Annotated in this window: 56 protein-coding genes and 1 tRNA gene (2 of these 57 only partly in view); 13 read left to right on the top strand and 44 right to left on the bottom strand. The window is 68.6% G+C overall.

Features of this window, described 5'->3' with window-relative positions; genetic code table 11:
- From ASC55_RS07230 to ASC55_RS07255, 6 genes are all read right to left on the bottom strand, one after another.
- Positions 1–125 carry the start of a multidrug effflux MFS transporter gene (locus ASC55_RS07230; RefSeq protein ID WP_371861282.1) on the bottom strand. The gene continues 1,306 nt to the left of window position 1, outside the view, so 125 of the gene's 1,431 nt are visible here — the first part of the coding sequence; the start codon lies at positions 123–125; its stop codon lies off the left edge, out of view.
- Positions 126–253: 128 nt separating this feature from the next.
- Positions 254–1,408: a cystathionine gamma-synthase gene (locus ASC55_RS07235; RefSeq protein WP_055874043.1), complete on the bottom strand. Its 1,155-nt coding sequence runs from the start codon at positions 1,406–1,408 to the stop codon at positions 254–256.
- Positions 1,409–1,475: 67 nt separating this feature from the next.
- Positions 1,476–2,852, bottom strand: coding sequence for a cystathionine beta-synthase (locus tag ASC55_RS07240; RefSeq protein ID WP_055865435.1), 1,377 nt, complete (start codon positions 2,850–2,852; stop codon positions 1,476–1,478).
- A 94-nt stretch (positions 2,853–2,946) separates the two neighbouring features.
- Positions 2,947–3,909: a carbohydrate ABC transporter permease gene (locus ASC55_RS07245; protein ID WP_055874046.1), complete on the bottom strand. Its 963-nt coding sequence runs from the start codon at positions 3,907–3,909 to the stop codon at positions 2,947–2,949.
- Positions 3,906–5,045 carry a carbohydrate ABC transporter permease gene (locus ASC55_RS07250; RefSeq protein ID WP_200935153.1) on the bottom strand — a complete coding sequence of 380 codons (1,140 nt, stop codon included), beginning with the start codon at positions 5,043–5,045 and terminating at the stop codon, positions 3,906–3,908. The genes ASC55_RS07245 and ASC55_RS07250 overlap by 4 nt, the downstream gene beginning before the upstream one ends.
- Before the next feature lie 102 nt (positions 5,046–5,147).
- Entirely contained in the window at positions 5,148–6,464 is a 1,317-nt protein-coding gene (locus ASC55_RS07255) for an ABC transporter substrate-binding protein (RefSeq protein WP_055865444.1), read from the bottom strand.
- A gap of 287 nt (positions 6,465–6,751) precedes the next feature.
- Between ASC55_RS07255 and ASC55_RS07260 the strand changes: the two genes are divergently transcribed.
- Entirely contained in the window at positions 6,752–7,756 is a 1,005-nt protein-coding gene (locus ASC55_RS07260; RefSeq protein WP_055874052.1) for a LacI family DNA-binding transcriptional regulator, read from the top strand.
- A 106-nt stretch (positions 7,757–7,862) separates the two neighbouring features.
- Here ASC55_RS07260 and rplL read toward each other — a convergent pair whose 3' ends face one another.
- From rplL to ASC55_RS07275, 3 genes are all read right to left on the bottom strand, one after another.
- Complete coding sequence (rplL, locus tag ASC55_RS07265; protein ID WP_017829128.1) at positions 7,863–8,246, bottom strand: 50S ribosomal protein L7/L12; 384 nt, start codon at positions 8,244–8,246, stop codon at positions 7,863–7,865.
- A 48-nt stretch (positions 8,247–8,294) separates the two neighbouring features.
- Positions 8,295–8,783 carry a 50S ribosomal protein L10 gene (gene rplJ, locus ASC55_RS07270; protein WP_017829129.1) on the bottom strand — a complete coding sequence of 163 codons (489 nt, stop codon included), beginning with the start codon at positions 8,781–8,783 and terminating at the stop codon, positions 8,295–8,297.
- A gap of 426 nt (positions 8,784–9,209) precedes the next feature.
- Positions 9,210–10,187 (bottom strand): type IV toxin-antitoxin system AbiEi family antitoxin domain-containing protein, encoded by a 978-nt coding sequence (locus ASC55_RS07275; RefSeq protein ID WP_157559419.1) that lies wholly within the window; start codon positions 10,185–10,187, stop codon positions 9,210–9,212.
- Positions 10,188–10,503: 316 nt separating this feature from the next.
- On the opposite strand from ASC55_RS07275, the gene ASC55_RS07280 reads away from it, so the two are divergent.
- On the top strand, positions 10,504–11,184 hold the full coding sequence (locus tag ASC55_RS07280) for a YqaJ viral recombinase family protein (RefSeq protein ID WP_017829132.1): 681 nt from the start codon (positions 10,504–10,506) through the stop codon (positions 11,182–11,184).
- A gap of 29 nt (positions 11,185–11,213) precedes the next feature.
- On the opposite strand, the gene ASC55_RS07285 is transcribed toward ASC55_RS07280, so the two are convergent.
- The 6 genes from ASC55_RS07285 to ASC55_RS07310 form a co-directional block, all read right to left on the bottom strand.
- Complete coding sequence (locus ASC55_RS07285; RefSeq protein WP_055874058.1) at positions 11,214–11,714, bottom strand: hypothetical protein; 501 nt, start codon at positions 11,712–11,714, stop codon at positions 11,214–11,216.
- The gene (locus tag ASC55_RS07290) at positions 11,711–12,349 is read right to left on the bottom strand and encodes a hypothetical protein (RefSeq protein ID WP_055874061.1); all 639 of its coding nucleotides are present in this window, start codon (positions 12,347–12,349) and stop codon (positions 11,711–11,713) included. The genes ASC55_RS07285 and ASC55_RS07290 overlap by 4 nt, the downstream gene beginning before the upstream one ends.
- A complete protein-coding gene (locus ASC55_RS07295; RefSeq protein ID WP_055874064.1) occupies positions 12,346–12,963 on the bottom strand; it encodes a signal peptidase I in 618 nt (205 codons plus the stop codon). Before ASC55_RS07295 ends, ASC55_RS07290 begins: the two co-directional genes overlap by 4 nt.
- A gap of 42 nt (positions 12,964–13,005) precedes the next feature.
- Positions 13,006–13,623, bottom strand: a complete 618-nt coding sequence (locus ASC55_RS07300; RefSeq protein WP_055874067.1) for a SipW-dependent-type signal peptide-containing protein — start codon at positions 13,621–13,623, stop codon at positions 13,006–13,008.
- A 7-nt stretch (positions 13,624–13,630) separates the two neighbouring features.
- Positions 13,631–14,251: a SipW-dependent-type signal peptide-containing protein gene (locus ASC55_RS07305; protein ID WP_055874070.1), complete on the bottom strand. Its 621-nt coding sequence runs from the start codon at positions 14,249–14,251 to the stop codon at positions 13,631–13,633.
- A 177-nt stretch (positions 14,252–14,428) separates the two neighbouring features.
- Positions 14,429–15,328: a LysR family transcriptional regulator ArgP gene (locus ASC55_RS07310; protein ID WP_055865468.1), complete on the bottom strand. Its 900-nt coding sequence runs from the start codon at positions 15,326–15,328 to the stop codon at positions 14,429–14,431.
- 70 nt (positions 15,329–15,398) lie between these two features.
- On the opposite strand from ASC55_RS07310, the gene lysE reads away from it, so the two are divergent.
- On the top strand, positions 15,399–16,061 hold the full coding sequence (gene lysE / locus ASC55_RS07315) for an L-lysine exporter (protein WP_055874072.1): 663 nt from the start codon (positions 15,399–15,401) through the stop codon (positions 16,059–16,061).
- A 6-nt stretch (positions 16,062–16,067) separates the two neighbouring features.
- Here lysE and ASC55_RS07320 read toward each other — a convergent pair whose 3' ends face one another.
- From ASC55_RS07320 to ASC55_RS07360, 9 genes are all read right to left on the bottom strand, one after another.
- Positions 16,068–16,424, bottom strand: coding sequence for an iron chaperone (locus ASC55_RS07320; RefSeq protein WP_055874074.1), 357 nt, complete (start codon positions 16,422–16,424; stop codon positions 16,068–16,070).
- 48 nt (positions 16,425–16,472) lie between these two features.
- Positions 16,473–17,276, bottom strand: coding sequence for an amino acid ABC transporter ATP-binding protein (locus tag ASC55_RS07325; RefSeq protein WP_055874076.1), 804 nt, complete (start codon positions 17,274–17,276; stop codon positions 16,473–16,475).
- Positions 17,263–17,928: an amino acid ABC transporter permease gene (locus ASC55_RS07330; protein WP_055865481.1), complete on the bottom strand. Its 666-nt coding sequence runs from the start codon at positions 17,926–17,928 to the stop codon at positions 17,263–17,265. Before ASC55_RS07330 ends, ASC55_RS07325 begins: the two co-directional genes overlap by 14 nt.
- 3 nt (positions 17,929–17,931) lie before the next feature.
- Positions 17,932–18,753, bottom strand: a complete 822-nt coding sequence (locus ASC55_RS07335) for an amino acid ABC transporter substrate-binding protein (protein ID WP_055874079.1) — start codon at positions 18,751–18,753, stop codon at positions 17,932–17,934.
- A gap of 173 nt (positions 18,754–18,926) precedes the next feature.
- Positions 18,927–19,616 carry a 50S ribosomal protein L1 gene (rplA, locus tag ASC55_RS07340; RefSeq protein WP_017829144.1) on the bottom strand — a complete coding sequence of 230 codons (690 nt, stop codon included), beginning with the start codon at positions 19,614–19,616 and terminating at the stop codon, positions 18,927–18,929.
- A gap of 11 nt (positions 19,617–19,627) precedes the next feature.
- Positions 19,628–20,059 (bottom strand): 50S ribosomal protein L11, encoded by a 432-nt coding sequence (gene rplK, locus ASC55_RS07345; RefSeq protein WP_017829145.1) that lies wholly within the window; start codon positions 20,057–20,059, stop codon positions 19,628–19,630.
- 228 nt (positions 20,060–20,287) lie between these two features.
- Positions 20,288–21,331: a transcription termination/antitermination protein NusG gene (gene nusG, locus ASC55_RS07350; RefSeq protein ID WP_055874082.1), complete on the bottom strand. Its 1,044-nt coding sequence runs from the start codon at positions 21,329–21,331 to the stop codon at positions 20,288–20,290.
- 42 nt (positions 21,332–21,373) lie between these two features.
- A complete protein-coding gene (gene secE / locus ASC55_RS07355; protein ID WP_017829147.1) occupies positions 21,374–21,646 on the bottom strand; it encodes a preprotein translocase subunit SecE in 273 nt (90 codons plus the stop codon).
- Positions 21,647–21,686: 40 nt separating this feature from the next.
- Positions 21,687–21,759: transfer RNA gene (locus ASC55_RS07360), tRNA-Trp, on the bottom strand.
- A gap of 195 nt (positions 21,760–21,954) precedes the next feature.
- On the opposite strand from ASC55_RS07360, the gene ASC55_RS07365 reads away from it, so the two are divergent.
- Positions 21,955–23,778, top strand: a complete 1,824-nt coding sequence (locus ASC55_RS07365) for an HSP90 family protein (protein ID WP_162243046.1) — start codon at positions 21,955–21,957, stop codon at positions 23,776–23,778.
- Between the two features lie 23 nt (positions 23,779–23,801).
- Positions 23,802–26,600: a hypothetical protein gene (locus ASC55_RS07370; RefSeq protein ID WP_055874088.1), complete on the top strand. Its 2,799-nt coding sequence runs from the start codon at positions 23,802–23,804 to the stop codon at positions 26,598–26,600.
- Positions 26,601–26,606: 6 nt separating this feature from the next.
- On the opposite strand, the gene poxB is transcribed toward ASC55_RS07370, so the two are convergent.
- The 8 genes from poxB to gabT form a co-directional block, all read right to left on the bottom strand.
- Positions 26,607–28,331 (bottom strand): ubiquinone-dependent pyruvate dehydrogenase, encoded by a 1,725-nt coding sequence (gene poxB / locus ASC55_RS07375; RefSeq protein WP_017829150.1) that lies wholly within the window; start codon positions 28,329–28,331, stop codon positions 26,607–26,609.
- Between the two features lie 62 nt (positions 28,332–28,393).
- Positions 28,394–28,831 carry a pyridoxamine 5'-phosphate oxidase family protein gene (locus tag ASC55_RS07380; protein ID WP_055866816.1) on the bottom strand — a complete coding sequence of 146 codons (438 nt, stop codon included), beginning with the start codon at positions 28,829–28,831 and terminating at the stop codon, positions 28,394–28,396.
- Positions 28,832–28,942: 111 nt separating this feature from the next.
- Positions 28,943–30,307, bottom strand: coding sequence for an NAD-dependent succinate-semialdehyde dehydrogenase (locus ASC55_RS07385; RefSeq protein ID WP_055874091.1), 1,365 nt, complete (start codon positions 30,305–30,307; stop codon positions 28,943–28,945).
- 56 nt (positions 30,308–30,363) lie between these two features.
- Entirely contained in the window at positions 30,364–31,830 is a 1,467-nt protein-coding gene (locus tag ASC55_RS07390) for an NAD-dependent succinate-semialdehyde dehydrogenase (RefSeq protein ID WP_017829153.1), read from the bottom strand.
- 22 nt (positions 31,831–31,852) lie between these two features.
- Entirely contained in the window at positions 31,853–33,400 is a 1,548-nt protein-coding gene (locus ASC55_RS07395; RefSeq protein ID WP_017829154.1) for an APC family permease, read from the bottom strand.
- Entirely contained in the window at positions 33,400–34,284 is an 885-nt protein-coding gene (locus ASC55_RS07400) for a universal stress protein (RefSeq protein WP_017829155.1), read from the bottom strand. Before ASC55_RS07400 ends, ASC55_RS07395 begins: the two co-directional genes overlap by 1 nt.
- A complete protein-coding gene (locus ASC55_RS07405) occupies positions 34,284–35,666 on the bottom strand; it encodes a flavin monoamine oxidase family protein (protein WP_017829156.1) in 1,383 nt (460 codons plus the stop codon). The genes ASC55_RS07400 and ASC55_RS07405 overlap by 1 nt, the downstream gene beginning before the upstream one ends.
- Before the next feature lie 107 nt (positions 35,667–35,773).
- Positions 35,774–37,138 (bottom strand): 4-aminobutyrate--2-oxoglutarate transaminase, encoded by a 1,365-nt coding sequence (gene gabT / locus ASC55_RS07410; RefSeq protein WP_055865498.1) that lies wholly within the window; start codon positions 37,136–37,138, stop codon positions 35,774–35,776.
- Between the two features lie 97 nt (positions 37,139–37,235).
- Between gabT and ASC55_RS07415 the strand changes: the two genes are divergently transcribed.
- Entirely contained in the window at positions 37,236–38,744 is a 1,509-nt protein-coding gene (locus ASC55_RS07415) for a PucR family transcriptional regulator (protein WP_055874094.1), read from the top strand.
- Positions 38,745–38,802: 58 nt separating this feature from the next.
- Here ASC55_RS07415 and ASC55_RS07420 read toward each other — a convergent pair whose 3' ends face one another.
- Positions 38,803–39,207 (bottom strand): riboflavin kinase, encoded by a 405-nt coding sequence (locus ASC55_RS07420; protein ID WP_055874096.1) that lies wholly within the window; start codon positions 39,205–39,207, stop codon positions 38,803–38,805.
- Positions 39,204–39,713 carry a flavin reductase family protein gene (locus ASC55_RS07425; protein WP_055874099.1) on the bottom strand — a complete coding sequence of 170 codons (510 nt, stop codon included), beginning with the start codon at positions 39,711–39,713 and terminating at the stop codon, positions 39,204–39,206. The genes ASC55_RS07420 and ASC55_RS07425 overlap by 4 nt, the downstream gene beginning before the upstream one ends.
- Positions 39,714–39,816: 103 nt before the next feature.
- On the opposite strand from ASC55_RS07425, the gene ASC55_RS07430 reads away from it, so the two are divergent.
- Positions 39,817–40,422, top strand: coding sequence for a PadR family transcriptional regulator (locus tag ASC55_RS07430; protein WP_055865521.1), 606 nt, complete (start codon positions 39,817–39,819; stop codon positions 40,420–40,422).
- 2 nt (positions 40,423–40,424) lie between these two features.
- Here ASC55_RS07430 and ASC55_RS07435 read toward each other — a convergent pair whose 3' ends face one another.
- The 6 genes from ASC55_RS07435 to ASC55_RS07460 form a co-directional block, all read right to left on the bottom strand.
- A complete protein-coding gene (locus ASC55_RS07435; protein WP_055874102.1) occupies positions 40,425–41,309 on the bottom strand; it encodes a ribokinase in 885 nt (294 codons plus the stop codon).
- Positions 41,302–42,681: an NtaA/DmoA family FMN-dependent monooxygenase gene (locus tag ASC55_RS07440; protein ID WP_055874105.1), complete on the bottom strand. Its 1,380-nt coding sequence runs from the start codon at positions 42,679–42,681 to the stop codon at positions 41,302–41,304. Before ASC55_RS07440 ends, ASC55_RS07435 begins: the two co-directional genes overlap by 8 nt.
- Before the next feature lie 110 nt (positions 42,682–42,791).
- Positions 42,792–43,640, bottom strand: coding sequence for an ABC transporter permease (locus tag ASC55_RS07445; protein WP_055865526.1), 849 nt, complete (start codon positions 43,638–43,640; stop codon positions 42,792–42,794).
- The gene (locus tag ASC55_RS07450; RefSeq protein ID WP_235562451.1) at positions 43,633–44,445 is read right to left on the bottom strand and encodes an ABC transporter ATP-binding protein; all 813 of its coding nucleotides are present in this window, start codon (positions 44,443–44,445) and stop codon (positions 43,633–43,635) included. The genes ASC55_RS07445 and ASC55_RS07450 overlap by 8 nt, the downstream gene beginning before the upstream one ends.
- Positions 44,430–45,533, bottom strand: a complete 1,104-nt coding sequence (locus ASC55_RS07455; protein ID WP_235562452.1) for an ABC transporter substrate-binding protein — start codon at positions 45,531–45,533, stop codon at positions 44,430–44,432. Before ASC55_RS07455 ends, ASC55_RS07450 begins: the two co-directional genes overlap by 16 nt.
- A gap of 113 nt (positions 45,534–45,646) precedes the next feature.
- The gene (locus tag ASC55_RS07460; RefSeq protein ID WP_055874108.1) at positions 45,647–47,098 is read right to left on the bottom strand and encodes a helix-turn-helix domain-containing protein; all 1,452 of its coding nucleotides are present in this window, start codon (positions 47,096–47,098) and stop codon (positions 45,647–45,649) included.
- A gap of 133 nt (positions 47,099–47,231) precedes the next feature.
- On the opposite strand from ASC55_RS07460, the gene aceA reads away from it, so the two are divergent.
- From aceA to ASC55_RS07475, 3 genes are all read left to right on the top strand, one after another.
- A complete protein-coding gene (gene aceA, locus ASC55_RS07465; RefSeq protein ID WP_017829168.1) occupies positions 47,232–48,557 on the top strand; it encodes an isocitrate lyase in 1,326 nt (441 codons plus the stop codon).
- A gap of 144 nt (positions 48,558–48,701) precedes the next feature.
- Positions 48,702–50,348, top strand: coding sequence for a malate synthase A (aceB, locus tag ASC55_RS07470; RefSeq protein ID WP_055874111.1), 1,647 nt, complete (start codon positions 48,702–48,704; stop codon positions 50,346–50,348).
- 95 nt (positions 50,349–50,443) lie between these two features.
- Positions 50,444–50,875 (top strand): hypothetical protein, encoded by a 432-nt coding sequence (locus tag ASC55_RS07475; protein ID WP_055874114.1) that lies wholly within the window; start codon positions 50,444–50,446, stop codon positions 50,873–50,875.
- A 19-nt stretch (positions 50,876–50,894) separates the two neighbouring features.
- Here ASC55_RS07475 and ASC55_RS07480 read toward each other — a convergent pair whose 3' ends face one another.
- On the bottom strand, positions 50,895–51,413 hold the full coding sequence (locus ASC55_RS07480; RefSeq protein ID WP_017829172.1) for an Lrp/AsnC family transcriptional regulator: 519 nt from the start codon (positions 51,411–51,413) through the stop codon (positions 50,895–50,897).
- Positions 51,414–51,516: 103 nt separating this feature from the next.
- Here ASC55_RS07480 and ald point away from each other — a divergent pair, with 103 nt between their 5' ends.
- The 3 genes from ald to ASC55_RS07495 all read left to right on the top strand — a co-directional run bounded on the left by ald (position 51,517) and on the right by ASC55_RS07495 (position 54,416).
- Positions 51,517–52,611, top strand: a complete 1,095-nt coding sequence (gene ald / locus ASC55_RS07485; RefSeq protein WP_017829173.1) for an alanine dehydrogenase — start codon at positions 51,517–51,519, stop codon at positions 52,609–52,611.
- 81 nt (positions 52,612–52,692) lie between these two features.
- Positions 52,693–53,892: a pyridoxal phosphate-dependent aminotransferase gene (locus ASC55_RS07490; protein ID WP_055874116.1), complete on the top strand. Its 1,200-nt coding sequence runs from the start codon at positions 52,693–52,695 to the stop codon at positions 53,890–53,892.
- 125 nt (positions 53,893–54,017) lie between these two features.
- Positions 54,018–54,416 (top strand): hypothetical protein, encoded by a 399-nt coding sequence (locus ASC55_RS07495; protein ID WP_055865542.1) that lies wholly within the window; start codon positions 54,018–54,020, stop codon positions 54,414–54,416.
- Here the strand turns inward: ASC55_RS07495 and ASC55_RS07500 are convergent.
- The 3 genes in view from ASC55_RS07500 to ASC55_RS07510 are tightly spaced (at most 46 nt apart) and all read right to left on the bottom strand, a layout consistent with a single transcriptional unit that may run on beyond the window.
- Positions 54,374–54,775 carry a VOC family protein gene (locus tag ASC55_RS07500; protein ID WP_055874122.1) on the bottom strand — a complete coding sequence of 134 codons (402 nt, stop codon included), beginning with the start codon at positions 54,773–54,775 and terminating at the stop codon, positions 54,374–54,376. The two genes, ASC55_RS07495 and ASC55_RS07500, sit on opposite strands and share 43 nt — an antisense overlap.
- 46 nt (positions 54,776–54,821) lie before the next feature.
- Positions 54,822–55,955, bottom strand: a complete 1,134-nt coding sequence (locus ASC55_RS07505; protein ID WP_055874125.1) for a UDP-N-acetylmuramate dehydrogenase — start codon at positions 55,953–55,955, stop codon at positions 54,822–54,824.
- A gap of 13 nt (positions 55,956–55,968) precedes the next feature.
- Positions 55,969–56,152: the 3' end of a MaoC/PaaZ C-terminal domain-containing protein gene (locus ASC55_RS07510; RefSeq protein WP_055874127.1), read on the bottom strand. It continues 215 nt past the right edge of the window; only the last 184 of its 399 coding nucleotides appear in the window; the start codon falls outside the window, past its right edge; it ends in the stop codon at positions 55,969–55,971.

Genomic DNA, 56,152 nt, shown 5'->3' on the forward strand with positions numbered 1-56,152 from the left:
GCGGTGCGCTCCGGCTGCGGGGCCTGTTGCGCGTCGGCAGCGGAATCGTCCGCCTTCACGACGGGGAGGGAATCAGTGCGGGGAGCGTCGGACACGACGTCCTTCCAGAGTTCGGGGGAATACATGGGTCGAATCGATTCGACCTGGGGAAGCCCCTATGTTACCGCCGCTCTGCCCTCCTCCGACCGCCACAGATCCGAGACGCACCCTGGCAGCTGCGCGGGATGCGTCTCGGATACCGCGTCTTGCGCGGTCAGCGGGAGACGCGGTCGAGCGCCTGCTCGAGGTCGGCGATCAGATCGCTCACGTCTTCGATGCCGACCGAGAGCCGCACGATGTTCTCCGGGACCGCGAGCTCGGTGCCGCGCACGGAGGCATGCGTCATGTCCGGCGGGTACCCGATGAGCGACTCGACGCCGCCCAGCGACTCGGCGAGCTGGAACAGCGAGGTGCTCTCGACGAATGCCCGTGCCGTGTCGGCTCCCGCGGCGAGCCCGAACGAGAGCATCCCGCCGAATCCGCTCATCTGCTTCGCGGCGATCTCATGGCCGGGGTGCGAGGGCAACCCGGGGAAGTACACCTGCGCGAACTCCGGACGCTCCTGCGCCCACTCGGCGATGGCCTGCGCGTTCTCGGAGTGCTGCCGCATCCGCAGCGCCAGGGTCTTGATGCCGCGAGTGGTCAGCCAGGCATCCAGCGGCGCGGAGACGGCACCGACCGCGAACTGCTGGAACTTGACCTGGTCGAAGAAGCGGTCGTCGGCGAACACGACCGTGCCGCCGAGCACATCCGAGTGCCCGCCCAGGTACTTGGTCGTGGAGTGCACGACCACATCGGCGCCGAGCGCGAGCGGCTGCTGCAGCGCCGGCGAGGCGAAGGTGTTGTCCACGACGACGATCAGACCGGCTGCGTGCGCGATCTCGGCGATCAGGGCGATGTCGACGATCTTCAGGAGCGGATTGCTCGGCGTCTCCAGCCACACGACCTTCGTCTCGGGACGGATCGCCGCACGGAGGGCATCGACGTCGGAGAGCTCGACCGTCGTGGTCTCGATGCCCCAGGGAGCCAGCACCCGCGTGAGCAGCCGATACGTGCCGCCGTACACGTCGTTGCCCAGGAGGATGTGGTCACCCGGCTTCAGGATCCCGCGCAGCAGTGCATCCTCCGCGGCGAGTCCGGATGCGAACGACAGCGCGCTCGCGCCCCCTTCCAGGGCCGCGAGCTGCGTCTCGAGCGAGGAACGCGTCGGGTTGCCCGCCCGGTTGTACTCGTACCCGCCACGCAGACCGCCGACGCTGTCCTGCACGTGCGTCGAGGACTGATAGATCGGCGGGATGATCGCGCCCGTGACGGGGTCTGGCGCTTGTCCTGCGTGGATGGCTCGGGTGGCGAAGGCGTGATCGGACATGCCCCTCAGCCTACGTCCGCCCTCGCGGGGACGGCCTCCCGGTTACGCCCCGGGTCGGGGCATCGGCTCAGCGCGACAGATACGCCAGCAGGTCCTGACGCGTCAGGACCGTGTGAGGCTTGCCGTCCTCGGTCACCAGCAGCGCGTCGGCGTCGGCGAGCGCGGCCTTGGCCTGCGCGACCGAGGTGTGGATGCCGACGAGCGGAAGCCGCTCCCCCACGTGCGCGCCGACGGCATCGGCCGCATTCGCCTCGCCACGGAACAGCAGATCGAGCAGCCCTTTCTCGTCGACCGTGCCGACCACCTCACCCATCATGACCGGCGGTTCGGCGCTGAGCACGACCAGCTGCGAGACGTCGTACTCGGTCATGATGCCGATCGCCTCGAGCACCGTGTCGGTCGGGTGGGCGTGCACGAGGTCGGGGATTGCGGTGCCCTGCCGGGTCGGACGAGCTGCGAGCACGTCGGCGACGGTCTCCCCGTCCTCCACCTCGCTGAAGCCGTAGGAGCGCATCCATCCGTCGTTGAAGATCTTCCCCAGGTAGCCGCGCCCTCCGTCGGGAAGCAGCACCACCATCACAGCGTCCGCCGGCAGCTCCCGCGCCACGCGCAGCGCACCAACGACGGCCATGCCGCTCGACCCGCCGACGAGGATTCCCTCCTCGCGCGCGAGGCGCCGCGTCATCGCGAAGGACTCGGCATCGTCGACCGCGACGATCTCATGCGGCACCGTCGGATCATACGCGCCGGGCCAGATGTCCTCGCCCACGCCCTCCACGAGGTACGGCCTCCCGGTGCCGCCGCTGTAGACGCTGCCTTCCGGGTCGACGCCGACGATCCGCACCCGTCCTTCCGAGATCTCACGCAGGTACCGGCCCGTCCCTGTGATCGTGCCGCCCGTGCCGACGCCCGCCACGAAGTGCGTGACCTCGCCGTCGGTGTCGCGCCAGATCTCCGGTCCCGTGGTCTCGTAGTGGCTGCGCGGACCGTTCGGGTTCTCGTACTGGTTCGGCTTGAACGCCCCGGGGATCTCCCTGGCCAGTCGATCGCTCACGCTGTAGTACGACTCCGGACTGTCGGGAGAGACCGACGTCGGAGTGACCACGACGTCCGCGCCGTAGGCCCGCAGCACGTCGATCTTGTCCTCACCGACCTTGTCCGGCAGCACGAACACGCACTTGTAGCCACGCTGCTGCGCGACCAGCGCCAGGCCCACGCCGGTGTTGCCGCTGGTGGGTTCGACGATCGTGCCCCCGGGCTTCAGATCGCCCGATGCCTCGGCGGCGTCGATGATGCGCGCGGCGATGCGGTCTTTCGAAGAGCCGCCGGGGTTCATGTACTCGAGCTTGACGAGCACCGTGCACGCGACGCCCTCGGTGACGTGCTGGAGCTTCACGAGGGGCGTGTCGCCGACGAGGTCCACGATGGAGTCTGCGTACTTCATGACTTCAGGGTAGACGCGCGGATGCCGCGGCCGGGGATGTGTTGCACCCGACCGCGGCATCCGTCCTCGAAAGGCCCCCGTCGTCTCTCGAAGATCAGCCCTTCGTCGATCCGGCCAGCAGGCCCCGGACGAAGTAGCGCTGCAGGGCGAAGAACACGATCAGCGGCACGATGATCGAGACGAAGGCGCCCGCCGTGAGCAGGTACCAGTCGTTTCCTCTCGTGCCCGTGATCTCGGCGAGCAGCTTCGTGATCGGCGCCGCGGCGCCGTCGGCGAACACCAGTCCGACGAGCAGGTCGTTCCACACCCACAGGAACTGGAAGATCGCGACGGACGCGATCGCCGGCATCGTCAGGGGCAGCACCACGCGGAAGAAGATCTGTCCGCGGGAGGCGCCGTCGACGCGTGCCGCCTCGATGATCTCCCCCGGGATCTCCGACATGAAGTTGTGCAGGAGGTAGATCGCCAGCGGCAGCGCGAACATGGTGTGCGCGATCCACACCTGCGCGTAGCCGGAGGACGCATCCAGCGGCGTCGTGACCTGCAGCCCGAAGAGGTTGATGCCTCGGGAGAACGAGCTCAGCAGTGGCACGAGCGCCATCTGGATCGGCACGATCTGCAGGGCGAACACGAAGATGAACAGCGCGTTGCGGCCCTTGAAGTCGATCCACGCGAAGGCGTACGCCGCCATCGACGCGATCATCAACGGCACCAGCGTCGCCGGGATGGTGATCGCGATGGAGTTGATGAACGATTCGAGGATGGTCAGCTGGGTCGTGCCGGACTGCAGCACGTCGACATAGTTCTCGAACGTCACCTGCGGGTCGGAGAAGAACGTCCACCATCCGGACGACTGGATCTGATCGCGAGGACGGAACGAGGAGATGAACAGCCCCAGCGTCGGAAGGGTCCATAGCACCGCGATCAGGATGGAGGCGACGGATGCCCAGGGACGCGACAGCTTCTTGCGCGTGCGCCCTGCAGCGCCGTCGAGGCCGCCTCCGGTCGTGATCGCTCGTGTGCTGACAGCGGTTTCGGACTTCACGGTGTCGGTCATCGGATCTCCCGCTGCTTCTTGATCTGGCGTGCGTTGTAGATGACGATCGGCAGCACCAGGATGAACAGGATGACGGAGAGCGCGGCACTGCGGCCGGCCTCGAACTTCGAGAACTGCGTGTACATCTCGTTCGCGAGCACCGAGGTTCCGTAGTTGCCGGCGGTCATCGTCCGCACGATGTCGAACACCTTGAGAGAGGCGATGGAGATCGTGGTCAGCACCACGATGAGAGCCGGCCGGATGGACGGGATGGTCACCGAGACGAACCGCTCCCAGGCGTTCGCACCGTCGAGTTCCGCCGCCTCGAGAAGCTCCTGCGGCACACCCTTGATCGACGCCGACAGCAGCACCATCGCGAAACCGGTCTGCACCCAGATGAGCACGACGATGAGGAACAGGGTGTTCCACGGCTCGTTCAGCAGCCACTGCTGCGGCTCACCCCCGAACCAGACCATGATCTGGTTGAGGAGTCCGATCTGCTCGAACTCGGGCCCGCGGTACTCGTACATGAAGCGCCAGATGATGCCGGCGCCGACGAACGAGATGGCCATCGGCATGAAGACGAGGACCTTGTAGATCTTCTCGCCGCGGGTGCGATCGATGAACACCGCGTAGGCGAGACCGACGATCGTCGACACGGTCGGGACCACGAGCACCCAGATGATCGTGTTGACCACCGCGGTGATGCCGTCGGACTGCGTGAAGATCCACAGATAGTTGGCGAACCCGACGAAGTCCTTGCCCGACGAGCTCAGGAACGACGAGTACATCGTCTGGATCGACGGCAGGATCAGGCCGACCAGCAGCAGCAGGATCGCCGGTGCCATGAAGGCGACGAGCTGGATCAGGTATCCCGCGCCATCGCGTGATCGATAGTCCAGCCAGAAGAACAGCGCACCCACGGCGACGGCCACACCCATCGCCCAGTAATAGGAGTTGAAGAACCACATCACGGCGAGCGGGATGAGCAGGCACATCGCCAGCCGGATGCCGGTGTACAGCGCCCCCCTGCGTGGAGCGATGTCCACGAGGAGCAGGATGACCGCCACGACCACCGCGAATGCGATGACGACGGCGACCGCCTGCAGGATCGGCGGGAGCGAGCCGATCCACTGGAAGAAAATTGTCGCGTTCACGGATTCCCCTTCATCACGCGGAGCGGATCGACGACCGCACATCGACGTGCGGCGTCATGAGAGAAGAAGGGCCGCCCCCCAGAGGGCGGCCCTCCTCTTCTCTCAGCTGGCGGGCCAGCCCGTCTGGATCTGCGTGAGGACGTCGTCCGTGGGGGTGCCGTTGACCCACGCCACCATGCCCTTCCAGAACGTGCCGGCGCCGACAGCACCCGGCATCAGGTCGGACGCGTCGAAGCGGAACGTCGTGTTCGGGTCCTGGAGGATCTTGATGGTCTCCTGCAGGATCGGGTCCTTCGCGTTCGCGGGGTCGAGCCCGTTGTTCGCGGAGGTGACACCGCCCAGGCTGACGCGGCTGTTCGCCCACTCGGGGCTGGACAGGTACGCGAGCACCTTCTGGGTGGCCTCGGAGTCGCTGAACGCTCCGACGATCTCGCCGGCACCGGTGACGGCGGAGTCATCCGCAGACTCGCCCGGGAGCATGAACGCCCAGACGTCGCCGTCCTCGGCGACCTCCGTGCCGTCGGGGAAGAAGCCCGAGAGGAACGAGGCCTGGTGGGTCAGCGCGCACTCGCCGCCGGCGAGCTTCGGAGCGACATCACCGAACGCGGTGGAGTTGATCGAGCGCACGTCACCGAAGCCGGCGTTGACGTTGGCCGGGTTCAGCAGGACCTCGCCGACCGAGTCGAACGCCTGCTTGATCTGCGGGTCGGTGAACTTGACCTCGTTGGTGACCCACTGGTCGTAGACGTCCGGACCGGACTGACGCAGCACGTAGTCCTCGACCCAGTCCGTTCCCGGCCATCCGGTCGCGGTGCCCGACTCGAAGCCGGCACACCAGGCGGGAGTGCCGGTCGTCGCCTGGATCTTCTCGGTGAGGGCGCCCATCTCGTCGAGCGTCTTGGGAACCTCGACGCCCCATTCGGCGAACTTTGCCGGCGAGTACCAGATCCAGCCCTTGACGTTGGCCATCAGCGGCGCACCGTAGAACGTGCCGTCGACCGTGCCGTAGTTGACCCAGTCCTCGGTCCAGTACTCGTTGGCGTTCTTCTCGACCTCTTCCGGCGCGGGCTTCAGGTAGTCGCGGTTGGCGAAGTCGGCGAACAGACCCGGCTGCGGGAAGATCGCGATGTCCGGCGGGTTGCCGCCCTGCGCACGCGTACCGAGCTGGGTCTCGAAGTCCTGGCTGCCCTCGTACTTGATCGTGATGCCGTTCTCGTCGGCCCAGTCCTTCCAGGACTCCTGGAGGAGCTTCGCCTCATCATCGACGATCGTGCCGTAGATCGTGACGGTGGCGTCGCCCCCGTCACCCCCGTCGGTGCCGGGTGCCCCACCCGGAGCCCCACATCCGGCGAGCGCGATGCCCGCGACCCCCAGCAGGGCGAGCGGCGCGTAACGCCGGGAACGCTGTGACAGAGCCATGTGAATTCTCCTCTTCGAGTACAGGTTCCCGGCTGTGCGATGCCACCCCGGGGCATCGTTAGGGAACCGATTCCAGGCCAACCTACTGGCCATCCGCATCCCTGCACAACACGCTAGGGTCACAAGCTCGCAACCATTCGATGCACCGGCTCCCGACGATATGGGAGCGCTCCCTCGCCGTGCGCCTGGAACCGGTTCCCTTTTTCAGCGTCGACGACTACGCTGTGACGCGGCGCGCACCCCGCGTCGGGGCCACGCAGGCCGCGTGATCAGGTCGAGGAGGACCGATGAGCACGATCGCGGATGTCGCGTCACGTGCAGGCGTATCGAAGGCCACCGCCAGTCGTGCCCTGAGCGGCCGCGGATACGTGTCGGAGGCGACCCGGCAGCGCGTCGAGAGCGCAGCTCGCGATCTCTCCTATGTCGCGCACTCCTCGGCCACGAGCCTGGCGACAGGACGCACCCAGACCGTGGGCATCGTCATGCCACCCGTGGACCGGTGGTTCTTCGCCGAGCTGCTCGCCGGGGTGCAGGAGTCGCTGTTCGCCCTCGACTACGACCTTTCGCTGTACGGCGTTCCCGAGGGGTCGAAGACCAGGGAGCGGCTGTTCGAGAGCGTGCTACCCGGGAGGCGCTTCGACGGGATCATCGCCGTCGGCATCCAGCCGAGCGCTCACGAGCTCGAGCGGCTGCAGCGAACAGGACGACCGCTCGTCAGCGTCGGTCCGTACAGCGACGGCTCGAGCGCCGTGTCGATCGATGACACGGCGGCCGCGCGCATCGCCACCGAGCACCTCATCGAACTCGGACACACCGACATCGCCTTCGTCGGCGGCTCGACGGACACCGCGGAGCTGAGCTTCGGCGACGCCCAGCGTCTCGAGGGGTACCGCGGCGCACTGCAGGCCGCAGGACTCGCGGCGCATGCGCGCGTGGCCGGCGCCGCCCCGACCATGCCGGGCGGCTACACGGCCGCGGCGGGGCTGCTCGGCGACCGGCGACGGCGCCCGACGGCCATCGTCGGGGTGTGCGACGAAGCCGCGATCGGCGCGATCATCGCCGCCCGGCGACTGGGAATCGCCGTGCCGACCGAGCTGAGCGTCGTCGGCATCGACGACCACGAGCACGCGGACATGTTCGCCCTGACCACGATCGGGCAGTCGCCACGCGACCAGGGACACGAGGCGGTGCGCCTGCTGACGCGGCAAATGGAACACCCCGATGCTCCGCTCGAACTCGTCGACGCGGCCTCCGCCCTCGTGGTGCGCAGCTCCACGGCTCCCCCGCGCTGACCTCGCGGCACTCCGGCATGCGGGGCGGCCGCGAGACCGGCGGGAAACGCACGAAGGCCCCGGGGCGAACCCGGGGCCTTCGTTGAGAAACGCGTGAGCGTCGCGATTACTTGAGGGTAACCGTTGCGCCTGCCTCTTCGAGAGCAGCCTTGGCCTTCTCGGCGGTCTCCTTGTTGGCGCCCTCAAGGACAGCCTTCGGGGCACCGTCGACGACAGCCTTGGCCTCGCCGAGACCCAGCGAGGTGAGCTCGCGGACGGTCTTGATGACCTGGATCTTCTTGTCGCCAGCAGCCTCGAGGATGACGTCGAAGGAGTCCTTCTCTTCCTCAGCCTCAGCAGCGCCTGCGCCACCCGCAGCACCGGCGACGGCGACGGGAGCAGCAGCGGTGACCTCGAACTTCTCCTCGAACGCCTTCACGAACTCGTTGAGCTCGATGAGGGTCAGGCCGGCGAACTGCTCGAGCAGTTCCTCGGTGGAAAGCTTCGCCATGATGTATCTCCTAGATAGATGGGGTTTGTAGACGAGATCGCAGGTCGCTTACGCGGCCTCTGCGGTCTCCAGCTTTTCGCGAAGAGCATCGATGGTGGCGGCAGCCTTGCCCATCGTCGCCTTCATCATGCCCGCAGCCTTCGCCAGCAGAACCTCACGGCTCTCGAGCGCGGCGTACTTGTTGACCTCGTCCGCGGTGAGGGCGTTGCCCTCGAAGATGCCGGACTTGATCACGAGAAGCGGGTTGGCCTTGGCGAAGTCACGCAGAGCCTTGGCGGTGGCGACGAAGTCACCGTGCACGAACGCGACAGCCGACGGACCCTTGAGGTCGTCGTCCAGCGCGGAGATGCCAGCCTTGTTGGCGGCGATCTTGGTCAGCGTGTTCTTCACCACGGCGTACTCAGCGTCCTGACGGATGCTGTTGCGCAGCTCCTTGAGCTGGGCAACCGTCAGACCGCGGTACTCGGTCAGCAGAACGGCAGTCGAGTTCTCGAATGACTTCGTGAGCTCGGCGACCGATGCATCCTTCTGCGCCATGGTCACTCCTTGGTGTGTACGAGGCGCCGCACGGTGGTGAGGCGCCGACCTGGACCACCTGCAAAGAGAAAAGCTCCGGCGCAAGCGCACGGAGCTTTGGAAAGTTCGTGTCCTGCGCGGGCCCCTGCTGTGCAGAGCTTCGATCGCTGCGCGCTTTCGCACACGACGATGACCAGCGGTCTTCGGTTCGGGATAACTGTACCCCACCCGCACCTCTCCCCCCAAATCCACTCGCCCCCGTCCCTCTCCCTCTCCCCCCTCCCCTGACGAGACCCACGCGCCCTGATGAGACCCACGTTCCCCGCCGAGGCCCACACTTGGATACGCATCCGAGCGTGGGCCTCGGCGGCACACATGGGTCTCGGGGACGTGGCGCACAGGAGCGCGCGGCGCGGGCCAGCGCACGAGAGGTCTCGAAGCCCGGGATCAGGGGCGGATGCCGAACGCACCGAGCCGCGCGCCGAGAGCATCTGACGTGACGAGGTGCTCGGATCCCCAGCGGACGATCCGCCACCCGGTGACACCGCGAATCGCATCCTCCCGATGCTTCTCCGCGAGCACCACGGCCTCCGCCGACATCCCTGTACGCAACGTCGGATCGAGGTACTTTCCTCGCCCGTCGAACTCGCCGAACGTCTGCGCTCCCCGAAAGGCGAAGTCGAGCCGATAGTCCTCGCCATGCGGTCCGGTGACGCGCGACTGCAGATCGACCTCGGTGAACCCGAGTCGGTGAAGGTGCAGACGACTCACGCTCTCTCCAGGAAGCTGGGCGCGGCCATCCGAGAACGCGATCACCTCTCGGGCCTGACGGATGCCCCGGTTCGAGAGGGCTTGCGCCCGCCTCCCGAGTTCGTCCCTCCACTCTGCGGCGGCGATATGGTCCTGCTCGTGTCTGCGCACGGCGATGCGCCGCAGCGCCGCGTCGGCGACGGCGATCGCCGCTTCAGGCGTGAGCCGGGACGCCAGATCGAGCACGGTCCTCTCGAGCGAGGTGCATCTGATGCCCTCGACTTCCACGAGGTCGCTCTCACGAAGTGTGAGGTCGTGCCTCGCGACGCCCCACTTCACCCTGCTTCGACTCGTCGGGCCGAGAACCGCGTGAACGTACGTCGTCGAAGTCCGATAGAGCGGGAGTCCGTGGATCACGGCCGCCGAGGCGAAGCAGAATGCGGCACCACCGCCGGCGGATTCCCGATGCACGGCGAGCACCTTCATCAGATGGCGACCTTCGGTCCAGAGCTGCTCCCACTCCGCTGAATCCACATACCAGCCGCGACGCACTCGCACGATCGAGCCGTTGTCGACCATGGCACGGAGTTCGCGCTCAGATACCCCTAGAGCGAGCACATCGCTTCTGGCGAGAAGGAGCCGGCGCGCTTCTTCGATGGTGACGGACTTGCGCATGAACTCGATCCTCACTCGTCGCGCGCGCCACCCGCATCGCGAAGACTCGAACTTCCGAGAGGTGCGGACAAGTCGCTTCACATCGCCGCCGTGCAGAACGACAGGCAGAGGAGCTCCTGACCGCCTGGCGGCACCCGGACCCATGCTTATCGCCGAGACCCATGCCCCCACGCGACTGCGGGCGTGGGTTTCGGCGACCACCGTGGGTTTCGGCGACCACCTTGGGATGCGGGAGGTACGCGGATGCGGGAGGGGCGGACGCGTGAGGGCGGCGTGTACGGGAGGGAGGGTCGGCGGGCGGGGTTAGGGTCGAAGGGTGACACCGGAACTCTCTGCACGCATCGTCGCGGACTCCCGCGACCGCGTGGCGTGGCTGAGGGCGCGCTCGCGGGGCATCACCGCCACCGATGTGGCAGGACTGACCTCGGAGAAGTCGATCGCCAGGGCGGCCGACTCCAAACTGGGCGGAGGGCCCCGCTTCGGCGGCAACGCCTACACCGATCACGGTCGTCGGCGCGAGCCGGAGATCGCCGCATGGGTCGCGGCGACCCACGGCATCCTCCCCTCCTCGGCGCTGTTCCGCGCCGAGGTCGAGCACCGCCACCTCGCCACCCCCGATGGCATCGCGGTCGACGCCGACGGGCGTGTGAAGCTCGCCGAGATCAAGACCACGAACAAGGCTTTCCGCGGCATCCCCCGCACCTACCTGCGCCAGGTCTGGTGGCAGCAGCACGTGCTCGGCGCCGAACGGACCCTGTTCGTGTGGGAGGAGCACGTCGACTTCGCTCCGATCCACGATGAGCCGCGCTGCGTCTGGATCGACCGCGACGACCGCGAGATCGCGAAGCTCGTCGGCCTCGCCACCGACCTCATCGATGAGCTCTACCGACGCACCACCGGCCAGCAGGTACCGAGCCGGATGACGGATGCCGCCGCCAGCCGCCGCGAACAGCTCCGCGAACGCGATGCCTTCCGCGCGCTGGCACTCGCCGACTGACGAGGCATCCGACCGGAGCGACGCACCGCTCAGGTGCAGGTGTTGTTGTCGCCGAGCCCCAGGAGACCGCCGACCGAGAGCGAACGCGTCGCCGGAGCCGAGGCCCACGACGTTCCGGAGTAGGTCGCCTCGACCTTGACCGCATTGGTCGATCCGAGAAGACTCCCCAGCAGCGTGTTCAGCAGGCCCGAGCTGATCGTGGACGAGTACGTGTAGGGCCCTGATCCGGTTTGCGTGACGTTGGCGTTGTTATCCACGACGACGTTGTTGATGGAGAAGCGCTGCTGCACCTTCGGATAGGGCGACGTCCACGTGATCGTGAAGCCCGTGAAGGTGCCCAAGAAGTTCGTCACCGTGCACGAGGTCACCACGGGCTTCGCCAGCGTCGCGGCCGTGAACGACCCGGCGGCGTACTCGCTGTCCGTGAAGGCGGCGTCGGTCATCTGCACGGCGGGCGATGACCCGACCCCGACCAGCACGGCGAGCCCGACGACGCCGGCGAGGATGCGCGCACGCGCGTTGCGCCTCATGTCCTCCTCCCCTCCTCGGGCACCGCGCCTCTGCGACGGCGGACCGCGAGCACCGCACCCGACACCGCGAGCGCCGCTCCGACCACGACGGCACTCGCGGCTCCCGGTGGCAGTCCCGTCGTCGCGAGCCCGCCACCGGACCCCGCGACCACGGTCTCGCCTGCCCCCTGCGCGTGCACGCGGACATCGGTGCTGCCGGCACCCGAGCCCCCGGAGGGATCGAGGAGGATCGAGAGACGGAGGTGGGCCGTCTCGGTGTCCGCCATCTGCGTGAGCGGAACCTCGACCCCGTCGCGCGGGATGCTCCAGCCCACGCGCAGCGCGGTCGCACCACCAGGGCATCCTGTCTCGGTCCAGGCCTCGGGGCACGTCGAGACGTCGAGGAGCAGCTGCGCCTCACCTGTCGCGCTGACGGCGATCCGCACGACTCCCGGATCCGGGGCATCGGCGCTCACCGCGATGTCCCACTCCACCGGCTGCCCTGGCAGCAGCCTGCCGGCCGCCGCCCAGTCGGCGATCGAGACGAGACGGAGGATCGAGCCCTGGATGACCTGCGTCGTCGGCGCCGCCCATGCGGCGGTCGGCATCGCGAGCGCGAGGACCGCGAGCAACACGACAGCGACCGCGCGCCTCATGGTCCGCTCCCGTCAGGATCGTGAGCGGACCGACGCTGCCCACGCGGCCAGAACGCCCACACCACCAGGGAGGTCGCGGCGACCGTCAGCACTCCCAACACGATCGGGTCGCCCATCCCGGCGACGATCAGCGCGATCCCGGGAACGGAGAACAGCACCTTCCGCACCGACGACACCGTGTAGGGGAACGGATCATCTGCGGCATTCGCGTCGCCGCGCATCGTGATCACCCGCTCCTGCGCGCTCGGTCCCGGCGTGATCGTGGTGATGCGATGCGTCACCGGCAGCTCGCCAGGACGATCGACCGTCACCACGTCCCCGACCCCGATCTCGGCCGCGGGGATGCGCTGCACCACGGCTACGGATCCTGCCGGGATGGTCGGCGACATCGAACCGGTGCGGAACATGATGAGCGTGATCTGTGCGGTGAATGCGAGCACGACGAGCAGGATGCACACCGTACCGGCCACCGCGGCGATCCAGAGCAGCACGTCGCCGATCAGCCGCCCTGGGCGGAGCCGAGTGCGCACGTGTTCGGCGGTCGGGTGCGGATCCGCCGGGGCGGGGAACGGGGCCGCCTCCCGCAGGCTCCGCCGTGTCGTCGGGGTCGTCATCTCGTCCTCCTCTCCGTGCGTCTTCTCTCGCTGCTGCTGCGACTACGACGACGTCCCGAGGAACTGCCAGGTCTGCGTCATCGTCAGCCCCTGTGCCGCGTTCGGAGCGGCGAGCGGAAGCGTCACCGCGAAGCAGTAGTTGACCTGGGTGGCCCCGTTCGCGGTCACGGCCTGGGTCGTCGCGCCGCCCGCGGTGAGGGCTGAACCGTCCGCCACGACCGCCGTCCCGGCCGCATACGTGGTCGAGTTGCAGGTGGTTCCGGCGATCGCGCGCACGCCGTAGGTGAGATGCGCCGCGAGCCCGGTGCCTGTCGGTGTTCCCGCGATCAGTTGCACGGTTCCCGCCACCGACGGATTCGCAGTCTTCACACTGAACAGCGCATAGGTGGAGTTGCCCGGTGCCATCGCGGTCGGAACGAGCTGGAAGTTCAGCGTCGCGGCTGTGCCCGCGGTCGCGTGGTTCGAGAACGTGGCTCCGTCGACCGCACCCACGATGTCGAACTTCCCGGCCGTGAAGCTGGCGGATCCGTATTCGGAGTCGTTCCAGGCGGCAAGCGTGGCGGCGACGCCGATGCCGAGCACGACCCCTCCCGCGAGGACCGCTCGCAGTCGACGAGAGCGCAGCCGCCGCCTCTCCCGCACTTCTCTGCGGGTGATCATCACATGCTCAGTTCGTCGACGTGGCCGTGAACTTCCAGGTGGCGTTGGTCACCAGGCTCGGTTCGAGCGCGGCGTCCGCCGTCACTTTGAAGCACAGCTGCACGGCCGTCCCCGGATCCGTGGAGGTCGCCCCCGCGGTGAGCGGCACGGTGGTGACGCCGGTCTGGAGGTCGAGTGTCGTCCCGGTCGCCACCGGTGTTCCTGTCGCGGATGCCGCATCACAGGTCGCTCCCGGCGCCAACTGATAGATCGAGTACGACAGGTGGTCGGAGTTCGACGTGGCCGCGGCATCGGCCGTGGTGCCATCGGCGACGAGATCGGCGCCGCTGGTGGTGCCGGCTGCGAGACGCACCCAGAACCCGGCATAGACCGAGCTGTTCGGCGACATGTTGCCCACGAGTCCGGCCGGCAGGGTGAACGCGAGAGTAGCCGCGCTGCCGGCCGAGTCGTGATCGGCATACGCGGTGCCGTCGGTAGAGCCCTGCAGATTGAACGCGCCGGCGGTGAACGTGCCGTTCGCGAACTCGGAGTCGTTCCAGGCCGCGAGCGTCACGGCGGTGCCGACGCCGAGAACGAGCCCGCCCGCCAGTACCGCCAGCACCTTGCGCTGGGTTGCCTTGGTTGCCATGTCGCTTCCCCCTCAGGAATTCGTGAGTCACGCGAATGCCTGTGTTCCGGTCGCCCCTCAACGACCCCGCATCTGCGCGTTTGCGCCATCCTCTCGTTGCCTCATCCGCAGAACAAGGCGATTTCGCGCACGAGATTCGATCATCCCGCGCAGAATCGCCTCCCCGCCCGCCGTGCCCTATCGCGATCGACGGGCCGGGGCGCCGCCGAGAACCCGTCGCGCCTCGGCGGCGATCTCCGCGGCGATGGTGTCGAGCAGGTCCGAGCGCAGGTTCCACTGCTGCCAGAACAGTTGCACGCGAAGGGTCGGTCCGCCCAGAGGAACGAGCCCGCTCGATTCCTGGAGCACCGGGACCATCCCCCAGCCGAGGCCGAGCGTGACGGCGAGGGCATAGTCGTGGGATGCGGGGACGTAGTGCCGGGGCACTCCCTCCTGCGCCACCGACATCTCCCTGAGCCATTCGTGTTGCAGGGTGTCCCTGCGATCGAAGTCGACGAACGGCGCCGCAGACAGGGCGCTCTCGGTCGCTCCCTCCGGGAACCAGCGCGCGGCGAATGCCGGCTCGGCCATAGCCCGGTACTCGAGCACGCCGAGAGGCGACACCGAGCACCCGGAGACGGCGCTCTCCTCACTCGTGACAGCCGCCATCACGGTGCCCGATTCCAGCAGGCGGGCGGTGAAGTTCTGATCGTCGCGATGCAGGTCGAAGTCGATGTCGTGTCGGGCGGAGAGTCGTGCCAGCGGGGCGAGGAACCACGTGGCCATCGAGTCGGCGTTCACCGCGAGGGGTATCGTGATCCGCCGATTGCCCTCTGCTTCATCGATGCCGACACCGACGAGCGCGTCGTGCTCCAGGAGCGCGACCTGTCGGGCGAGACGCACGATGGCCTCCCCCGCCTCGGTGAGCCGTGCGGGCTTGGTGCGCACCACCAGGATGCGACCGAGCTGCTGCTCGAGAGTCTTCAACCGCTGACTCACTGCCGAAGGGGTGATCTGCAGCCGCTTCGACGCGGCATCCAGCGTCCCCTCGTCGACGATCGCGGCGAGGGTGGTCGCGAGTTCCGGATCGATGCGCACATTAGTGATGCTAATGGTGCGATAGGAATCTTCGCTTCACTTCATGTATCTCGATTCCTAGGCTGAACCCATGCTCACCGCTCTCGCCGGCCTCGGACTCGGCCTCTCCCTCATCGTCGCGATCGGCGCGCAGAACGTCTTCGTGCTTCGTCAGGGGATCCGGCGCGAGCATGTCCTCGCCGTGGTGATCATCTGCGCCCTCTCCGATGCGGCGCTCATCGCCGCGGGCGTCGCCGGACTCGGCTTCGTCCTCTCCGCCGCGCCCTGGCTGGTCGTGGTCGCGCGTTGGGCGGGGGCCCTGTTCCTGCTGACCTACGCAGCGCTGGCCGCCCGTCGCGCCTGGCGAGGGGGCGAGGAGCTCGAGGTAGACGCGACGGATGCCGCGTCCCCCAGTTCCCGCGCGACCGGTGGCGTGAGCGCGACTCTCACCCGCAGCCGGCTGGCCCCCGTGATCCTGACCACCCTCGCCCTCACCTGGCTCAACCCGCACGTGTACCTCGACACCGTGCTGATGCTCGGGTCCATCGCGGCCACGCACAGCGACGAGCGCTGGCTGTTCGCGGCCGGAGCGATGGCCGCCAGCCTCCTGTGGTTCACCGCGCTGGGGTTCGGGGCGCGCTACCTCGGACGCTGGCTGCGCACGCCGCGGTCGTGGCGCATCCTCGACGCCGTGATCGCGGTGGTCATGGTCACGATCGCGATCAGCCTCGTGCTGCCCGTCCTGGGGGGCTGATCGGCTTCATGCGCCGTCGATCTGGGCGAGCCGAGCACGGACGAGGCGTTCGAGGACCTCGCTCGGAATCGGGTGCTCGGGCTGGAACCGGATGGTCCCCTTATCCACGCTGACCCCGGGATACCCGTCGAGAACGTCTGCGACAGCGGCGACGGCATCCGGGCTGAACGGGTAGATCCCGATGTGCTTCTTGGCGCGCATCACCGAGAGCAACGGCTTGCCGCCGTGCACGAGCGCGGGCATGCCATACCCTTTGCCCTGCTCCGCATCCGGCGCCTCTCGGCGCGCGACGGCATAGACACGATCGATCGCGTCACGATCAGCGGCAGCGAGGTCTGCGAGGTAGTCGTCGATGGTTCCCACGAGGGCATCCTGTCACCGATCCGCGCACGGGGCGAGGGTCAGCGGGATTCAGGCGCCGTCGAGCGGACGCATGATGCGGGTGAGGAACCGCTTCGTGCGCTCGTGCTGCGGGGCGCTGAAGAGCGCGGCCGGCGGCCCCTGCTCGACCACCACGCCGCCGTCCATGAACAGCACATGATCCGCAGCTTCGCGCGCGAAGCTCAGCTCGTGGGTGACGACCGCCATGGTCCAGTTCTCGTCGGCGAGTTCTTTGATGACGAGCAGCACCTCCCCCACCAGCTCGGGATCGAGCGCACTGGTCGGCTCGTCGAACAGCAGCAGATCGGGCTTGAGAGCGAGCGCGCGCACGATGCCGACACGCTGCTGCTGCCCGCCCGAGAGCTGATGCGGACGCGCATCCGCCTTGTCGGCCAGACCTACGCGATCGAGCAGCGCGAGTGCCTCGGCCACGACCTCGGCCTTCGGTCGACCCTGAACCCGCCACGGCCCCTCGATGACGTTCTCGAGGACGGTGAGGTGCGGGAAGAGGTTGTGGTGCTGGAACACCATCGCCGAGCGGTCGCGCAGCGCGAGCCGCTTCTGCTTCTGCACGCGGGGCGAGGGCTTCGCCTCCGGGGCGAAGTCGATCTCGGGGCCGCCGTCGACGACGATGGTGCCGACATCCGGTGTCTCGAGGCCGTTGAGAGCACGCAGCACGGTGGTCTTTCCCGAACCGCTGGGCCCGATGAGCACGACGACCTCGCCGCGGTGCAGCGTCAGGTCGATGCCGCGGAGCACTTCGTTGTCGCCGAAGCTCTTGCGCAGGCCACGGGCGGTGAGTAGAGCCTCTGAAGTGTTGTCAGTGCGCGACACGGCTGTCGAGCCTCCTCTCGAGAGCGCTCTGGCCGAACGACAGCACCAGACAGAACACCCAGTAGACCAGCGCGGCGGCGAGGTAGAGCACCATGAACTCGTAGGTGGTCGAGGCGATCTGCTGCGCCACCTTGAACAGTTCGGTCACGAGGATCAGCGACGTGAGAGAGGTGTCCTTCACCAGCGAGATGAACGTGTTCGACAGCGGGGGAACCGACACGCGCGCCGCCTGCGGCAGGATGATGCGAGTGAGCGTGCGGGTGCGGTTCATGCCCACCGTGTACGCAGCCTCCCACTGCCCCTGCGGGACCGACAAGATGGCGGCGCGGACGACCTCGGCACCGTAACCGCCGACGTTGAGCGACAGCGCGATGATGGCACTCGGCCACGGGTCGATCGTGATCCCGATCGACGGCATGCCGTAGAAGATCACGAACAGCTGCACCAGCAGCGGCGTCCCGCGGATCACGGAGATGTAGAACCGAGCGACGCCCGAGAGGATCGGGTTCACCGAGATCCGCATCAGAGCGATGCCGACGGCGATGAGCAGCCCCAGGGCGAACGATGCCAGCGCGAGCGGCACCGTCGCCGTCAGACCCGCCCAGGCGATCGGCCCGAGCGCGTCCAGGAACAGCTGCCAGGGACTCTCCATCGGCTACTGGGAGACGTCTTCGCCGAAGTACTTCTTGCTGATCTCGGCCAGCGTGCCATCCGCGCGCAACTCGTCGAGCGCGGCGTCGACCGCCGTGACGAGGGCTTCCTTGTCCTTGGCGAAGGCGAACGCCTGCTCGCCCACCTCATCGGTCTCCGCCGCGATCTTCAGACCGGTCGGGCTGTTGGTCGTCTCGTAGTCGAGGAACGTGAGCTTGTCGTTGATGGTCGCATCGACCCGTCCCTGGCGCAGGAGCTCGACGGCCTGTGCCCAGCCCTCGACACCCTCGACCGTGGCGCCCGACTCGGCGGCGAGGTCGTTCCAGTTGCTCGTGAGCGACTGCGCGGTGGTCTTGCCGTCGAGGTCGGCGAACGACGAGATCGTGTCGTCGTCCTCGGCCACGACGATCACGCCGGGAGAGACGGTGTACGGCGTGCTGAAGAGGTACTTCGCCTCACGCTCGTCGTTGATCGTGACCTGGTTGGCGATCACGTCGAACCGACCGGCGTCGAGACCCGCGAAGATCGCGTCCCACTGGGTCTCTTCGAACTTCACCTCGAGGCCGAGCTTGTCGGCGACGGCTTCGATGATCTCCACGTCGTATCCGGTCAGCTCGCCGGCGCCGTTGTCGCCGTGGAAGCTGAAGGGACGGTAGGTGCCCTCGGTCCCGACCGTGAGCGTGCCGTCCTTCGCGAGCCCGAACTCCGAGCTCGCGGAGCTCTCGCCGCTGCCCGCAGTGCTCTCAGGTGTGCTCGACCCGCTGCAGGCGGTCAGAGCCGCGGCGGCGACGACGAGTGCGGTGACGGCGATGAGACGACGGGACATGAACCCTCCTGGGGTGTGAAGCGCGGTGCGAGTTTACGCGACCGTCGCGGGAACTCCCCCACAGTACGTGGCACGGGGCGGTTCGCCGCATCCGATGACGTTTCGTTTCGCAGGAGCTCGGAAGACGCAAAAACGCCCCCGGGAGAACCCGGGGGCGTTTGTGCGAGTCAGACTCAGATGGAGTTGACGTCCAGCGGGATGCCGGGGCCGAACGTGGTCGACACCGCACCCTTCTGGATGTAACGGCCCTTCGAGCTCGACGGCTTGAGGCGGACGATCTCCTCGAGCGCTGCGCCGATGTTCTCGTTCAGCTGCTCAGCGGTGAAGGAGGCCTTGCCGACGACGAAGTGCACGTTGGCGTGCTTGTCGACGCGGAACTCGATCTTTCCGCCCTTGATCTCCTCGACGGCCTTGGCCGGGTTCGGGGTCACGGTGCCGGTCTTCGGGTTCGGCATCAGACCACGCGGTCCGAGCACCTTTCCGAGACGACCAACCTGGCCCATGAGCTCCGGGGTGGAGACGGCGGCGTCGAAGTTGGTCCAGCCATCGGCGACCTTCTGGATGAGCTCGGCGCCGCCGACCTCATCTGCACCTGCGGCGATCGCTGCCTCGGCCGCGGGGCCGGTGGCGAAGACGATGACGCGGGCGGTCTTACCGGTGCCGTGGGGCAGGATGACGGTGCCGCGCACCATCTGGTCTGCCTTGCGGGGGTCGACGGCGAGCTTCAGCGCGACCTCGACGGTCGAGTCGAACTTCGACGATCCGGTCTCCTTCGCGAGCGCGACGGCCTCGGTCGGAGTGTAGAAACGGTCTGCCTCGATCTTCTCGGCGGCAGCCTTGTAAGCCTTGGACTTGGTAGCCATGATTATTCTCCTCAGCCCTCGACCGTGATGCCCATGGAACGGGCGGTGCCGGCGATGATCGAGATCGCGGCCTCGATGTCGTTGGCGTTCAGGTCAGCCTGCTTGGTCTCGGCGATCTGGCGGACCTGGTCCTTGGTGATCTTCGCGACCTTGACGGTGTGCGGGGTCGCGGAGCCCTTGGGGACGCCGGCGGCCTTCTTGATGAGCTCCGCGGCAGGCGGGGTCTTCAGGACGAACGTGAAGCTGCGGTCCTCGTAGACGGTGATCTCCACGGGGATGACGTTGCCGCGCTGCGACTCGGTCGCGGCGTTGTACGCCTTGCAGAACTCCATGATGTTGACGCCATGCTGACCGAGCGCGGGGCCGATCGGCGGCGCCGGGTTGGCTGCACCGGCGTTGATCTGAAGCTTGATCAGGCCGGTCACCTTCTTCTTCGGTGCCATTCTCTTTCCTTTCATCGAATCGGATGCCGGAGCACCCGCTTCTCCCACAGATCCGGCGTTTCCGGACCGTGGTCGTCTGCGCGCACGCCGAAGCGCCGCACAAACCACACAAGTCTACCCGATCGGGAGACCGTTCGCCGCCGAAGGCCACCGAGCGTGCGGGCGATGCCGGCGGTGACGCGAGAACGGCCGCCCCGAAAGGGACGGCCGTTCTCGTGAGGAGGGGTGTCAGATCATCTTGGTGACCTGGTCGAACGACAGCTCGACCGGGGTCTCGCGCTCGAAGAGGGAGACGAGCACCGTGAGCTTGCCGCTCTCGGGCTTGATCTCGCTGATCGAACCGGGAAGACCCGCGAACGAGCCCTCCTTGATCGTGATGGTCTCGCCGACCTCGAAGTCGACCTCGGCCGGGAGCGGACGAGCGACGGCGAGGCCGCCCTTCGACGCGATGTTCTTGGCGGTGGGGACGTCCTTGACCTCGACGAGCGACTTCAGCATGTTGAAGGCCTCTTCGAAGCGCAGCGGCGTCGGGTTGTGGGCGTTGCCCACGAAGCCGGTGACGCCCGGGGTGTGGCGGACGACCGACCAGGTGTCTTCCGTGAGCTCCATGCGCACCAGCACGTAGCCGGGGATGCGCACGCGGGTGACCATCTTGCGCTGGCCGTTCTTGATCTCGACCACGTCTTCCATCGGGACCTCGATCTGGTAGATCTCGTCCTCGACCTCGAGCGTCGACTTGCGCTGCTCGATGTTGGCCTTCACCTTGCGCTCGAAACCGGCGTAGGAGTGGATGACGTACCACTTGCCCGGGAGCATGCGGAGGTCCATGCGGAAGGCCTCGTAGGGGTCTTCTTCAGCATCCTCGTCGTCGTCGTCCGTCGAGGAGTCCTCGTCGCCCTGCACGTCATCGGCGCCGAGCTCGGGGCCGTCGTACGGGGTGACCTCTTCGGCCGCCGCAGCATCCAGCTCGGCGACTTCTTCGGCCACAGATTCGTTGAGGACCTCAGCGGCAGCCTCAGACTCAGCCGCTTCGTCCAGGTTGAGAGCGTCGTTCACGATCGCGTCCGCCTCCGGGTCGTCGATGTCGATGTCGGTGTCAACCGTGTCATCCTCTTCGCCGTCCTCGTCTTCGACGTGGACCGCGACGTGCTCAGCCGGGGTGACCGAGAGCTCTTCCTCAGCGAGCACGTTGCCCTCCTGGGCTTCGTCTTCCTCGCTGGACTGCTCTGCGGCGGTCGCCCAGTCGGCGTCGTCGGAATATCGTTCAGACACGTTGTTTCTTCTCCATAGCTGCGGTGTGAGCCGCGGGGGTCATCAGCCAGGGATTCCGAACACCCAGTGCGTCACGAACGCGAACAGCGTGTCCAAGCCGTAGACGATGCCCATGACGATCAGAACGAAGACGAGCACCACCCCGGTGAACTTGAACAGCTCCTTGCGAGTCGGGGTGACGACCTTGCGGAGCTCGGCGATGACCTGGCGGATGAACAGGGCGATGCTCCCGAAGAACCGGGAGAAGGGGTTGCCCGTCTTCTCGCGGGTGGCGCCGGCCGCGACGACCTCGCCGCGCGGTTCGTCCTGATCCATCCTGAATGTACCTTTCGTGTGTCAGCGTTGCGCTGACGCGCAGGGCGGACAGGAATCGAACCTGCAACCTGCGGTTTTGGAGACCGCTGCTCTGCCAATTGAGCTACCGCCCTAGAGACCGGGAGGTCTCGGGGTGTTCCCTCCACTCTGCCACCGTGACCGTGATCGGAAGACCCCAGGCATGGCGAAAGAATGCAGACAACAACTGCCCCTCAAGCATACGGCATCGATCCGGTAGTGCCGAACCGGGATCGCGTTGGCGTGTTCTTGTTAGGCTCAGCGAGCGTATGCAGGAGGAGGGAGCGCCGGTGAGCGCTGAAGTGCAGCAGTTCCAGGTGGATCTGCGCGGAGTCGTCGATCTGCTCAGCCGGCACATCTACTCCAGCCCTCGGGTGTACCTGCGGGAGCTGCTGCAGAACGCCCGCGATGCGATCACCGCCCGCCGCGAGGTCGACGGCGGCGGGGGACGCATCCGCATCACCCCATTGACCGCGGAGAGCGGCGAGTTCGTGCTGCGCGACGACGGTGTGGGGTTGACCCTCACGGAGGTCGCCGATCTGCTGGCGACCGTCGGCCGCAGCTCGAAGCGCGATATCTTCGACCTCCCGCGCAGCGACTACCTCGGCCAGTTCGGCATCGGCCTGCTGAGCTGCTTCATGGTCGCCGACACGATCGTCATCCGCTCCCGCAGCGCCCGCGGCGGCGCCTCGGTGGAATGGACGGGCAGCGCGGACGGCACGTTCCAGGTGGCCGAGATCGACGAGGAGCTGCCGATCGGCACCAGCGTGCACCTCGTCCCGCGTTTCGACGCCGACGAGCTGCTGCGCCCCGCGGCGGTGCACGAGCTGGCGACGACGTTCGGGGAGTTCCTCCCGGTGCGCGTGACGATCGACACCGCAGCCGGAGACATCGACATCACCAGGGATGCGCCCTTCCTCGACCCGGCAGAGGATCCCGAGGCGGCCGTGGGCTACGGGCGGGACCTCCTCGGTGCGAGTCCGCTCGACGTGATCGAGCTGAGCGAGCCCGCCACGGGCACCCGCGGCCTGGCGTACGTACTGCCCTTCGCTCCGCCTCCCGGCGCGCGCCAGGCCACGCGCATGTACCTGGGGCGGATGCTGCTCTCCGAGCGCGTGGACGATGTGCTCCCCGACTGGGCGTTCTTCGTGCGCGCCGTGATCGACTCCACCGGCCTCGCCCCGACCGCGAGCCGGGAATCGCTCGTCGAGGACGCGGCCCTCGAACGCGTGCGGGAGCAGCTGGGTGCCGGCATCCGCCGCTGGGTGCTCGAGCTGGGGCTGCGCGAACCGCACCGCCTCGCGCAGTTCGTCGCCGTGCACGAGGTGGGGCTCAAGTCGTTGGTGCGCCACGACGAGGAGCTCGCCCGCTTCATCTCCCGCTGGCTGACCGTCGAGACCACACACGGCACCCTGCGCATCGGCGACCTCGTCGAGCGGTACCCGCACATCCGATACGCGCAGACGGTGGACGAGTTCCGCCAGGTGGCCGGTATCTCCCCCTCCGACGAGGTGCTCGTCAACGGCGGGTACCTCTACGACGCCGACCTGATCCGGATGCTGCCCGACCTCTACCCGCAGGTCACGGTCGAGCAGGTCGACGTCACGGGAGAACTCGACCGGCTCGACCCGCCTCCCCTCGATGACCGCGACGCCGCCGTCGCCCTCGAGGCGCGCGCCGGCGCCGTGCTCGCCGCATCCGACTGCTCCGTCGTCGTGCGCTCCATCGACCGCCCCGACCTGGCCGGGCTCTACGTGGCCGACCCCGAGGTGCTGCGGGCGATCGATCGCGGGCGCACCAAGGGCATCACCGGCGCCCTGTGGGGCGGCGTGCTGGATCGCATCGACCAGACCCTGTCCTCCGCGCGCGAGGACGATCTGCGGGCTCGGCTGTGCCTGAACTGGTCGAACCGCGTCGTGCGCGCCCTGGTGCGCGTGCAGGACGACGCGGTGTTCGCCCGCACGGTGCAGCTGCTATACATCCAGGCGCTGCTCGCCGGACACCACCCGCTCGCCGATGCCGACAGGGCGCTGATGACCAGCGCCCTCGCCGACCTCGTCTCACTCTCGGCCGGTCTGGAGGGGGACACCATCCCCTTCGGCGACGCCCGCTGAATCCTCCCCGAAAGGTTCCGTCCATGGCACGTCCGAAGAAGCGCTTCCAGCAGCTGATCGAGGAGATCGATCGCACCCCCTGGGGGCCCGCTGAGCAGGCCCTGGTCGCCGAGGCCGTCGCCCTCGCCGTGGAGATCGGCGACGAGCGTCTCGAATACGAGGCACGGATGCGTCAGACGGCGTCGGCGAACATGAACGGCGCGACCGACGTCATGCTCAATTCGTTCGCATGGTGCCTCGCCCACCACGACGCCGACCCGCAGCGCTTCCCCGCCGACCTCGACAACGGCGGCGCCGACCTGATGTGGCAGTTCAAGTGGATGGCGTCGTCGCTGCGGTCCTCCCCCGCGTTCTCGCAGGAGCAGATCGCCGCCGTGCTCGACGACATGGAGTCCCACTACCGTGCGGCGGGCCTCGGCGTCAGCGGCGTGCTCACCGCCCGCTTCGAAGATGCCTGGGATGCGGGCCGCATGGATGAGGCCGAGGCACTGCGGGTGCAGCTGGAGGCCACGCCGCGCGACGAGCACAGCCACTGCGACGCGTGCGGGCGCAGCCAGATCGCCGGTTTCTTCGCCGACACCGATCGCGACGCGGAGGCGATCGTCCTCGTCGAGGAGATGATCGAGGGCGGCTTCTCCTGCGGCGAGGAGCCGGAGCACGCCCTCTCGCGCGTGCTGCTGCCCTACCTGCGCGCCGGACGCCTGGATGAGGCGAAGACCGCGCACCTGCGCAGCTACCGGCTGGCCAAGGACAACCCCGACAACCTGCGCATCGTCGCCAACAACATCGTGTTCGCGGCCGTCACCGGCAACGAGGCCCGCGCTCTGGCGCTGGTCGAGAAGCACATCGCGTGGCTCGCGCACGACGGGCTGAACGTCGACGCGCACTTCGCGGCCCTCGCCGCCCTCGCCGTGGCGCTCGACCGGGTCACCGCCGTCGGGCACGGCGACACCCCGGTGCGCGGTGCGGAGTCGGCAGCCCTCGTCCCCTTCTTCGGCGAACACGATGGCGCCTGGAGCGCCGCCGACCTCGCGGCCGCAGCGTGGGCCGCCGCCGAGCGGATCGGAGCGGGCTTCGACGGACGGGACGGGACGGACGGCCACGCGCGCAGCCTCGAGCGGATGCGCGCGCTCGCGGACGAGCAGTACGACGTGCCGATCCGTTCGGATGCCTTCGTGGCCCCCGCCCCCACCACCACTCCTGTGGACGCGGATGGCTGGTTCGAGCGGGCGATGCAGCTCGCGCAGTTCGGTGCGGAGCACGAGACCCTCGAGGCGCTGCCCCACGCCCTCGCGGTCGAAGACCCCGCCAAGCGCGCGCAGCTGCTCTCGATGCGCCTGGGGATCCTGATCGCACTCGATCGCGCAGAAGAGGCCCTGCAGCTGCTGCCGGAGCGTGTCGCCGCGCTGCGGGCGGCCGGCCGTGACGCGCAGGCCGATCTGGAGGAGCGCATCGGCCTTGCCACCTTCGGCCTGAACACCCCGGAGACGACCGCCGCGCTGGAGGAGGAGATCGGCGCATCGGACGACCTCCCCGCCTGGACACGCGGCGACCTCGCCATCAGCCGTGCCGCCCTGCACCTGCAGTCCGGCGAACCCGACGCCGCGCTGGATCACGCCGAGGTGGCCGCACGGTCCTTCGCCGAGGCCGAAGACACCCGGCTGACGAACACCACGACGCTGCTGGCGATCTCCGCCGTGCTGAGCAAGGGCGACCTCGAAGCGGGAAGCGCACTGCTCGACCGTCTCCTCGCGCAGGACGACCTCAGCACCGGCCACCGGGCGCAGGCGCTGCAGACCCGCGCACGTGTGCGCGGCGGCGGCAGCGCCTACGTCGAGGGCGCGGTCGACGCCGATGAGGCCTGTCGGCTGCTCGCCGAGCTGGGGGCGACCCGCGCTCTCGGCGACGCGCACCTGCTCGCCGGCGCCCTCTGGGAGGACGCGGACGAGCCGGAGAAGGCCGTCTCGCGCTACCGCCTCGCCGCCCGCCTCGGAGGCGAATCGGGAGGCGACACGACCGGCCTCGACTTCCGTCTGGCGCGCGCCATGCTGCGTGTCGGCGATGCCGAGGAGGCCGCTGAGCTCTTCGGCGACGTGCTGCAGCGCGAGGAAGAGGCAGAGGTGCCCGCCGGCTCCCGCGCCATGACCGCATCGATGCTCGCACGGGCTCTGAGCGCGGCCGGTGAATTCGGCCAGTCCGTCGGCGCGCACGGCTACGCCTCCGAGCTGTTCGGACAGGCCGAGGAGCACGCGGATCAGGCGATGTCGATGACGGAGCAGGCCAAGATCCTCGCGCGCTTCGACGAGCACGACGACGCGATCGCCCTGCTCGAGTCCGCGACCGAGATCGTGCGGCGCGCGCCCGATGCCGTCGGCGCCCTCACCGAGGTCCTGCACAGCCTCGGTCAGGCCTACGGCGGGCGCGGCGACGAGCGGGCGTTCGGCCTCTTCGACGAGGTCGCCGCTCTCGCACAGCAGCACGAGGCCGGGTGGCTGCTCGCCGATGTGACCGACTCGCGGGCGCGTGCCCTGGCCGAGCTCGGCCGTGTCGACGAGGCGGTCTCGGCCGCCCTCACCGCGGCCGACGGCTTCGCGGCACTCGGCGACGTCGGATCCGCCGGAGGGTCAGAGCTGTTCGCGGCTCGTGTACTCGTCGGCAACGACCGCGCAGCCGACGCCGTGCCGGTCTACCGCAGCGCCATCGAGCACGCGGGTGGCCACCCGCCGCTGATGCAGGTGGCTGCCCTCGAGCTCGGCAACGTGTTCGAGGCGCTCGGTCGGCACGGCGAGGCCGCCGAGATCCGCGCGCAGCTGGAGAGCTGAGCTGACTCAGAACAGCTGACGCCAGTTCGCCTTCGCGAGGTCGAGGAGCTCGTCGCCGCGCCCGGACATGACCGTGCGGATCGCGTAGAGCGCGAAGCCCTTGACCTGGGCGGCCTCGATCGCGGGCGGCATGGAGAGCTCCTGGCGCTCGGTCACCACATCCAGCAGCGCGGGGCCGTCGTGGGCAAGCACCTCGCGCACGGCGTCGGGGAGGTCCTCGCTGCGCTCCACGCGGCGCGCGAAGATCCCCATCGCCTCGGCGATCGCGGCGAAGCTGGGGTTCTCCAGCCCCGTCCCGTAGGTGACGAATCCGGCCGCCTTCATCTCGAGTTCGACGAAGTTCAGCGACGAGTTGTTGACCACGATCGTCTTCACGGGCAGTCGGTTCTGCGTCAGGGTGAGCAATTCACCGAGCATCATCGAGAGACCTCCGTCTCCGGCCAGTGCGACCACCTGACGGTCGGGATGCGCGGCCTGCGCCCCGATGCCGTGCATGAGCGCGTTGGCCATGGAGCCGTGGGTGAAGGAGCCGATCAGGCGACGGTTCTCGGTCATCGACAGGTAGCGGGCGGCCCACACGGTGGGCGAGCCCACGTCGGCGGTGAAGATCGCGTCATCGGCCGCGTGCTCGTCCAGCAGACGCGCGAGGTACTGCGGGTGGATGGGGCGATCGCCCTTGGTCGGCACCGCCAGCTCGTCGAGCTTCTTGCGGGTCTTGCGGTAGTGGGCCGTGGCGTCGTCGAGGTGCGTGCGGTCTTCCTTCCGCGCCACCCGCGGCAGCAGCGCCTCGGACGTGGCGCGCACGTCACCGACCAGCCCCAGATCGAGCGGATGCCGCTTGCCGAGCTGAGCGCCGCGGATGTCGACCTGGATGGTCGTGGCGTTGTCCGGGTAGAACTGCTCGTACGGGAAGTCGCTGCCCAGCACCAGGAGCGCATCGGCCGCCTCCATCGCTCGGAAGCCCGAGGCGAAACCGAGGAGCCCCGTCATCCCGACGTCGAAGGGGTTGTCGTACTCGATGAACTCCTTGCCGCGCAGCGCGTGCACGATCGGCGCGCCCAGCTTGTCGGCGAGCGCGATCACCTCGTCATGCGCGCCTTCGACGCCCGCTCCGGCGAGGATCGTGACGTTCTTCGCCGCGTTCAGCAGCGTCGCAGCCTTCTCCAGCTCGGGCGCGCTCGGCACGACCACCGGGCGAGCGCGCTCGATCACGACGGCCCGGTCGTCGGCGATGTCGGCCAGGGCGACATCGCCGGGGATCACCAGCACGGCGACGCCGCGCTCCTCGATCGCGGCGCGCATCGCGATCTCCATCAGTCGCGGCATCTGCTTCGGGTCGGCGACGTACTCGACGTAGACGCTGCACTCGCGGAAGAGCTCCTGCGGATGCGTCTCCTGGAAGTACCCGGTGCCGATCTCGGTGGTGGGGATGTGCGCGGCGATCGCGAGCACGGGAACGCGCGAGCGGTTGGCGTCGTACAGGCCGTTGATCAGGTGCAGGTTGCCGGGCCCGCAGGATCCGGCGACGACGGCGAGCTCCCCGGTCGTGGCGGCATCGGCTGCGGCGGCGAAGGCCGCGGACTCCTCATGCCGCACGTGCACCCATCGGATCGTGCCGTCCTTGCGCAGCGCGTCCGTGAAGCCGTTCAGCGAGTCTCCCGGGATGCCGTAGACCCGGTCGATCCCGTTGGCGTGCAGAGTCTTGACGATGTTCTCAGCGACGTTTGCCATGCTTCGACCCTACGCCCGGGTCCGGGGGGCGAGGCTCGTCCTGGCCCGCCGCGGAGGGTCGGTCAGTACTCCTGAGGACCGTCGAGCTCCGGCTCGGCACTGCGACGGAACGCCCGTCCCGAGACCGACGTGGGGGCGATGCGCACGTACACCCGCTTGACGGTGGGGATCCACGGACGAAGCCCCGCGGTCTCCGCCCGCTGCACGTCGGCATCCGACTCCAGCGCCGTGGCATACCCGCGGATGATCACGCTCCAGGCATCGGTGTCGGTGTGGTCGTCGACCTCGAACAGCACATCGGTGTTGACGGTCAGCTCGAACAGCTTGCTGCCGGGCGCTGTGCGGAACAGGATGCCTTCGCCGTCGACCACGTAGTTCACCGGGAAGATGTCGATCGTCTCGCCCACATGGGTGACGAGTCTTCCCAGTTCCTGCGTGCCGAGCAGCTCCCAGCTCCGGTCGGAGGTCAGCATCTCGATGGGGTCGGTGTGCGCGCTCATGTCGCCATTGTCTCCCACTCGGTGTCCTCACCGACAGGGCATCCGTCACGCGATACGAGGCGGGCACGCGAACGGCCCCTCGCGCTGTGCGAGGGGCCGTTCGTCGTACGCTCAGCCGATGCGGATGAGCTTCTTGTTCACGAACTCGTCGGCGGCCAGGTGACCCAGCTCACGGGCGGTTCCACTGCGCTTCACGCCACCGAACGGCAGCTCCGGGCTGTCGGCCAGCACGAGGTTGACGTAGACCATGCCCGCCTCGATCTTGTCGGCGACGCGCGCGGCCTGCTCGGCATCCTTGGTGAAGACGTAAGAGCCGAGACCGAAGGTGGTGTCGTTCGCGAGTTCGACCGCCGCATCCTCATCCGCCACGCGGTAGACGACAGCCGCGGGACCGAAGAGCTCCTCGCTGTACACGTTCATCTCGGGCGTCACATCGGCCAGCACGGTCGGAGCGAAGAACGCGCCGTCGCGGGTGCCACCGGTGAGCAGCGTGGCGCCCTGCTCGACAGCCTGATCGATCTGCTTCTGCAGGTTGACCGCGGCCGTCTCGGACGCGACCGGCCCGAGGACCGTGTCATCGAGCATGGGGTCGGTCGCCGTGACCGCCGCCATCGCGGCCGTGAACTTCTCGACGAAGGCGTCGTAGAGCTCGTCGACGACGATGAAGCGCTTGGCCCCGTTGCACGCCTGCCCGTTGTTGTCGAGACGGGCGTCGACGCCGGCCTGCACGGTCGCGTCGAGGTCGTCGGTGGAGAGCACGATGAACGGGTCGGAGCCTCCCAGCTCCAGCGCGACCTTCTTGAGGTTGCGGCCGGCGATCTCGGCGACCGCCGCGCCGGCGCGCTCCGAACCGGTCAGCGAGACGCCCTGCACGCGCGGGTCGGCGATCATCGTCGCGATCTGCTCGTTCGTGGCGAGCACGTTCTGGTACGCGCCCTTCGGGAAGCCGGCGTCCTGATAGATCTTCTCGATCGCGCTCGACGACTCCGGGCACTGCGGTGCGGGCTTGAGCAGGATCGTGTTGCCCACGATCAGGTTGGGAGCCGCGAAGCGCACGATCTGATACGCGGGGAAGTTCCAGGGCATGATGCCCACGAGCGGGCCGAGCGAGGAACGGCGGATGATGGCCGACCCCTCCCCCAGGATCGCGATCGGCTGGTCGGCCATGATCGACTCCGCCTGGTCGGCGTAGTACTCGGCGATGTCGGCCGCGAAGTCGACCTCGCCGAGGGCGGCCTCGCGGGGCTTGCCCATCTCGCGCACGAAGATGTCGGCGAGCTCTTCACGGCGCTCGCGGTGCAGCTCTGCGGCACGACGGACGAGAGCCGCGCGTTCGGCGACCGTCGACGAGCGCGACCACTCGCGGTGGGCCTCGTCGGCCGCGGCGAGCGCCTCGTCGATCTGGGCGTCCGTGAAGGTGTCGAAGGACGCCAGCGTCTCTCCGGTGGCGGGGTTGATGACGGCGTAGTCGGTCATGACTTGTCCTCTCTTTGGTGGTGCGGGGCCCGACGACGCGGGCCCCGCATCGGAATTCAGGAGACCGGGATCAGCGTGTACTTGGTGGACAGGTACTCGTGGATGCCCTCGAAGCCGCCCTCGCGTCCGACGCCGGACTGCTTGACGCCACCGAAGGGTGCGGCCGCATTGGAGACCACGCCCACGTTCAGACCCATCATGCCCGTCTCGAGCCCGTCGATCATCCGCTGACCGCGCTGCAGGTTCTCGGTGAAGACGTAGGACACCAGTCCGTACTCGGTGTCGTTCGCGAGACGCACGGCCTCTTCCTCGGTCTCGAAGGTCGCGATCGCGAGCACCGGTCCGAAGATCTCCTCGCGGAGGATCGCGCTTCCGGCGACGACGTCGGTGAGCACGGTGGGCTCGTAGAACGTGCCCGTGCCCTCGAGGGCCTTGCCACCGGCGAGCAGCGTCGCACCGCGACCGACCGCATCGTCGACCAGCTCGCCGGCCTTGGCGACGGCGTCCGCATCGATGAGCGGTCCGATCGCCACGCCGTCCTCGGTGCCACGGCCGATCTTCATGCCGTTGACGCGCTCGGTCACGCGCTTGGCGAACTCGCCCGCGACGTCCTTGTGCACGATGAAGCGGTTGGCCGCCGTGCAGGCCTGGCCGATGTTGCGGAACTTCGCGGCGAGCGCGCCCTCCACGGCCTTGTCGAGGTCGGCGTCGTCGAACACCACGAACGGCGCGTTGCCGCCGAGCTCCATCGACACGCGCAGCACGCCCTGCGCCGCCTGGGCGATGAGCTTGCGGCCGACCTCGGTCGAGCCCGTGAAGGAGAGCTTGCGCAGACGCGGGTCGGCGATGATCGGCGCCGACAGCGCGCTCGACTTCGAGGTCTGCACGACGTTGACGACGCCGGCGGGGAGGCCGGCCTCTTCGAGCAGCTTCGTGAAGTACATCGTGGTCAACGGCGTGAGTGCCGGGGGCTTGATCACGACGGTGCACCCGGCCGCGAGGGCGGGGGCGATCTTGCGCGTTGCCATCGCGAACGGGAAGTTCCACGGCGTCACGAAGAACGACGGTCCCACCGGGCGCTGCGAGACGACCATGTGGCCGGTGCCTTCCGGGTTGATCCCGTAGCGACCGCTGATGCGCACAGCCTCCTCGCTGAACCAGCGCAGGAACTCGCCGCCGTAGCCGACCTCGCCACGCGCCTCGGCGAGCGGCTTGCCCATCTCGAGCGTCATGAGCAGTGCCAGGTCTTCCTTGTGCTCCTGCACGAGGTCGAACGCACGACGGAGGATCTCGCTGCGCACGCGCGGAGCCGTGGCCGCCCAGCCGTCCTGAGCGGCGACCGCGGCGTCGAGGGCACGGATGCCGTCGGCGGGCGTCGCATCGGCGATGGTGCGGATGACGGCACCGGTCGCGGGATCCTGGACGTCGAAGGTGCCGCCGGTCTCGCCGTCGATCCACTGACCGCCGATGAAGAGGCCGGTGGGGATGCTGTCCAGGAGCGCCTGTTCGGTCTGAGTGCTCATGATTCTCTTTCTGTGGGGAGGGCTAGGAGCGCTTGCGTCGGCTGGGCGGTGCGTCGATGCCCAGTGTCTGTCCGCGGAAGAATGCGGGCCGTCGGACCGCGTTCCAGATCATGACGACGATGCCGACGACGATGATCAGCATGCCGAGGATGAAGACGATGCCGACCCCGCCGATCTGCGAGCCCGAGCCGTAGGCCGGGTCCATCGAGTCGATCAGCGTGGTGAAGAACAGCACCGCGAGGATCGAGCCGCCGATGAGCGGGAACAGGAACGTGAAGAAGACGTTCCGCGCCGAGTCGAACCACTGCTTGCGGAAGTACCAGACGCACGCGAAGGCGGTGATCCCGTAGTAGAAGCAGATCATCATGCCGAGCGTGAGGATGGTGTCCCACAGCGTGTCCTCGCTCACGATGCGCATCACGGCGTAGAACGCCGAGGCCACCACGGCCGAGACGATGGTCGCGTACCCCGGGGTGAAGAAGCGGGGGCTGACCTTCGCGAACGACTTGGGCAGTGCACCGTAGTGCCCCATCGCCAGCAGGGTGCGCGCCGGTCCCACGAAGGTGGACTGCAGCGACGATGCCGAGCTGGTGAGCACCGCGAGCGACACGAGGAACGCGAGCGGGCCGAGGATCGGGCCGGAGAGGTGGAAGAACACGTTCTCCTGGATGTCCTCGTTGCCGAGACCCAGCGCGCCGGTGCCGACACCGGCGAACATGATCATGGCGACGGCGAGCAGCAGGTAGAGCGAGACGATCATCAGCACCGTGACGGTGGCCGCGCGACCCGGGGTCTTCTCCGGATCCTTGGTCTCCTCGTTCATGGTGAGGGTGACGTCCCAGCCCCAGAAGATGAAGATCGACAGCGACAGTCCTGCAGCGACCGCGCTGAAGGACGAGATCGCGAACGGGTTGAACCAGTTCAGATCGAACGGCTGGTAGTCGAAGCCGTTACCGCTCACGGCCTGCACGATCGCCGCGCCTGCGAAGAAGAGCAGCACGAGGATCTGGAAGCTGACGAGCCAGTACTGCAGCTTCTGGGTCGTCTGCATGTCGCGATAGGAGATCCACGTCGCGCCGAGCATGAACAGCAGGCACACCCCGATGTTGATCCAGGTGACGCTCGCGAGGCCGGCGATGTCCGGGTTGCCGGTGATCTGGGAGATCAGCAGGAACAGGAAGTCGACCGCGATGCCGGCGAGGTTGGACAGGACCAGGATCGTTGCGACCACCAGGCCCCAGCCGGCCATCCAGCCGACCCACGGACCGAAGGCGCGTGCGGCCCAGGTGAACGAGGTGCCGGAGTCGGGCATCCGGTTGTTGAGCTCTCGGTACCCGAAGGCGACCAGGAGCATGGGGATGAAGCCCACCAGGATGATCGCGGGAATTTGCGACCCGACCGTGGAGGCCACAGGCCCCACAGCGGCGGTGAACGTGTAGGCGGGCGCGATGCACGAGATGCCGATCACGACCGCGCCGATGAGGCCGACCGTTCCGGCGCTCAGGCCCTTGGTGGAGATCCCGGTCGTGACACCGGATTCGGGCTCCGTCGCCCGGTTGGTGCTGCTCATCAGCGTTCTCCTGCTTCGTTGCGGGTGCGCGGGACGACGATCATGGGGACGGGCAGCTCGTGCAGCATCTTCGCCGCCGTGGAGCCCAGGAACAGACGACGAGGCTGTGCCAGCCGGCTGGAGCCGACCAGGACGACCTCACCGGGAAGCCACGAGAGGTTCGCGACCGCGTCTTCGACGCTGTCTCCCGGAGCCTTCTCGACGGCAGCGGTGCGTCCGTCCGGAAGCTTCTCGGTCGCCATCGCGAGGACTTCCTGCCCGTGGGTGTCACCGACCGTGCGGATCGCGCCGGTGTCGAGCCCGGGCGGCACATCGAACGGCACGAGCGAGACGAGTCGGAGATCGACTCCGCTGTCACCGGCGAGGGCGACCGCCTCGTCGAGCAGCGCGTCGGCTCCCGGCCGGGAGCCGACGGCGACCGTGACGCGCGGGAGGACGTGATCGTCCTGCAGGGCGGTGCCGGCGGGAGCCAGCGCCACCGGGATGGTGGACGAGTGCAGCAGCTCCGACGCGACGCTTCCGAGTCGGTGCCGACCGAAGATGCCGCCGCCCGCGGCGCCGATCACGATCACGCGGGCTCCGAACTCCTCACCGGCGGCGATGAGCCCCTCGGCGAACGATTCGGAGAAGCGGACGTGACCGCTGCGGGTCAGCTCCTGCGGCAGCCGGACGACGGCGTCGGCGAGCCACTTCTTCGCCTGCGACCTGATGTGCTCCTCGTAGGCACGCTCCGGCGGGACCGCGGCGTTGCGCGTGCCCTCGTTCGGCAGCACGATCACCAGGTGCACGGTGGCCCCGAGGCTTCGGGCGATACGCGCGCCCAGCGCTGCGGCATCCGCTCCCGCATCCGTCGCCGTGTAGCCCACGACGACCGAGCCGGTCATCAGCTGCCGCTCTCGACAGCGCCGGCGTCGCGACTGGCGTCGACGATGTTGGAGGCGACGAGGTGTCCCATGCGGATCGCGCCGTCGACGTGCTGGTATCCGGCACCGGCCATGTCGCTGCAGGCGAAGTGGATCGGACCGACGGCCGTGCGAAGGTCGGCGCCGTAGCGGTGCAGGCCGCCCATGTCGAAGCTGGCGGCGTAGGCGCCGCGCGTCCACTCCTCGCTGCCCCAGTCGCTCTCGTAGTAGACGACGGGGTTCTTGGCCTCGGGGCCGTAGTAGTGCGACAGCGACTCGAGGATCCGCTCCTTGCGCTCCTCGGCCGACAGCTCGAACACGCCGTCGGCGTTGGCGTCGGACACGAAGCCCACCAGGGTGCCGCGCTCGTCGCCGTGGTTGGTGTTGTCGTAGGCCTCGTGCGAGAGCTCGTAGGGGCTGAACGCGGTGCCGCTGAGGCCCTGCTCGCGCCAGAACGGACGGTCGTAGACGGCGTGCACCTTGATGACGAAGCCCATCGAGAGGTGCTGGTGCAGCTGATGCTGGCGACGCGGCAGCGGCGGGTCGAACGAGATACGGCTGTACAGCACGGGAGCGTGCGCGAGGATCGCGTGGCGAGCGCGCACGGTGAGCTCGTCGGTGGTGGCCACGACGCCGGCGTCCGACCACTCGAGGCTGCGCACCGGCTGGTTCAGCAGCACGTCCTGACCCAGGCGCTCGGCCAGGCGCAGCGGAACCTGCTGCAGACCCCCGACCACGCGCTTGTCGAGGATGAAGTCGGCGTCGACGAGGTTCGAGTAGGAACCGGCGGATGCGGCCATCAGCAGCGACTGCAGCAGCGAGAACGAGTGCGTGGGCTTGGTGAGCATCGCGGAGCCCGTGGCGAAGGCCAGGTTCCGCACGGCCTCGTCGTCGTCGGTCTGCGAGCGCAGCCAGGCGTCCCAGGTGATGGAGTCCCACTCCGCGGCGTTCGGGTGCTCCCACGGCCGGTCGGGGTCGATCTCGGCGACCAGCGCGTCGAGGATCCCGGTGATCCGTGCGATCACGGCCTCGGTCTCGGCGGAGACGGGGAACATCTCGCCGGTGAAGCGGTGCGTCTTCCCGTCGGGGCCGACGTAGACGCTGTCGCCCTCGCGGTAGCGGCTGTAGGTCTCGAGCCCGAGCTCTTCGATCGTCTCCTTGAGAGCATCCTGATCGGGCGAGACCCACTGGCCGCCGATCTCGAGCATGGCGCCGTCGATGACGTCGGTCCACAGGCGCCCGCCGACGCGGTCGCGGGCCTCCAGCACGGCGACCGACAGGCCGGCCTTGCGCAGGTCGTTCGCCGCCGTGAGCCCTGCGGCTCCGGCACCGATGATGAGTACGTCGCGGGTGATCTCAGACATCTGCAACTCCTTCGTTGGGTGAAGTAGTGCCGGTCGCGACCCGAAATCCCCCGATTGGGGTCGCGACCGGACAGGGGGTCAGGCCGCGCGGGAGCGCGGCCTGCATGCTATTCGGCGGCGGCCAGGGCGGCGGCCACGATGTCGAGTCCCTCGTTCAGCAGGTCGTCGCCGATCGAGAGCGGAGGAAGGAAGCGGATGACGTTGCCGTACGTTCCGCAGGTGAGGACGATGACGCCCTGTGCGATGCACGCCTTCGCGACGGCAGCGGTGAGAGCGGCATTCGGCGCCTTGGTCTCGGGGTCGACGAACTCGGCCGCGATCATCGCACCGTGCCCGCGGACATCCCCGACGCGGGGGTCGTTCTTCTGCATCGCGGTGAGACGGTCGGTGAGGATCGTACCGATCTCGCGTGCCCGCTCGATCACACCGTCGTTCTCGAACACGTCGATCGCGGCGAGAGCTGCCGCGCAGGCGATCGGGTTGCCGCCGTACGTGCCGCCGAGGCCGCCGGAGTGCGAGGCGTCCATGATCTCGGCGCGGCCGGTCACCGCGGCCAGCGGAAGACCGCCGGCGATGCCCTTGGCGGTGGTGATCAGGTCGGGCTCGATGCCGAAGATCTCGCTCGCGAACATGTGTCCGGTGCGGGCGAAGCCAGTCTGCACCTCGTCGGCGATGAAGACGACGCCGTTCGCGCGGCACCAGTCGACGATCGCGGGCAGGAAGCCGTCGGCCGGGACGATGAAGCCGCCCTCGCCCTGGATGGGCTCGATGATGACCGCGGCCAGGTTCTCGGCGCCGATCTGCTTCTCGAGCTGCAGGATGACACGGGCGGCTGCCTCGCGTCCGTCGAGGCCGTCGCGGAACGGGTACGACATCGGGGCGCGGTACACCTCGGGAGCGAAAGGACCGAAGCCGCTCTTGTAGGGCATCGACTTGGCGGTCAGCGCCATGGTCAGGTTCGTGCGGCCGTGGTAGCCGTGGTCGAAGGCGACGACCGCCTGGCGACCGGTGTGCTTGCGCGCGATCTTGATCGCGTTCTCGACCGCTTCGGCGCCCGAGTTGAACAGTGCGCTCTTCTTGGCGAAGTCACCGGGGGTGACCCGGTTGAGCGCCTCGGCCACCTCGATGTACGACTCGTACGGCGAGATCATGAAGCAGGTGTGCGTGAACTGCGCGGCCTGTGCGGCGACGGCGGCGGCGACCTTCGGGTGCGCGTTGCCCACCGTGGTCACGGCGATGCCCGATCCGAGGTCGATGAGCGAGTTCCCGTCCGCGTCGACGACGACTCCGCCACCGGCGGCGACGGTCGCGACGGGCACGGTGTGGCCGACACCGGCGGCGACGGCATCCGCCTTGCGTGCCAGGATCTCGGCCGAGCGGGGCCCGGGGAGTTCGGTGACCAGACGACGCTCCTGAGGGAGCTCGGGTCCGCCGAGGGGAACTGCAACAGCTGCGGTGTCGAGGAGTGCCATGCTCGCGAGCGTACGGCTGCGAGAGAGGCGGCTGCACTCACCGCTCTGTACAATCTGGAATAGGTATTCGCCGAGGTGTACAAGAGACGAGGGTGCCGTGCCCGTCATCGCCCAACCGACGCTGCGCGCGCTGCTGCAGCGCCGCGATCTCGGCCTCTCCCTGATCCCCCGTGAAGCCGACGTCCCCGAAGGCGCGCTCGACCGCCCCCTGCGCTGGGTGCACAGCTCGGACCTCGCCGATCCGACCCCGTTCCTCTCCGAGGATCTGGCGCTGCTGACCACCGGAACCCAGTTCGACGACGCCGTGAGCATCGACACCTATGTCGGACGGCTCGCCGACCGCGGGGTGATCGGCCTCGGATTCGGCACCGAGGTGCATCGCTCCGGCATCCCCGAAGAGCTGGTCGACGCGTGCGCCACCCACGGCATGCCGCTGTTCGCGGTCCCGTACCGCACGCCATTCATCGCCGTCGCCCGCGCGCACTCCGAAGCCATCGCGGCCCAGGCCTACGCCCGACGATCCTGGGCTCTGGACACCCAGCGCGCCCTCGCGCTCGCGGCCCTTCGTCCGCACGGCCTCGATGCGACCATCGCCGAGCTCGGACGCCGGCTGGGCGTGTGGGCCGGGATGTTCGACGCCGCAGGCGCCCCGACCTTCTCGCACCCACGCGAGGGCATCGATGCCGGCGTGCTCGACGAGGTCGGAGACCGCGTGGTGGAGATCCTGACCCGCGGACTCGAGGCGGGGCAGTCGCTCAGCATCGAGGAGCACTCGTTCATGCTGTTCACGGTCGGTCGCGGCGGGCACCTGCGCGGCGTGATCGCCCTGGCCACCGACAGCCTCGACTCCGAAGCACGGTCGGTCGTGACCTCGGTGATCGCCATGGCAGGGCTCGCGCTGGAGCAGAGCGAGCAGCTCGCCCGCAGCCGCCGACGCCTGCACGCCCAGCTGCTCGGATCGCTCCTCACCGACGATCCCGCCCTCGCCAGGAGGGTTCTGGGCAGTCTCCCTCCGGCTCCCGTGCTGGTGGCCGTCGCCGCCGACGCACCGGCGGGCCCGCTCGCGGACTGGTGGGAGCGCCACCGCGCCGAGCACGGCACCTCAATCTTCCTCGCCGAGTCCGAAGACGGCGTCACGATGTGCGTGTCGGCCGGCGATGAAGGCCTGCTCGACGAGGTCGCCGCACGCTTCGGCATCCGCATCGGCGTCTCTGATTCCGAGGCCTACGACTCCTTCGCCCGCGCCCACGCGCAGGCGCTCACGGCCCTTCGTCAGCAGGGCACGCACGGGGTCGCCCGCTACGCCGACACCGTGGGATCGAGCATCCTCACCGCACTCGCGACCGACGAGGCCCGGCTGGTCGCCGAGTCCCGCCTCGCTCCGGTGCGCGAGCACGATGCCCGCACGGGAGCCGATCTCGAGCGGTCATTGCGCACCTGGCTGGAGCACGATGCGAAGGCGGAGTCCGCCGCGGTCGCGCTCGGGGTGCACCGGCACACGCTGCGCTCGCGCATCGCCCACGCCGGCGCACTGCTCGACATCGACCTGTCGACCTTCCCCGCCCGCGCCGAGCTCTGGACGATCCTGCAGACGGCCCGCGACTGAGGCGGGTCAGTCGGTGGCGCCCGGATGAGCCGTTCCGGTCGTCGGAGGCGGCGCGAGGTCAGGGTGAGGCCGGCGAGAAGGCGAGGAAGGCGCGGCAACGGGCGACGTCGTCCGCGGTCTGCGCGATCAACGCATCGACGCCGTCGAACTGCAGCGTCGGGCGGAGTCGCGCGACGAGGGTCACGAACAGGCGGCGGCCGTACAGATCGAGATCGGCATCATGCAGGTGCACCTCGACCCGTCGCTCGCGGTCGCCGGCGAACGTCGGGTTCGTCCCGACGCTGACACTCGCCGCCCACGGCTGCGGATCATCGTCGATCCGCGTCCAGGCCGCGTAGATGCCGTCGCCGGGCGCCTCCGCGCCGTCGAGCGCCAGGTTCGCCGTGGGGAAACCGAGGCCTCGGCCGCGACCGTCGCCCGGGACGACCACTCCGGCGATCGTCCCGAGCGGCGCAGTGCTCACGCGCTCTCGGGGGCGGCGATGGCGCGATAGCGGCTCTGATGGAAGACCAGCGGCTCGACGTCGTCGAACAGGGTGATGTCGGCGATCTCGTACAGCGCGATCTCGTGATCGCCGCCGTCGAAGGTGCTGTGCAGGCGGCAGGTGAGCCAGAGTGCCGCGTCGGAGATCAGCACCGCACCACCGTCGGTGCGCTTCCACTCGTGACCACCGAAACGGTCGCCCTCTCGCGCTGAGAGCGAGCGGCTGAGCGGCTCATGGTGCGCGGCGAGCACGCTCATGCCGAGTTCCGGAACCGTGCGCAGTACAGGCCAGGTCTTCGACGTGCGCGCCGCGCTGATCGCGACGAGCGCGGGTTCGAGCGAGATCGAGGTGAAGGAGTTGACCGCCATCCCGACGGCGCGGTCATCGACGTGCGCGGCGAGAGCCACGACGCCGGTCGGGTACACCGAGAAGGCCCGGCGGAGGGCGAGGTCGCGCGGCAGGGCGTCGGTCACGGCAGTCGTCATTTCGGCTTCCTTTCGTTAGTCAACTTTGACTAGTTTTGATAATAGGCAATTTTGATCATGCAAACAACAGGAATCTGTGATGCCAGCCGTTAGCATGAGGGGCATGTCGACCACCCGCCTCGTCGTCCTCGGCGCCGTGAAGCAGTTCCAGCCCGTGCACGGGTACTTCCTCCGCCGAGAGCTCATGACCTGGCACGTCGACGAATGGGCGCACATCCAGCCCGGATCGATCTACAACGCGCTGCGCGCCCTCGAGGTCGACGGCTACATCGCCGAGAGCGGCACCGAGGCCGAGGGGAAGCGCCCCGCTCGCACGACCTACCGCATCACGCCAGCCGGCGAGGTGGAACTGCAGCGGATGCTGCGCGAGAACCTCTGGAACGTGGCGGCCTTCGACACCCAGGCCATCATGACCGTGGCCTCGTTCATGTTCGTCCTCAGCCGGCAGGAGGTGATCGCCGGCCTCGAGCATCGTCTCATCAAGAGCGACGCGATCATCACGCAGAACGGCTTCGACGTGCAGGACACCTTGCGCTCCGAGACGACGCCGAAGTACGTGCGGGAGATCTTCGACCTCTCCACAGCGCGCCTCACGGCAGAGAAGCAGTGGCTGCTCGATCTGCTGGAGCGCCTGCGCGGCGGTGAGTACACCTTCGCCGGTGAGACGGTCGAGGGCGCAGCGCCGGCCGACGCCGCACCCTCGAACTGACCTCAGCGCGACAGGACGAGCGCTGCGATCGACGCGGGCGAAAGCTCCGACGTGGTCGCTCCGCGATGCTGAGCAACCACGGCTCCGGCGGCGCAGGCTCGGACCAGCGCCTGCTCGATCCTCTCCTCCTGGGAGAGCGCTGCGGCCAGCGCACCGCAGAAGGCATCGCCGGCACCTGTCGTGTCCACCGGATCGATCCGGAACGCATCGATGTGCAAGGGCTGTTCGCCCGTGCGGTGCAGGGTCACTCCCCCGGCGCCCTGCGTGAGCACGATGATCCGCGCTCCGGCTGCATGCAACCGGTCGATGCCGCCGAGCTCGGCGCACTCCGTCTCGTTCACGACCAGCACGTCGACGTCGCCGAGCATCTCGATCGTCGCGACGTGTGCGGGAGCCGCGTTGAGGATCGTCAGCGCGCCCGCCGCTCGCCCCGCGCGCAGTGCGGCGGCCACGCTCGCGACGGGTACCTCCAGCTGAGCGAGCACGACCGCGGCTCCCTCGATGCCGGCGACGGCGTCGTCTGCGTCGAGCTCTGCGTTCGCGCCGGCCGCGACGATGATGCTGTTGTCGCCATCCTCGAACGCCAGCACGTGGGCGACGCCGGTCGGAGCGACGGCGCTGCGGCGCACGGCCGCCGCCACTCCGGCATCGACCAAGGTCTGCTGCAGCACATCGGCCGCCTCATCCGCTCCGACGACGGCGCAGAACCGGGTCGGTGCCCCACTGCGTGCGCAGGCGACGGCCTGATTGAGGCCCTTGCCTCCGGAGAAGCGACCACCGGCCCGGCCCAACAGGGTCTCGCCGACGAGCGGGGGGCGCGAGACCTCGACCACGAGATCGAGGTTCGCGCTCCCCACCACGGCGACACCGGTGAGGGTGTCAGACACGCGACATCGTCCGCCGGTACTGCGAGCCCGTGTGCGAGTCGGCGAGCGCCGGCGTCGGCGTGCCGATCAGGCGCTCGCGCAGCGACTGCGGCTCCGATGAGGGCTCCACGATCGCCCCGCGCTCCTTGAGGATCGGCAGCACGTGCTCGATGAAGTCGACGGTCGATGCCGGCGGGATGACGGGGGCGAACAGGAATCCGTCGAGGTCGGCGCCGTCGGCGAGCTCGATCATCCGGTCCGCCACCTGCTCCGGGGTCCCCACGATCGGGCGGGCGCCGACGCCGTGCGCATGCCAGTCGCCGAGCACGTCACCGACGGTCTTGTCGGCGAAGCGGGCGACCTGCGTCTGCGAGAGCTCGGTGCTGAGCTCCGACATCGGCGTGTGGGGCGCGTAGGCCGAGAGGTCCAGCCCGGTGAACCAGGCGTAGGAGGCCACCGTGACGTCGGGGTTCTGCGCGTCGGCCACCTCGGCGTACTTGCCTCGCGCCTCCTCCTCCGTGCTGCCGACGATCGCGGCGAAGGCCGACATGATCTTCACCTCGTCGGCCGCGCGGCCGTTCTTGACGGCCTCCTCGCGGATCGCGGAGGAGTGCGCGCGCAGCTGCTCGACCGAGCCGCTGCCGACGAAGATCGCCTCGCCGTGCTTGCCGCCGAACTCGCGGCCTGCGGGCGACGCGCCGGCCTGGAACAGCACCGGCGTGCCCTGCGGCGAGCGCGAGGTGTTCCCGTAGCCGTGCGAGCGGAAGTACGGGCCGTCGTGTGCGATGCGGTGCACCTTGGAGGGGTCGGCGAAGCGGCCGGACTTGTCCCGCTCCAGGGCGCCTTCCTCCCACGCCTGCTCCCAGAGCTTGTAGACGACCTGCATGAAGTCGTCGGCCATGAGGTAGCGCTCGTCGTGTCCGACCATGGGCACGCCGAAGCCCTGCACGGCGGTGTCGGCGGTTCCGGTGGTGACCACGTTCCAGCCGATGCGACCGCCGGAGAGGATGTCCAGCGTCGCCATCCGACGGGCGAAGGAGTAGGGCGGCTCGAGCAGCGTCGATCCGGTGGCGACGAGTCCCAGCCGCGTGGTCTCGGGGATGAGGGCTGCGAGGATGATCGCGGGGTCGAGCCGCGGCAGGTCGAGACCCTCGACCGAGCAGATGTCGGGGCGTTCGCCCGCGACGTCGGCCCAGCCCCAGGCATCCGCGAGGAAAAGGAAGTCGAACCCGGCGTCCTCGACCATGCGCGCGGTGTCGCGCCAGTACTCGAGCTTGTCGAACAGGTAGCGCCCGTTGTCGGGGTGCCGCCAGGTCGCGGTGCCGGAGTCGTTCGCCTGCGCGTTCTCGAAGAGGCCGAGACGCAGCGGCTTGACGGAGTTCTGATCGGTCATGTGCGGGTGCCTTCCTTGTGGGTGGTTCTGGGTGTTCTGGGGTGGTTCCGGGCACGCCGGAGGAACCCCGGGACGGGTGGGGGCGCCCGTCCCGGGATGAGGGTGCCGCGTCAGCCCTTGGCCGTGACCTCGCCGTCGCTCCACCAGAGCACGCGCTTGCGCACCAGGGCGAGGACGATGATCAGGAGCACGCCGAGCAGGCACAGCAGGGCGATGCTGGCCCAGGTGACGGCGAGGTTCGCCTGCGCCGCAGAGGTCGTGACGAGCGAGCCGAGACCGGCCTGCTGTCCCGCCGCGACGAACTCGGCGACCGCCGCGCCGACCACCGCGAGCGGCAGGGCGATGCGGAGCCCTGCGAACACGTAGGGCATGCTGCCGGGGAAGCGCAGCTCGCGGAAGATCTCCCACCGCGAGGCGTGCAGCGTCTTGAAGACGTCGAGCGCCTTCTGGTCGACATCGCGCAGACCCGCCAGCGAGTTCACGAGCATCGGGAAGAAGACCACGAGCCCGGTCACGATGAACTTCGGCACCATGCCGAAGCCGAAGGCGACCACCAGCGCCGGGGCGATCGCCACGATCGGGGTCACCATCACGATGATCACGAGCGGCATCACGGCCCGCTCGATGATCTGGAACTCGGCCATGATCACGGCCAGCAGGAAGCCGGCCAGGATGCCGGCGGAGGCGCCGACCACGACCTCGAGCAAGGTGACGAGGAAGTTCGACCAGTACATGCCGGCATCGTCGACGAGGCTCGTGCCGATCGCCTCCAGCGTCGGGAGCACGTACGGGTTGGTCCAGGCCACGACCTGCCACAGCAGCGCGGCGATCACGAAGGTGATGAGGGTGGGTCCCCAGGATCCCCAGCGCAGCCACGGCGGGATGCCACGGCGCGGCTGGGCCTTCAGGCGGGCGGTCGCGAGGGTCGCGGTGGTGTCTCTCATCGTCAGCTCAGACATGGGCCTTCTCCGTCTGCGCGCGCAGCGCATCGCGCACGACTGCTTCCATCTCGCGGAACTCCTCCGTGGCATACGACTGCTCGTCGCGCGGCCGCGGCAGGTTCACATCGATCACCTGAGCGATGCGCCCCGGGTGGGCTGCCATCACCACGATGCGGTCGGAGAGCATGATCGCCTCCGGCACCGAGTGCGTGACGAACATGACGGCCTTGCGGTTGGACTGCCAGAACTCCAGCAGGGCGATGCGCTGCAGGTCGCGGTTCATCTCGTCGAGGGCCGAGAACGGCTCGTCCATCAGCATGATGGCCGGGTCGAACACGAACGCCCTGGCGATCGCGGCACGCTGCTGCATGCCGCCGGAGAGCTGGCCGGGGTACTTCTTCATCGCCTGTCCGAGTCCGAAGGTCGCCAAGAGCTCGGCGGGATCGCGCAGTGCGCGTCCGGAGTTCGCCTTGGCGTTGATGCGCACCGGCAGCTCGACGTTCTCGCGCACGGTCTTCCACGGCAGCAGCGCGGGCGACTGCGGCACGAGGCCGATCTTCTTGTCGCGCGAGGCCGCGGTGACGCTCTCGCCGTCGATCGTGACGGTGCCGGAGTCGGCGTCGAGGAGACCGGCGACGACCTTGAGCAGCGTGGACTTGCCGCAGCCGCTGGGGCCGATCACCGACACGAACTCGCCCATGCCGATCGTGAGGCTCACATCGTCGAGCACCGTGACCTTGGCGCCGTCCGCCCCGAAGGACTTCGAGACGTTCCTGACCTCGACGCCTGCTCCCTGTGCGACCGACATCACTTCGCCGGCCATGTGAGGGTGTCACCGTCGTAGAGGTCGGCGACCAGGTCGGCGTCCATCATGTCGGCGATCGCCGGCAGGTTCTTGACGTCGCCGTACTTCTTCACGAGGGCGTACTCCGGCTCCCACATGGATTCGTTCTGCACGCCGGGGTTGCCGCCGGCGCTCTCACGCACCCACGCGGACTCGACCTCCCACGTGCGGGCCAGCTGGTCGCGCGGGAAAGCGGCGCCCTGGTTGTTGTCCTCGGCCAGCTTCGCGAGCTTGTCGATGCAGGCATCCGACTCGTCCAGGCAGTACTGCAGCGCCTTGAGGCTCGCGCGCATGAAGTCGGCGGCGACCTCACGGTGCTCGTCGAGGAACCGGGAGTTGACCTCCATCACGTTGTAGGTGCCCTCGACGCCGAGGTCGGAGGGGAGGAACTCGCTGAACGGCAGTCCCTGCGCCTTGAGCGACTGCGGCTGGTTGGAGGCGTAGCCGACGATCGCATCGACCTGCTCACGCACCACGACGGTCGGGTCGTAGTTGGTCATCTTGACCATCTCGACCTTCGAGACGTCGACACCGGCCTCATCGAGCATGGCCGAGGCGATCGGGGTCAGATTGATGAAGTAACCGAGCGATCCGCCCTCGAGGTCCTTGAGGCTCTCGAGCCTCTCGTTGCCGAAGATGGAGAACGGCGGGGTGGTGCCGTAGGTGGCGACCGCCGTGAGGTTCTTGCTGTTCGCCGCGGCCAGCATCACATCGGATGCGGAGCCGAGGGCGGTGAACTGCGCCTGACCGGAGGCGACGAGCTGCTGCCCGTTCGCCCCGGAGGCGTTGATCTCCACATCCAGGCAGAGATCGTCGAAGTAGCCCAGCTCCTCGGCGAGGAACACGTCGAGCTGACCGGCGCTGGCGGAGTAGCCGTAGCCGGAGATGTAGGTGATGGTGCCGGCATCCTGATTCCGCTTGCAGGCGTCGGTGTCGCTCGCACTCGTGGGGGCGGTATCGCCGCCTGGCGTCTGCGCGGAGCATGCTCCGAGCGTCAGCGTGGCGGCGAGAACGCACGTCAGGGTGGCAGTGATGCGGAATCGGGTTTCCGCAGAGGAAGTAGCCATGAGGGTCCCTTCTCGGCCGTTCGTCATTGATGGCTCGATGAAAGTAACATAGTCAAGATTGACTAAGCAAGATCAAACTAACTTTTGACGAACAGTAGAGCGGGGTTCCGCACTCAGCGAGGGGCGTGCGCCTCCAGGAACTCGTACACGTCTGTCGTGTCGACGCCGGGGAAGGCCCCGGTCGGCAGTGTCGCCAGCAGCGTGCGCGGAGTCTTCACGTTGGGCCAGGAGTTCTCGCGCCAGCGATCCTCCAGGTCGGCAGGTGCCCGCCGGCAGCACACCTCGACCGAGTGCTTCGAGACGCCGCGGTGCGAGGTGTCGCGCCCTACGAACCACTTCGTGTCGTCGAAGCGCACCCCGACGCTCACCGAGTGCAGCCCCTCGCTCGAGGACTCGACCCGCGCCGTGCACCAGTACGTGCCGTTGCCGGTGTCGGTGTACTGGTAGTACGGGTTGAAGCGGTCATCCTCATCGAACACCACGCGCGAGGTCCACCGGCGGCAGCACATCTGGCCTTCGATGGCCCCGAGGCGGTCGGTCGGGAAGTTCACGTCGTCGTTCTCGTACGCCTTGGTGATCGTGCCCGACTCGTGCACCTTGAGGAAGTGCACGGGGATGTCGAGGTGTCGTGTGGCGAGGTTCGTGAAGCGGTGCGCCGCCGTCTCGTACGACACCGAGTAGGCATCGCGCAGGTCCTCGATCGAGATCGCCTTGCGCTGCTTGGCGTCCATCAGGGCGGGGACGACATGCGCCTCCGGGATGAGGAGGGCACCGGTGAGGTAGTTGGTCTCCACGCGCTGCCGCAGGAACTCGGCATAGCTGCGCGGTTCGGAGTGTCCGAGGATGCGACTCGAGAGCGCCTGCAGCACCGCGGTGCGGGCATCGCCCTTCGCTGGCACGCTGCTCGACAGGTAGAGCCGGCCGTTCGCGAGGTCCGCGACACTGCGCGTGGTCTGCGGCAGGTCGGGGGCGTAGTGCAGGGTGAAGCCCAGATGCGCCGCGATCTCGGACGCCGTGCGCTGCGTCAGAGGACCGCCCGGATGGCCGACCGCGGCCAGGATCTCGGCGGCCTTCGCCTCGAGATCGGCGAAGTGGTTGTCCTGTCGCCGCATGAGGTGCCGCAGCTCGACGTTGGCCCGCCTCGCCTCCTCCGGCGTCGCGGCCCGCTCATCCTTGAGCCGATCGATCTCGCCGTGCAGGGCGAGCAGGGCCTTCAGAGCATCCGTCGGCAGGCTCTTCGCGATACGGAACGGCTCGATGCCCAGCGCCTGGAACGTCTGGCCCTTCATCGCCCGCTCGAGGGCGATCTCGACCGCGCTGCGCTCATCGAGCGGCTCACCTTCCAGCAGCGCATCGATCGTGACCCCGAGCACGCGGGCGATCGCCTGCAGCTGCGTGAGCTTGGGCTCGCGCTTGCCGGTCTCGATCATCGACATCTGACTGGGCGCCCGATCGACGGCGGAGGCCAGGTCGTCGAGGGTCATCCCCTTCGCCGTACGGAGCTGGCGGATGCGCCGGCCGATCGTGAGGGCGTCGGTCTCTTCTGCAGCGTCGATGGTGCTCATGCGGCCGATTCTGTCACAGAAACAGAATTTCGTCCGATCTTCTCTCCCAGATCGGTCGCTGGGGCTTCCGAACTTCACGCACAGTGGAACCACGCCACACCGGCACAGCCGCCGGATCCACCGAGGAGACACCATGACGAACACCGCCCACACCCCGACGCCCCGCCCCGCCGGTCTGCGAGCCGGCGACCAGGTTCAGACGGCCGCCGAGCTCCAGGAGATCTGGGACACCGACCCGCGCTGGGACGGCGTCGAGCGCACCTACTCGGCAGAAGACGTCATCCGCATCCGCGGCTCGGTCCGCGAAGAGGCCACGCTCGCCCACCGCGGCGCCGACAACCTCTGGAACCTCCTGCACACCGAGGACTACGTCCGGGCGCTCGGCGCGTACACCGGGGGCCAGGCCGTGCAGCAGGTGCGGGCGGGACTGAAGGCCATCTATCTCTCCGGATGGCAGGTCGCCGCCGACGGCAACCTCGCCGGTCAGACGTACCCTGACCAGTCGCTGTACCCCGCCAACTCCGTGCCGGCCGTCGTGCGTCGCATCAACAACGCCCTCATCCGCCAGGACCAGCTGGAGCACGCCGAAGGCGAGACCACACAGGACTGGCTCGCCCCGATCGTCGCCGACGCGGAGGCTGGTTTCGGCGGACCGCTGAACGCCTACGAGCTCGCGCAGTCGCTCATCCAGTCCGGTGCCGCGGGCATCCACTGGGAAGACCAGCTGGCCAGCGAGAAGAAGTGCGGCCACCTCGGCGGCAAAGTGCTCGTGCCCACGCAGCAGCACATCCGCACCCTGAACGCCGCTCGCCTCGCGGCCGACGTGGCGGGAGTGCCGACCGTCATCATCGCCCGCACGGATGCCCTCGCCGCCGACCTGCTCACCAGCGACGTCGACGAGCGGGACCAGCAGTTCACCACCGGCGAGCGCACCACGGAAGGGTTCTACCGGATCCGCCCGGGCATCGAGTCGGTCATCAGCCGCGGACTCGCCTTCGCCCCCTACGCGGACCTGCTGTGGGTCGAGACGGGAGAGCCGGACATCGAGCTCGCCCGCAACTTCGCCGCGGCGATCCACGCCGAGTTCCCCGGCAAGCTCCTGGCCTACAACTGCTCGCCGAGCTTCAACTGGAAGAAGCACCTGTCGGACGCCGAGATCGCGACGTTCCAGCAGGAGCTGGCCGACCTGGGCTACAAGTTCCAGTTCATCACCCTGGCCGGCTTCCACGCCCTGAACTACTCGATGTTCGACCTCGCCCGCGGCTACGCCGATCGCGCCATGAGCGCCTATGTCGAGCTGCAGGAAGCCGAGTTCGCCGCGGAAGCAGACGGGTACACCGCCACCAAACACCAGCGCGAGGCGGGCACCGGCTACTTCGACGTCATCTCCACCGCGCTCAACCCCGACAGCGCGACGCTCGCCCTCGCCGGCTCCACCGAAGCCGCGCAGTTCCACTGATCCCCACTTTCTCGTCCCCGTCTCGCCGACACCCATCGGCGCCGTCGAGACCCACCGCCGCGATCGCCTGCAGCGATGGGTCTCGACGACCACCGTGGGTCTCGACGGAGCCGAAGGGGACCACCACGCAAAGGACTCACGATCATGACCACTCCCACCACCACGGCTCCGATCCAGACGACCCAGCAGGGTCCCGCGATCGAGGTCGTCGGCCCCCTCCGTGACCGCTACAAGGAGATCCTGACCCCGTCGGCGCTCGCTTTCCTCACCGAGTTGCACCACCGATTCGCCGCGCGTCGCCACGACCGTCTGGCCGACCGGATGCGTCGCCGCTTCGAGATCGGCAACGGGCACGACCCCCAGTTCCGCGACGACACGGCACACATCCGTGAGGATCGGGACTGGCGGGTGGCCGGCGCCGGCCCCGGACTCGAGGACCGTCGCGTCGAGATCACCGGGCCGACCGACCCGAAGATGACGATCAACGCGCTGAACTCCGGCGCGCGGGTGTGGCTCGCCGACCAGGAGGATGCCACGAGCCCCACCTGGAAGAACGTGATCGAGGGGCAGCTGTCTCTGCGCGATGCGATCCGCGGCGAGCTGTCGTTCACCTCGCCGGAAGGGAAGGAATACCGCGTCACGGCGGAGCGCACGCCCACGATCGTGATGCGCCCACGCGGATGGCACCTGCCCGAGAAGCACATCGCCTTCATCGACCGCGCCGGTCGTCGCACGTCGGCATCGGGCTCGCTGGTCGACTTCGGCCTCTACTTCCTGCACAACGCACAGGCGCTGATCGACGGCGGGCGCGGGCCGTACTTCTACATCGCCAAGATCGAGTCGAGCGAGGAGGCGAAGCTGTGGGACGACGTCTTCTCGTTCAGCGAGGAGTACATCGGCATCCCGCACGGCATGATCCGCGCGACCGTGCTGATCGAGACCCTGCCGGCCGCCTTCGAGATGGACGAGATCCTCTACGAGCTGCGCGACCACTGCGCGGGACTGAACGCCGGCCGCTGGGACTACATCTTCTCGATCATCAAGAACTACCGCGGCCGCGGGGCGCGCTTCGTGCTCCCCGACCGCAGCGAGGTCACGATGACGGTGCCGTTCATGCGGGCGTACACCGACCTGCTCGTGCAGACCTGCCACAAGCGGGGCGCCTTCGCGATCGGCGGCATGAGCGCGTTCATCCCGAACCGGCGCGACCCCGAGGTGACGGCGCGCGCGATCGAGAAGGTCACCGCCGACAAGAAGCGCGAGGCCGGCGACGGCTTCGACGGCACCTGGGTGGCGCACCCCGACCTGATCCCCACCGCCCAGGCGGAGTTCGACGCCGTGCTGGGCGACCGCCCCAACCAGGTCGACCGGCAGCGCGACGATGTCCACGTCGAGGCCCGCGACCTGCTCGACCTGCACATCGGTCGACCGATCACCGCGCAGGGCGTGCGGGACAACGTGTCCGTCGCCATCCGCTACCTGGAGGCCTGGCTGCGCGGACTCGGCGCCGTTGCGATCGACAACCTGATGGAGGATGCCGCGACCGCCGAGATCAGCCGCTCTCAGGTGTGGCAGTGGATCCACCAGGACCGCACCACGCAGGACGGCACACCCATCACGGCTGAGTACGTCGAGGATCTGATCACCCAGGTGCTCGCACAGGCGACGCGCAGCCACGGCGACAGGTACGACGACGCGGCGGAGATCTTCCGTGAGGTCGCCCTGCGGGAGGAGTTCCCCACCTTCCTCACGCTGGGCGCCTACAGCCGGTTCCTGGTCGACGAGGACTGAGCGCGCGAAGGAGCCCTCGGGCCGCGGCCGACGCCGTGACCGAGGGCTCTTTCGTGTGCGGAGCCGGTGCCACCGCACGGGCGTAGCCTGGGGGCATGACCGACGTCTGGGCGGATATCTCCTCCGAGTTCCTGCACTTCTACCCGCGCGGCCGGCGCCTGCTCGCGGTGGCCGGGGCGAATGCCGAGCGCTCGCGGCAGGCGGCAGATGACCTCCTGTCCGCGCTGACGGCATCGGGGCAGCAGGTCATCCGCGAGCACTCGCCGGACGGTGACGAGGTCGAGCTCCGTGACGCGGTCACCGCGTTCCGCGAGGGTCCGAAGAGCGACGACATCCTGCTCGTCTCGGGGCCGTCCGCTCTGCTCGGTGAGCGCACCAGAGGCATGTGGAACTACGCGGTGTGGCAGTTGGCGGGCGATGAGCCGCCGCACACCGTCGCGGGTTCGATCGTCGATGTGACCGACCCCGCGCATCCGGCCCGTCGATTCGCCGACTATTGCGCACTGCCCTCCTCCTACGGCGCCTGACCCGCGGCGACTCCCCGCCTCAGCGGAACGAAGCGGCCACCGAGTTGCGGTGGTAGTCGAACACGATGCTCGTGCGGGTCGAGGCGACACTGCTCTGTGCCGAGAGGTGCTCGAGCACGAATTCGCGCATCTCGGATGAGTCGGCGACCGCGATGTGCAGCAGGAAGTCGTCGTCGCCGCCGAGGAAGAACAGCTGGATCACCGGAGGCAGCACGCGCACGCGATCCGCGAACTCGACGATGCTCTCCCGCCGTCCGCTCGGACGCAGCGTGACACCGATGATCGCCTGGAGCCCTGCGCCCAGCATCCGCTCGTCCACGCTCGCGTGGAAACCCGTGATCACGCCGCGGTCCACGAGGGCGCGCAGCCGGGTGTGCGCCGTCGAGGGCGCGACGCCGAGACGTGCGGCGAGCTCGGCATTCGTCATGCGCCCGTCGGCCGTGAGCAGCTGCACGATCCTGGCATCGATCGCATCCAGGGCCGGTGCCCGAACGGTGTTCGGCTCCGGGGCCTGTGAGGTCGTCTCCATACGAAGCATTATTCAGGATTTCCGCTTCATACGAATCATCTTCACCGATTCTGTTGTTCTGTCGATGTTTCTGCGATCCTGGGTGCCGCACCGCATCACACCTGGAGGATCAATGAAGATCGGCGTCCCCACCGAGGTCAAGAACAACGAGAACCGCGTCTCCCTCACCCCCGCCGGCGCCGACCGTCTGGTGCGCGAGGGCCACCGGGTGCTCGTGCAGTCCGGCGCCGGTCTCGGCTCGCGCATCACGGACGACGACTACCGCGCAGCCGGCGCCGAGATCGTGGCGACCGCCGCCGAAGCGTGGGGAGAGGCCGACCTGGTCATCAAGGTCAAGGAGCCGATCGCCCAGGAGTACGGCTTCCTGCGCGACGATCTCACCCTCTTCACCTACCTGCACCTCGCCGCCGACCGTGCGCTCACCACCGCGCTCGTCGAGGCGGGAACCACCGCCGTCGCCTACGAGACGGTGCAGCTGCCCGACCGCAGTCTGCCGCTGCTCGTGCCGATGAGCGAGATCGCCGGGCGCCTCTCGGTCACCATGGGCTCGTACTCGCTGCTGCGCTCGCAGGGCGGTCGCGGCATGCTGCTCGGCGGCATCGCCGGCACGCCGCGCGCCAAGACCGTCGTGATCGGCGGCGGTGTCGCGGGAGAGCACGCCGCGGCGAACGCGCTCGGGCTCGGCTCGAAGGTGACGGTGATCGACGTCGCCCTGCCGCGCCTGCGGGAGCTCGAGCACCGCTACGGCGGCGCCCTCGAGACGCGCGCGTCGAGCCGCTACGACATCGCCGAGGAGCTCAAGACCGCCGACCTCGTGATCGGCTCCGTGCTGATCCCGGGAGCTGCGGCCCCCAAGCTCGTGACCGACGACATGGTCGCCGCGATGAAGCCGGGCTCCGTGCTCGTCGACATCGCCATCGACCAGGGCGGATGCTTCGAGGGCTCGCGCCCCACGACCCACGACGACCCCACGTTCGCGGTGCACGACTCGATCTACTACTGCGTCGCGAACATGCCGGGCGCGGTTCCCGAGACGGCGACCCGTGCCCTGACCAACGCGACCCTCCCCTATGTCTCGGCGATCGCCGGGAAGGGCTGGGAGCGCGCGGCGTCCGAAGACGCGGCACTGGCTGCGGGTCTGAACGTGCAGGGCGGGCGCATCACGCTCGCGGCCGTCGCGCAGGCTCACGGTCTCGACGCCGGCTGACCTTCCGCACCCGAAAGAACCTCGGATCTTGGCGGCATCCCACACCTCACCTGCCGCATCGACCCGAGTACGCTCGTAATCGTGACCGAACGCGCTCCTCTCTCCCGCAAGCTGTCCGCCATCGCCGAGTCCGCGACCCTCAAGGTCGACGCCAAGGCCAAGGCCCTCAAGGCCGAAGGCAAGGACGTCATCTCGTACGCCGCCGGCGAGCCCGACTTCGCGACGCCGCAGTTCATCGTGGATGCGGCGGCCGAGGCTCTGGCCGATCCCGCCAGCTACCGGTACACGCCGGCCCCGGGTCTTCCGGCGCTGCGCGAGGCGATCGCCGCGAAGACGCTGCGCGACTCCGGCCTCGAGGTCTCCCCCAGCCAGGTCATCGTCACCAACGGCGGCAAGCAGTCCGTCTACCAGGCCTTCCAGGCGGTGGTGAACCCCGGCGACGAGGTGCTGCTGCCCGCGCCGTACTGGACCACCTACCCCGAGGCCATCCGCCTCGCCGACGGCACCCCGGTCGAGGTCTTCGCGGGCGCCGACCAGGAATACAAGGTCACGGTCGAGCAGCTCGAGGCCGCCCGCACCGCCCGCACCACCGCCCTCGTGTTCGTCTCGCCGTCGAACCCCACCGGCTCCGTCTACACCGCCGAGGAGACCAAGGCCATCGGCGAGTGGGCGCTGGAGCACGGCATCTGGATCATCAGCGACGAGATCTACCAGAACCTCACGTACGAGGGCGTCAAGGCCACCTCGATCGTCGAGGCCGTCCCCGAGGTCGCCGGTCAGACCATCCTGGTCAACGGCGTCGCGAAGACCTACGCCATGACCGGATGGCGCGTGGGCTGGATGGTCGGCCCCGCCGACGCCATCAAGATCGCCGGCAACCTGCAGTCGCACCTCACCAGCAATGTGAACAACGTCGCCCAGAGGGCGGCGATCGCCGCCCTCACCGGTCCGCAGGACGAGGCCGAGAAGATGCGCCAGGCGTTCGACCGCCGCCGCCAGCTCATCGTCTCGGAGCTGTCGAAGATCGACGGCCTCGTGGTCCCGAACCCGCTCGGCGCGTTCTACGTGTACCCCGACGTGCAGGGCCTGCTCGGCCGCACCTGGGGCAGCGTGACGCCGACCACCTCGCTCGAGCTCGCCGACCTCATCCTCGACCAGGCCGAGGTCGCTGTCGTCCCCGGTGAGGCCTTCGGCCCGTCCGGCTACATCCGCATGTCGTACGCGCTCGGCGACGAGCAGCTGCTCGAGGGCGTCCAGCGCCTGCAGCGTCTGTTCGCCTGACCCGCCGCACCTCTGTCGAGACCCATCGTGCGCACCGAGACCCACGCCCCCAGTCGCCTGCGGGAGTGGGTCTCGACGTCGACGATGGGTCTCGACGCGCCTGGGAGAAGCAGGAGGAAGAGTGGATGCCGGTGACTCTGCGGGTGGCCTTCACCATCCTGAGCACGGTGACCGTGCTGGTCTTCTTCCTCTCCCTCGTCGTCGCTCCCTTCATGTGGTACTGGGGAGGAGGGTGGCTCAGTGTGCTCCCCTTCGTACCGGTGGTCGTCTACGCGACCACCACCGTGCTCGTGATGAGACGGAAGTCGTGGGCCCGATACGCGACCCTGCTGTTCCCGCTCCCGCTCGCGCTCTACGTTCCGGCGGCAGCTGCCCCGATCTGGGAGTTCTGGGCCGGCCTCGCGGCCCTCGCCCTCACCACCGCGGCAGTCGTGTTGGTCTTCCTGCCCTCGTCTCGTGCCTACTTCGACGGGAAGCAGGTTCAGTCCTCGGGGTGGAAGCCGATCAGCCAGCGGATGCCGTAGCGGTCGATGAGCGTGCCGTCGTAGTCGCCCCACGGACGCTTCTGCAGCGCATCGATCACACGTCCGTCGGCCGCGAGCGTGTCGTACCAGCCGGTCAGAGTCAGCGCGTCGGCCGTGCCGAGGAGCGAGAGGAACATGCCGCCCATCTGCACGGCGTCGTCGTCGGCCCCGGCATCCGCTCCCGCGATCTCGACCAGTCCGCTCAGCTGCCCGTGCGCGATCGCATCGCCCGGCCCGTCGTGCCGGCCCGCGGTGGCGTAGTCGAGCAGCTGCAGGTCGCCGCCGAACACCGACTGGTAGTGACGCAGCGCTTCTGCGGCGTTGCCGGGGAACAGCAGGTACGGGATCAGTCCGCTCATGCCGCGAGTGTAGCCCCGCCGTCCGCCGCGGCTGCCGAGCAACGCTCTACAGGTCGACGCCGACGAGCACCGGTTCCGGCTGCAGCACGAGACCGAATTCGGCGTGCACCCTGCTCTGGATGAACCGTGCCAGCTCGGCGACCTCGCCGGCGGTCGCGCCGCCGCGGTTGGTCAGCGCGAGCGCGTGCTTGGTCGACACCGATGCTCGTGAGCGCGGAAGCTTGAACCCCTTGCGGATACCCGCCTGCTCGATGAGCCAGGCCGCGCTCACCTTGACGTCGGAGACGGTCGCGGGCTTCGACGTCGGAACCATTCCGTCGTACGAGGCGAGCGGGATCACGGTCACCGCATCGAGGTCGGGGGCGACCGGCCAGCGCGGGCACTCCGTGGGCAGCGCCCTGGCCACCGCCGCCGTCACGATCGCGTTCTGGAAGAAGGAGCCGACGCCATGCGTGTCGGGGTCGTCCGCGTCGAGCAGCATCCCCTTCGACGCCCGGGTCGCGAGGATGCGCTCGCGCACCCACCCCAGCGGAACGGGTGTCTCATCGGTCAGGCCCAGCGCCCGACGCAGCTGCTCGCCGCGCACCACGCGCTCACCCGCGATGAGCAGGTCGACGGTCACGGAGAGGATCACGGCACGGCGCAGCGGCACACTCCCGTGGTGGTGCTTGAGCACCGAGGTGCGGAAGCCGAGTCCGAGCTCGGCGGCGGGAACCGTCGAGATCTCTCCGGTCGACTCGTCGATCAGCTCGACCTCGACCAGCGTCTCCTGGATCTCCTGCCCGTAGGCGCCGATGTTCTGCACGGGGGCTGCGCCGACCGTGCCGGGGATCCCGCTCATCGCCTCGAGGCCCGCGTAGCCGTGGGCGACGGCATAGGCGACCAGGTCGTCCCAGCCGTGTCCGGCCTGCGCGCGCAGACGGATGCGTCCCTGATGCGGTGACGGCAGCTCTTCGATGCCTTCGGTGCGGACGCGGATGACCGTGCCCTCGAAGGGCTCGTCGCCCACGAAGAGATTGGAGCCGCCGCCGAGCACGAACCACTCGTCACCGCGCGCCCACGTCTCGCGCAGGGCTTCGACCAGGCCGGCGGTCGTCGTCGCCTCGAACATCTGCTCCGGCGCCGCACCCGTGCGCAGCGTGGTCAACTCCGCGAGTCGGACCGGCTCGATCTCCCGCATCACAGCGTCCTCATCAGACGGCGACGCGCAGCTGCGCCTTGACGAGCACGGTGGTCTCGCCGAACGTGACCTTGAGGTCGATGCGCGCGGCCTCGTCGTCGACAGCACCGACGGTGGCGACGACGGTGATGTCAGCGCCCTCGACGGGGTCGACGACGACGGGCTTGGTGAAGCGCACGCCGTAGTCGAGGATGCGG

Source organism: Microbacterium sp. Root322 (assembly GCF_001425645.1).
Taxonomy (GTDB): Bacteria; Actinomycetota; Actinomycetes; order Actinomycetales; family Microbacteriaceae; genus Microbacterium; species Microbacterium maritypicum.

Excerpts from the sequence above, each read along its gene's own strand:
- ASC55_RS07235 (WP_055874043.1), bottom strand. The coding sequence starts at position 1,408 with ATGTCCGATCACGCCTTCGCCACCCGAGCCATCCACGCAGGACAAGCG.
- ASC55_RS07240 (WP_055865435.1), bottom strand. The coding sequence starts at position 2,852 with ATGAAGTACGCAGACTCCATCGTGGACCTCGTCGGCGACACGCCCCTC.
- ASC55_RS07245 (WP_055874046.1), bottom strand. The coding sequence starts at position 3,909 with ATGACCGACACCGTGAAGTCCGAAACCGCTGTCAGCACACGAGCGATC.
- ASC55_RS07255 (WP_055865444.1), bottom strand. The coding sequence starts at position 6,464 with ATGGCTCTGTCACAGCGTTCCCGGCGTTACGCGCCGCTCGCCCTGCTG.
- ASC55_RS07260 (WP_055874052.1), top strand. The coding sequence starts at position 6,752 with ATGAGCACGATCGCGGATGTCGCGTCACGTGCAGGCGTATCGAAGGCC.
- rplL (WP_017829128.1), bottom strand. The coding sequence starts at position 8,246 with ATGGCGAAGCTTTCCACCGAGGAACTGCTCGAGCAGTTCGCCGGCCTG.
- rplJ (WP_017829129.1), bottom strand. The coding sequence starts at position 8,783 with ATGGCGCAGAAGGATGCATCGGTCGCCGAGCTCACGAAGTCATTCGAG.
- ASC55_RS07275 (WP_157559419.1), bottom strand. The coding sequence starts at position 10,187 with ATGCGCAAGTCCGTCACCATCGAAGAAGCGCGCCGGCTCCTTCTCGCC.
- ASC55_RS07285 (WP_055874058.1), bottom strand. The coding sequence starts at position 11,714 with ATGAGGCGCAACGCGCGTGCGCGCATCCTCGCCGGCGTCGTCGGGCTC.
- ASC55_RS07290 (WP_055874061.1), bottom strand. The coding sequence starts at position 12,349 with ATGAGGCGCGCGGTCGCTGTCGTGTTGCTCGCGGTCCTCGCGCTCGCG.
- ASC55_RS07295 (WP_055874064.1), bottom strand. The coding sequence starts at position 12,963 with ATGACGACCCCGACGACACGGCGGAGCCTGCGGGAGGCGGCCCCGTTC.
- ASC55_RS07300 (WP_055874067.1), bottom strand. The coding sequence starts at position 13,623 with ATGATCACCCGCAGAGAAGTGCGGGAGAGGCGGCGGCTGCGCTCTCGT.
- ASC55_RS07305 (WP_055874070.1), bottom strand. The coding sequence starts at position 14,251 with ATGGCAACCAAGGCAACCCAGCGCAAGGTGCTGGCGGTACTGGCGGGC.
- lysE (WP_055874072.1), top strand. The coding sequence starts at position 15,399 with ATGCTCACCGCTCTCGCCGGCCTCGGACTCGGCCTCTCCCTCATCGTC.
- ASC55_RS07330 (WP_055865481.1), bottom strand. The coding sequence starts at position 17,928 with ATGGAGAGTCCCTGGCAGCTGTTCCTGGACGCGCTCGGGCCGATCGCC.
- ASC55_RS07335 (WP_055874079.1), bottom strand. The coding sequence starts at position 18,753 with ATGTCCCGTCGTCTCATCGCCGTCACCGCACTCGTCGTCGCCGCCGCG.
- rplA (WP_017829144.1), bottom strand. The coding sequence starts at position 19,616 with ATGGCTACCAAGTCCAAGGCTTACAAGGCTGCCGCCGAGAAGATCGAG.
- rplK (WP_017829145.1), bottom strand. The coding sequence starts at position 20,059 with ATGGCACCGAAGAAGAAGGTGACCGGCCTGATCAAGCTTCAGATCAAC.
- secE (WP_017829147.1), bottom strand. The coding sequence starts at position 21,646 with ATGGATCAGGACGAACCGCGCGGCGAGGTCGTCGCGGCCGGCGCCACC.
- ASC55_RS07370 (WP_055874088.1), top strand. The coding sequence starts at position 23,802 with ATGGCACGTCCGAAGAAGCGCTTCCAGCAGCTGATCGAGGAGATCGAT.
- poxB (WP_017829150.1), bottom strand. The coding sequence starts at position 28,331 with ATGGCAAACGTCGCTGAGAACATCGTCAAGACTCTGCACGCCAACGGG.
- ASC55_RS07380 (WP_055866816.1), bottom strand. The coding sequence starts at position 28,831 with ATGAGCGCGCACACCGACCCCATCGAGATGCTGACCTCCGACCGGAGC.
- ASC55_RS07385 (WP_055874091.1), bottom strand. The coding sequence starts at position 30,307 with ATGACCGACTACGCCGTCATCAACCCCGCCACCGGAGAGACGCTGGCG.
- ASC55_RS07390 (WP_017829153.1), bottom strand. The coding sequence starts at position 31,830 with ATGAGCACTCAGACCGAACAGGCGCTCCTGGACAGCATCCCCACCGGC.
- ASC55_RS07395 (WP_017829154.1), bottom strand. The coding sequence starts at position 33,400 with ATGAGCAGCACCAACCGGGCGACGGAGCCCGAATCCGGTGTCACGACC.
- ASC55_RS07400 (WP_017829155.1), bottom strand. The coding sequence starts at position 34,284 with ATGACCGGCTCGGTCGTCGTGGGCTACACGGCGACGGATGCGGGAGCG.
- ASC55_RS07405 (WP_017829156.1), bottom strand. The coding sequence starts at position 35,666 with ATGTCTGAGATCACCCGCGACGTACTCATCATCGGTGCCGGAGCCGCA.
- gabT (WP_055865498.1), bottom strand. The coding sequence starts at position 37,138 with ATGGCACTCCTCGACACCGCAGCTGTTGCAGTTCCCCTCGGCGGACCC.
- ASC55_RS07425 (WP_055874099.1), bottom strand. The coding sequence starts at position 39,713 with ATGACGACTGCCGTGACCGACGCCCTGCCGCGCGACCTCGCCCTCCGC.
- ASC55_RS07430 (WP_055865521.1), top strand. The coding sequence starts at position 39,817 with ATGTCGACCACCCGCCTCGTCGTCCTCGGCGCCGTGAAGCAGTTCCAG.
- ASC55_RS07440 (WP_055874105.1), bottom strand. The coding sequence starts at position 42,681 with ATGACCGATCAGAACTCCGTCAAGCCGCTGCGTCTCGGCCTCTTCGAG.
- ASC55_RS07445 (WP_055865526.1), bottom strand. The coding sequence starts at position 43,640 with ATGTCTGAGCTGACGATGAGAGACACCACCGCGACCCTCGCGACCGCC.
- ASC55_RS07450 (WP_235562451.1), bottom strand. The coding sequence starts at position 44,445 with ATGGCCGGCGAAGTGATGTCGGTCGCACAGGGAGCAGGCGTCGAGGTC.
- ASC55_RS07455 (WP_235562452.1), bottom strand. The coding sequence starts at position 45,533 with ATGGCTACTTCCTCTGCGGAAACCCGATTCCGCATCACTGCCACCCTG.
- ASC55_RS07460 (WP_055874108.1), bottom strand. The coding sequence starts at position 47,098 with ATGAGCACCATCGACGCTGCAGAAGAGACCGACGCCCTCACGATCGGC.
- aceA (WP_017829168.1), top strand. The coding sequence starts at position 47,232 with ATGACGAACACCGCCCACACCCCGACGCCCCGCCCCGCCGGTCTGCGA.
- aceB (WP_055874111.1), top strand. The coding sequence starts at position 48,702 with ATGACCACTCCCACCACCACGGCTCCGATCCAGACGACCCAGCAGGGT.
- ASC55_RS07475 (WP_055874114.1), top strand. The coding sequence starts at position 50,444 with ATGACCGACGTCTGGGCGGATATCTCCTCCGAGTTCCTGCACTTCTAC.
- ASC55_RS07480 (WP_017829172.1), bottom strand. The coding sequence starts at position 51,413 with ATGCTTCGTATGGAGACGACCTCACAGGCCCCGGAGCCGAACACCGTT.
- ald (WP_017829173.1), top strand. The coding sequence starts at position 51,517 with ATGAAGATCGGCGTCCCCACCGAGGTCAAGAACAACGAGAACCGCGTC.
- ASC55_RS07495 (WP_055865542.1), top strand. The coding sequence starts at position 54,018 with ATGCCGGTGACTCTGCGGGTGGCCTTCACCATCCTGAGCACGGTGACC.
- ASC55_RS07500 (WP_055874122.1), bottom strand. The coding sequence starts at position 54,775 with ATGAGCGGACTGATCCCGTACCTGCTGTTCCCCGGCAACGCCGCAGAA.
- ASC55_RS07505 (WP_055874125.1), bottom strand. The coding sequence starts at position 55,955 with ATGCGGGAGATCGAGCCGGTCCGACTCGCGGAGTTGACCACGCTGCGC.